At 48.8% G+C, this 56,459-nt stretch carries 61 protein-coding genes (2 of these 61 only partly in view); 37 read left to right on the top strand and 24 right to left on the bottom strand.

All coding sequences use genetic code 11. The features are described from left to right. The 5 genes in view from J4E06_RS07080 to J4E06_RS07060 are tightly spaced (at most 43 nt apart) and all read right to left on the bottom strand, a layout consistent with a single transcriptional unit that may run on beyond the window. Window positions 1-634, bottom strand: partial view of a fibronectin type III domain-containing protein gene (locus J4E06_RS07080; RefSeq protein ID WP_349523333.1) — the beginning only. The gene continues 836 nt to the left of window position 1, outside the view; the window shows 634 of its 1,470 coding nt (coding positions 1-634); it begins with the start codon at window positions 632-634; its stop codon lies beyond the left edge, outside the window. Window positions 635-677: 43 nt separating this feature from the next. After that, on the bottom strand, window positions 678-2,120 hold the full coding sequence (locus J4E06_RS07075; protein WP_349523332.1) for a fibronectin type III domain-containing protein: 1,443 nt from the start codon (window positions 2,118-2,120) through the stop codon (window positions 678-680). Next, window positions 2,107-3,594 carry a fibronectin type III domain-containing protein gene (locus J4E06_RS07070; protein WP_349523331.1) on the bottom strand — a complete coding sequence of 496 codons (1,488 nt, stop codon included), beginning with the start codon at window positions 3,592-3,594 and terminating at the stop codon, window positions 2,107-2,109. The genes J4E06_RS07075 and J4E06_RS07070 overlap by 14 nt, the downstream gene beginning before the upstream one ends. Beyond that, complete coding sequence (locus J4E06_RS07065; RefSeq protein ID WP_349523330.1) at window positions 3,591-5,453, bottom strand: DUF2341 domain-containing protein; 1,863 nt, start codon at window positions 5,451-5,453, stop codon at window positions 3,591-3,593. Before J4E06_RS07065 ends, J4E06_RS07070 begins: the two co-directional genes overlap by 4 nt. 36 nt (window positions 5,454-5,489) lie before the next feature. Beyond that, a complete protein-coding gene (locus J4E06_RS07060; protein ID WP_349523329.1) occupies window positions 5,490-6,359 on the bottom strand; it encodes a hypothetical protein in 870 nt (289 codons plus the stop codon). 229 nt (window positions 6,360-6,588) lie between these two features. Here J4E06_RS07060 and J4E06_RS07055 point away from each other — a divergent pair, with 229 nt between their 5' ends. The 10 genes from J4E06_RS07055 (at window position 6,589) to J4E06_RS07010 (ending at window position 20,227) form a co-directional block, all read left to right on the top strand. Next, complete coding sequence (locus tag J4E06_RS07055) at window positions 6,589-6,984, top strand: hypothetical protein (RefSeq protein ID WP_349523328.1); 396 nt, start codon at window positions 6,589-6,591, stop codon at window positions 6,982-6,984. Next, window positions 6,984-7,466, top strand: a complete 483-nt coding sequence (locus J4E06_RS07050; RefSeq protein WP_349523327.1) for a hypothetical protein — start codon at window positions 6,984-6,986, stop codon at window positions 7,464-7,466. The genes J4E06_RS07055 and J4E06_RS07050 overlap by 1 nt, the downstream gene beginning before the upstream one ends. Next, a complete protein-coding gene (locus J4E06_RS07045; protein WP_349523326.1) occupies window positions 7,467-8,879 on the top strand; it encodes a GspE/PulE family protein in 1,413 nt (470 codons plus the stop codon). A gap of 3 nt (window positions 8,880-8,882) precedes the next feature. Then, entirely contained in the window at window positions 8,883-11,060 is a 2,178-nt protein-coding gene (locus tag J4E06_RS07040) for a type II secretion system protein GspD (protein ID WP_349523325.1), read from the top strand. A 2-nt stretch (window positions 11,061-11,062) separates the two neighbouring features. Next, window positions 11,063-12,271, top strand: coding sequence for a hypothetical protein (locus J4E06_RS07035; protein WP_349523324.1), 1,209 nt, complete (start codon window positions 11,063-11,065; stop codon window positions 12,269-12,271). Then, complete coding sequence (locus J4E06_RS07030; protein ID WP_349523323.1) at window positions 12,249-12,761, top strand: hypothetical protein; 513 nt, start codon at window positions 12,249-12,251, stop codon at window positions 12,759-12,761. The genes J4E06_RS07035 and J4E06_RS07030 overlap by 23 nt, the downstream gene beginning before the upstream one ends. Window positions 12,762-13,070: 309 nt before the next feature. After that, complete coding sequence (locus tag J4E06_RS07025) at window positions 13,071-15,302, top strand: hypothetical protein (protein ID WP_349523322.1); 2,232 nt, start codon at window positions 13,071-13,073, stop codon at window positions 15,300-15,302. Next, window positions 15,292-17,076, top strand: coding sequence for a hypothetical protein (locus tag J4E06_RS07020; RefSeq protein ID WP_349523321.1), 1,785 nt, complete (start codon window positions 15,292-15,294; stop codon window positions 17,074-17,076). Before J4E06_RS07025 ends, J4E06_RS07020 begins: the two co-directional genes overlap by 11 nt. Continuing rightward, a complete protein-coding gene (locus J4E06_RS07015; RefSeq protein ID WP_349523320.1) occupies window positions 17,073-19,262 on the top strand; it encodes an AAA family ATPase in 2,190 nt (729 codons plus the stop codon). The genes J4E06_RS07020 and J4E06_RS07015 overlap by 4 nt, the downstream gene beginning before the upstream one ends. A gap of 11 nt (window positions 19,263-19,273) precedes the next feature. Continuing rightward, window positions 19,274-20,227 carry an HNH endonuclease family protein gene (locus J4E06_RS07010; RefSeq protein ID WP_349523319.1) on the top strand — a complete coding sequence of 318 codons (954 nt, stop codon included), beginning with the start codon at window positions 19,274-19,276 and terminating at the stop codon, window positions 20,225-20,227. A gap of 23 nt (window positions 20,228-20,250) precedes the next feature. Here the strand turns inward: J4E06_RS07010 and thiE are convergent, their stop codons facing one another. Genes thiE through thiC form a run of 3 tightly spaced genes read right to left on the bottom strand, consistent with a single transcriptional unit; the run spans window position 20,251 to window position 23,474 of the window. After that, a complete protein-coding gene (gene thiE, locus J4E06_RS07005; protein ID WP_349523318.1) occupies window positions 20,251-20,895 on the bottom strand; it encodes a thiamine phosphate synthase in 645 nt (214 codons plus the stop codon). Window positions 20,896-20,904: 9 nt separating this feature from the next. After that, window positions 20,905-21,639, bottom strand: a complete 735-nt coding sequence (locus J4E06_RS07000) for a hydroxymethylpyrimidine/phosphomethylpyrimidine kinase (RefSeq protein ID WP_349523317.1) — start codon at window positions 21,637-21,639, stop codon at window positions 20,905-20,907. Then, window positions 21,636-23,474 (bottom strand): phosphomethylpyrimidine synthase ThiC, encoded by a 1,839-nt coding sequence (gene thiC / locus J4E06_RS06995; RefSeq protein ID WP_349523316.1) that lies wholly within the window; start codon window positions 23,472-23,474, stop codon window positions 21,636-21,638. Before thiC ends, J4E06_RS07000 begins: the two co-directional genes overlap by 4 nt. Before the next feature lie 154 nt (window positions 23,475-23,628). Between thiC and J4E06_RS06990 the strand changes: the two genes are divergently transcribed. After that, complete coding sequence (locus J4E06_RS06990; protein ID WP_349523315.1) at window positions 23,629-24,543, top strand: ketopantoate reductase family protein; 915 nt, start codon at window positions 23,629-23,631, stop codon at window positions 24,541-24,543. Continuing rightward, the gene (locus tag J4E06_RS06985) at window positions 24,544-25,329 is read left to right on the top strand and encodes a DUF6597 domain-containing transcriptional factor (protein ID WP_349523314.1); all 786 of its coding nucleotides are present in this window, start codon (window positions 24,544-24,546) and stop codon (window positions 25,327-25,329) included. It begins immediately after the preceding gene. A 40-nt stretch (window positions 25,330-25,369) separates the two neighbouring features. Here the strand turns inward: J4E06_RS06985 and J4E06_RS06980 are convergent, their stop codons facing one another. Then, on the bottom strand, window positions 25,370-26,212 hold the full coding sequence (locus J4E06_RS06980) for a bifunctional transcriptional activator/DNA repair enzyme AdaA (protein WP_349523313.1): 843 nt from the start codon (window positions 26,210-26,212) through the stop codon (window positions 25,370-25,372). Window positions 26,213-26,289: 77 nt separating this feature from the next. Beyond that, window positions 26,290-27,033 carry a metallophosphoesterase family protein gene (locus tag J4E06_RS06975; RefSeq protein ID WP_349523312.1) on the bottom strand — a complete coding sequence of 248 codons (744 nt, stop codon included), beginning with the start codon at window positions 27,031-27,033 and terminating at the stop codon, window positions 26,290-26,292. 255 nt (window positions 27,034-27,288) lie between these two features. Between J4E06_RS06975 and J4E06_RS06970 the strand changes: the two genes are divergently transcribed. The 4 genes from J4E06_RS06970 (at window position 27,289) to J4E06_RS06955 (ending at window position 30,216) form a co-directional block, all read left to right on the top strand. After that, the gene (locus tag J4E06_RS06970; protein ID WP_349523311.1) at window positions 27,289-28,020 is read left to right on the top strand and encodes an SDR family oxidoreductase; all 732 of its coding nucleotides are present in this window, start codon (window positions 27,289-27,291) and stop codon (window positions 28,018-28,020) included. 159 nt (window positions 28,021-28,179) lie between these two features. Next, window positions 28,180-29,190 (top strand): hypothetical protein, encoded by a 1,011-nt coding sequence (locus J4E06_RS06965; protein ID WP_349523310.1) that lies wholly within the window; start codon window positions 28,180-28,182, stop codon window positions 29,188-29,190. Between the two features lie 18 nt (window positions 29,191-29,208). After that, window positions 29,209-29,721, top strand: a complete 513-nt coding sequence (locus J4E06_RS06960) for a hypothetical protein (RefSeq protein ID WP_349523309.1) — start codon at window positions 29,209-29,211, stop codon at window positions 29,719-29,721. 18 nt (window positions 29,722-29,739) lie between these two features. Beyond that, window positions 29,740-30,216, top strand: a complete 477-nt coding sequence (locus J4E06_RS06955; protein ID WP_349523308.1) for a GNAT family N-acetyltransferase — start codon at window positions 29,740-29,742, stop codon at window positions 30,214-30,216. 17 nt (window positions 30,217-30,233) lie between these two features. On the opposite strand, the gene J4E06_RS06950 is transcribed toward J4E06_RS06955, so the two are convergent. Both J4E06_RS06950 and J4E06_RS06945 read right to left on the bottom strand, forming a co-directional pair. Further along, window positions 30,234-30,830 carry a DUF6624 domain-containing protein gene (locus tag J4E06_RS06950; protein WP_349523307.1) on the bottom strand — a complete coding sequence of 199 codons (597 nt, stop codon included), beginning with the start codon at window positions 30,828-30,830 and terminating at the stop codon, window positions 30,234-30,236. Window positions 30,831-30,836: 6 nt separating this feature from the next. After that, a complete protein-coding gene (locus tag J4E06_RS06945) occupies window positions 30,837-31,337 on the bottom strand; it encodes a RidA family protein (RefSeq protein WP_349523306.1) in 501 nt (166 codons plus the stop codon). Between the two features lie 262 nt (window positions 31,338-31,599). On the opposite strand from J4E06_RS06945, the gene J4E06_RS06940 reads away from it, so the two are divergent. From J4E06_RS06940 to J4E06_RS06925, 4 genes are all read left to right on the top strand, one after another. Then, complete coding sequence (locus tag J4E06_RS06940; RefSeq protein WP_349523305.1) at window positions 31,600-32,352, top strand: Rid family hydrolase; 753 nt, start codon at window positions 31,600-31,602, stop codon at window positions 32,350-32,352. A 178-nt stretch (window positions 32,353-32,530) separates the two neighbouring features. Then, window positions 32,531-33,550: an alpha/beta hydrolase family protein gene (locus J4E06_RS06935; protein WP_349523304.1), complete on the top strand. Its 1,020-nt coding sequence runs from the start codon at window positions 32,531-32,533 to the stop codon at window positions 33,548-33,550. Window positions 33,551-33,622: 72 nt separating this feature from the next. Beyond that, complete coding sequence (locus J4E06_RS06930; RefSeq protein WP_349523303.1) at window positions 33,623-34,843, top strand: serine hydrolase domain-containing protein; 1,221 nt, start codon at window positions 33,623-33,625, stop codon at window positions 34,841-34,843. Between the two features lie 9 nt (window positions 34,844-34,852). Beyond that, on the top strand, window positions 34,853-35,866 hold the full coding sequence (locus tag J4E06_RS06925) for a 1-aminocyclopropane-1-carboxylate deaminase/D-cysteine desulfhydrase (RefSeq protein WP_349523302.1): 1,014 nt from the start codon (window positions 34,853-34,855) through the stop codon (window positions 35,864-35,866). Here the strand turns inward: J4E06_RS06925 and J4E06_RS06920 are convergent. Further along, window positions 35,861-36,190, bottom strand: coding sequence for an antibiotic biosynthesis monooxygenase family protein (locus J4E06_RS06920; RefSeq protein WP_349523301.1), 330 nt, complete (start codon window positions 36,188-36,190; stop codon window positions 35,861-35,863). The genes J4E06_RS06925 and J4E06_RS06920 overlap by 6 nt on opposite strands. After that, window positions 36,187-37,185 (bottom strand): alpha/beta hydrolase, encoded by a 999-nt coding sequence (locus tag J4E06_RS06915; protein ID WP_349523300.1) that lies wholly within the window; start codon window positions 37,183-37,185, stop codon window positions 36,187-36,189. Before J4E06_RS06915 ends, J4E06_RS06920 begins: the two co-directional genes overlap by 4 nt. A gap of 100 nt (window positions 37,186-37,285) precedes the next feature. Here J4E06_RS06915 and J4E06_RS06910 point away from each other — a divergent pair, with 100 nt between their 5' ends. Beyond that, on the top strand, window positions 37,286-37,969 hold the full coding sequence (locus J4E06_RS06910) for an ArsR/SmtB family transcription factor (RefSeq protein ID WP_349523299.1): 684 nt from the start codon (window positions 37,286-37,288) through the stop codon (window positions 37,967-37,969). A gap of 94 nt (window positions 37,970-38,063) precedes the next feature. Here J4E06_RS06910 and J4E06_RS06905 read toward each other — a convergent pair whose 3' ends face one another. From J4E06_RS06905 to J4E06_RS06870, 8 genes are all read right to left on the bottom strand, one after another. After that, a complete protein-coding gene (locus tag J4E06_RS06905; RefSeq protein WP_349523298.1) occupies window positions 38,064-38,498 on the bottom strand; it encodes a carboxymuconolactone decarboxylase family protein in 435 nt (144 codons plus the stop codon). Between the two features lie 86 nt (window positions 38,499-38,584). Further along, complete coding sequence (locus J4E06_RS06900; RefSeq protein WP_349523297.1) at window positions 38,585-39,160, bottom strand: Crp/Fnr family transcriptional regulator; 576 nt, start codon at window positions 39,158-39,160, stop codon at window positions 38,585-38,587. A 200-nt stretch (window positions 39,161-39,360) separates the two neighbouring features. Further along, window positions 39,361-39,948, bottom strand: coding sequence for an alpha/beta fold hydrolase (locus J4E06_RS06895; RefSeq protein ID WP_349523296.1), 588 nt, complete (start codon window positions 39,946-39,948; stop codon window positions 39,361-39,363). A gap of 6 nt (window positions 39,949-39,954) precedes the next feature. Continuing rightward, entirely contained in the window at window positions 39,955-40,101 is a 147-nt protein-coding gene (locus J4E06_RS06890; RefSeq protein ID WP_349523295.1) for a hypothetical protein, read from the bottom strand. Next, on the bottom strand, window positions 40,102-40,317 hold the full coding sequence (locus J4E06_RS06885) for a hypothetical protein (RefSeq protein ID WP_349523294.1): 216 nt from the start codon (window positions 40,315-40,317) through the stop codon (window positions 40,102-40,104). A 59-nt stretch (window positions 40,318-40,376) separates the two neighbouring features. Next, a complete protein-coding gene (locus J4E06_RS06880; RefSeq protein WP_349523293.1) occupies window positions 40,377-41,264 on the bottom strand; it encodes an MBL fold metallo-hydrolase in 888 nt (295 codons plus the stop codon). 196 nt (window positions 41,265-41,460) lie between these two features. Further along, the gene (locus J4E06_RS06875) at window positions 41,461-42,210 is read right to left on the bottom strand and encodes an FMN-binding protein (protein WP_349523292.1); all 750 of its coding nucleotides are present in this window, start codon (window positions 42,208-42,210) and stop codon (window positions 41,461-41,463) included. 169 nt (window positions 42,211-42,379) lie between these two features. After that, window positions 42,380-42,949, bottom strand: a complete 570-nt coding sequence (locus tag J4E06_RS06870; protein WP_349523291.1) for a hypothetical protein — start codon at window positions 42,947-42,949, stop codon at window positions 42,380-42,382. Between the two features lie 231 nt (window positions 42,950-43,180). Here J4E06_RS06870 and J4E06_RS06865 point away from each other — a divergent pair, with 231 nt between their 5' ends. The 16 genes from J4E06_RS06865 (at window position 43,181) to J4E06_RS06790 (ending at window position 55,119) form a co-directional block, all read left to right on the top strand. Continuing rightward, window positions 43,181-43,660, top strand: coding sequence for a DinB family protein (locus J4E06_RS06865; RefSeq protein ID WP_349523290.1), 480 nt, complete (start codon window positions 43,181-43,183; stop codon window positions 43,658-43,660). Between the two features lie 173 nt (window positions 43,661-43,833). After that, window positions 43,834-44,709, top strand: a complete 876-nt coding sequence (locus J4E06_RS06860) for an alpha/beta fold hydrolase (RefSeq protein WP_349523289.1) — start codon at window positions 43,834-43,836, stop codon at window positions 44,707-44,709. A gap of 388 nt (window positions 44,710-45,097) precedes the next feature. After that, window positions 45,098-45,676: a carboxymuconolactone decarboxylase family protein gene (locus tag J4E06_RS06855; protein ID WP_349523288.1), complete on the top strand. Its 579-nt coding sequence runs from the start codon at window positions 45,098-45,100 to the stop codon at window positions 45,674-45,676. Window positions 45,677-45,715: 39 nt separating this feature from the next. Further along, entirely contained in the window at window positions 45,716-46,291 is a 576-nt protein-coding gene (locus J4E06_RS06850) for a Crp/Fnr family transcriptional regulator (protein ID WP_349523287.1), read from the top strand. 52 nt (window positions 46,292-46,343) lie between these two features. Then, entirely contained in the window at window positions 46,344-47,522 is a 1,179-nt protein-coding gene (locus J4E06_RS06845; RefSeq protein ID WP_349523286.1) for a multidrug effflux MFS transporter, read from the top strand. Between the two features lie 107 nt (window positions 47,523-47,629). Continuing rightward, a complete protein-coding gene (locus J4E06_RS06840) occupies window positions 47,630-48,295 on the top strand; it encodes a TetR/AcrR family transcriptional regulator (RefSeq protein WP_349523285.1) in 666 nt (221 codons plus the stop codon). Continuing rightward, entirely contained in the window at window positions 48,292-49,143 is an 852-nt protein-coding gene (locus J4E06_RS06835) for an ABC transporter ATP-binding protein (protein WP_349523284.1), read from the top strand. The genes J4E06_RS06840 and J4E06_RS06835 overlap by 4 nt, the downstream gene beginning before the upstream one ends. Next, a complete protein-coding gene (locus tag J4E06_RS06830) occupies window positions 49,140-49,841 on the top strand; it encodes a fluoroquinolone export ABC transporter permease subunit (protein ID WP_349523283.1) in 702 nt (233 codons plus the stop codon). Before J4E06_RS06835 ends, J4E06_RS06830 begins: the two co-directional genes overlap by 4 nt. A gap of 11 nt (window positions 49,842-49,852) precedes the next feature. Continuing rightward, entirely contained in the window at window positions 49,853-50,563 is a 711-nt protein-coding gene (locus J4E06_RS06825; RefSeq protein ID WP_349523282.1) for an Rv2686c family ABC transporter permease subunit, read from the top strand. A 116-nt stretch (window positions 50,564-50,679) separates the two neighbouring features. Next, complete coding sequence (locus J4E06_RS06820) at window positions 50,680-51,027, top strand: 5-carboxymethyl-2-hydroxymuconate Delta-isomerase (RefSeq protein ID WP_349523281.1); 348 nt, start codon at window positions 50,680-50,682, stop codon at window positions 51,025-51,027. Between the two features lie 6 nt (window positions 51,028-51,033). Next, entirely contained in the window at window positions 51,034-51,825 is a 792-nt protein-coding gene (locus tag J4E06_RS06815) for a class I SAM-dependent methyltransferase (RefSeq protein WP_349523280.1), read from the top strand. A gap of 108 nt (window positions 51,826-51,933) precedes the next feature. After that, a complete protein-coding gene (locus tag J4E06_RS06810) occupies window positions 51,934-52,758 on the top strand; it encodes a sigma-70 family RNA polymerase sigma factor (RefSeq protein ID WP_349523279.1) in 825 nt (274 codons plus the stop codon). A gap of 63 nt (window positions 52,759-52,821) precedes the next feature. Beyond that, window positions 52,822-53,205, top strand: a complete 384-nt coding sequence (locus J4E06_RS06805; RefSeq protein WP_349523278.1) for a nuclear transport factor 2 family protein — start codon at window positions 52,822-52,824, stop codon at window positions 53,203-53,205. 69 nt (window positions 53,206-53,274) lie between these two features. After that, window positions 53,275-53,448 carry a hypothetical protein gene (locus J4E06_RS06800; protein ID WP_349523277.1) on the top strand — a complete coding sequence of 58 codons (174 nt, stop codon included), beginning with the start codon at window positions 53,275-53,277 and terminating at the stop codon, window positions 53,446-53,448. Then, window positions 53,442-54,611, top strand: a complete 1,170-nt coding sequence (locus J4E06_RS06795) for an MFS transporter (RefSeq protein WP_349523276.1) — start codon at window positions 53,442-53,444, stop codon at window positions 54,609-54,611. The genes J4E06_RS06800 and J4E06_RS06795 overlap by 7 nt, the downstream gene beginning before the upstream one ends. Next, complete coding sequence (locus J4E06_RS06790; protein ID WP_349523275.1) at window positions 54,583-55,119, top strand: sigma-70 family RNA polymerase sigma factor; 537 nt, start codon at window positions 54,583-54,585, stop codon at window positions 55,117-55,119. Before J4E06_RS06795 ends, J4E06_RS06790 begins: the two co-directional genes overlap by 29 nt. Window positions 55,120-55,151: 32 nt before the next feature. Here the strand turns inward: J4E06_RS06790 and J4E06_RS06785 are convergent, their stop codons facing one another. Together J4E06_RS06785 and J4E06_RS06780 are read right to left on the bottom strand one after the other, a co-directional pair. Continuing rightward, window positions 55,152-55,865 carry a leucine-rich repeat domain-containing protein gene (locus J4E06_RS06785; RefSeq protein ID WP_349523274.1) on the bottom strand — a complete coding sequence of 238 codons (714 nt, stop codon included), beginning with the start codon at window positions 55,863-55,865 and terminating at the stop codon, window positions 55,152-55,154. A 76-nt stretch (window positions 55,866-55,941) separates the two neighbouring features. Then, window positions 55,942-56,459, bottom strand: partial view of a LytR/AlgR family response regulator transcription factor gene (locus J4E06_RS06780; protein WP_349523273.1) — the 3' portion only. The gene runs 196 nt beyond the window's last position; 518 of the gene's 714 nt are visible here — the last part of the coding sequence; its start codon lies beyond the right edge, outside the window — the gene reads right to left on this strand; the stop codon is at window positions 55,942-55,944.

Below are 56,459 nucleotides of genomic sequence, written 5' to 3'. Positions count from 1 at the left end.
AACTGCCATCCCTGTAAACCATATGCCCAATGACACCAACATTGTCAGTAGCACCGCTAAACGATAGATTAACCGTAGTATCCGTGTTAGCAGTGGAGGTAAGTGTTGGTGTGGTCGGGGCCTGGGTATCGGTACCTGACATAAGGGTTATCGATAGCGCATCCACATAGACCGTATTACCCTGAAGGGATGGTAAGCCGGGATATATATTGATATCGATGGTAGGCCCAGATGCTGTAACAGGTATGGTAAAAGTCTGCCAATTACTCGAAACCCGCGCATATCTCTGATTCACAACATCGCCGCGAATATTGATTTCTGGGTTTTCAGTACTTGTGCTCATCGCTGAAATGGTAATCAGGTATGTTTCCCCTTGGGTCGTGGCCAATTGATACTTACCATATTTCCAACCATCACTGGACGCCTCAAACTTGATTGAATAATTGCCATGAAAAACTTCATTGGATTCAACAACTCCAGTTATGTTTCCAGATGTCCAGCCGTTTAATGCGTTGGATTCATTGGTCATACTGGTTGGATTACTTTGGGTATGAAGTTCTTGGGATTTGACCAAAACAGCGGACAAGAATATTAGAACCGTACAAAGGGATTTGATTAGGTTTATTATTTTCATTCAAAAAGATTTGGGTTTGACTCTCAATTTTCTTGAGGTCGTTTCAATTTTTAGTTTTTAGGGTATTTACTTCTTCTTTGAGTTTTATGATATGTAATGTCAACTCCTCAATCTTCTCCAACAATAGCTTATTCATTTCTCCAAGATCCAATCCATTAGCTTCTACTTCTTTTGCAGATGGAATATTGGGCAAGTGCCCATTTATATCTATGTATGTTCTGATTTCCGAAAGGGACATCAATTGATAATCATCCAAAAAAACATAGTCCGGCCAAACATCTTGGTCCACACGGATCTCACGGGTCCGGATATGGCCTTCGACCGCTAGTTGGTAGCCAGAGGGAACCGTTGTCGTTCCTATGGCCACATTTCCAGTATAGCTTACAGTACCTGAACTTTCATCCCAAACGGAAACCGACCCTCCACCAGTAGAAGCGTCCGTGGTCACCGAAATCTGGTTACTGTTCGCGCTTTCGTTTCCTGCCGCATCCACAGCGGTAACGATAAAATCATAGGCAGTGTTGGCGCTAAGCCCGGTGACTTGATAGGTGCCGACGTTTCCGGGAGAGACCTCCAAGAACCCATCCTTGTATATCCTATAGCCCGTCACTCCCACATTATCTGTTGCTCCTGACCATGAAAGGTCGATGGTGGTGTCCGTATGGGAGCCACTCAAGAGCGACGGTGCAGTTGGAGTTTGGGTATCCGCTGAACTATCCGTGGTTACGGATAGGTTGCTCGCCGTACTTTGATTTCCTGCGGCATCCAACGCCCTAACGGCAAAACTATAGGTGGTCGAAGCAGTCAAGCCCATCATTTGATAGGAGGTCACATTGCCTAAAGTTTCCATAAGGACGTCGTCCCTGTACACCTTATATTGGGTAACCCCGACATTGTCCGTGGCGCCACTCCAAGAGAGATCTACCGTAGTGGCCGTTTGTCCCGTACTTGTAAGGGATGGGGCCGTTGGAGCTTGGGTATCCGTTGAAGCTTTTTGTATCGATACAGAGTCAATGTAGACCGCATCACCAACAGCTGCGGGATATGTATTTCCAGTATAAACTTTAATAATAGCTGAAGTATCGGAAGCTGTAACACTGAATGTATACAATGTCCAGTTTGTACTTGTCACACTTTGTGAGACAAAATCACTGAAACCTTCCCATAAAAAGAAACCAGGTGTTTTTGTACTTGCTTTTTTAGCATAAATACTGATATCATAAACCTCTCCTATTTCCGCATTAAAACTATAAGATGCAATGGCCCATCCTGCTGAGGTTGCAGAAACCTTCATGCTATAATTCCCGTCAATAAATTCATCCTGCACCGAGCTAATGGATCCAGCGCTAGTAACGGACCAACCCGATGTGGCATTGGACTCATTCACAATACTTGCCGCATTGGAATGCGTATGTATTTCCTGGGCATAGCTTATCCCGACCACTAAGAGCGATAGGATAAATATCTTGGTGTTACAATTTCTCATCTGTCTGTTTTTTCAGAATTTTAATCTCACTACGTAATTCTTCATTTATCATCATTTGTTGTTTGTACTGCTCCTCCATTCGTATCGCAAAAAGCGTCAGCTCTTCGATTTTCTCCAATAACAATCGGTCCATCCTGCCCAACTCCATGCCATTGGCCTCTACTTCATTGGCTGATGGAATATTGGGCAAGTGGCCCTTTTCTTCAATGTATTTTTTGATTTCCCCAAGGGATGGCAATTCATAACCCTCTAAGAACACATAATCCGGCCAAGCATCTTGGTCCACTCGGATCTCACGGGTGCGGATATGTCCTTCAACGGCCAATCTATAACCTGTGGGAACCGAAGTCGTTCCTATGGCCACATTGCCGGTATAGTTGGCCGTTCCTCCGCTTTCCGACCATATGGTAGCTGTAGATTCGCCACCGCCGGAACTTGAATCGGTGGTCACTGCGACCATATTGCTGGCCGGGCTCTCATTGCCAGCGGCATCCAAAGCACTTACGGTAAACTCATAATAGTTTTGGGACACAAGTCCGCTTACCTGATAACTGCCCACATTCTCCAATGTGGCTTCAAGCTCATTGTTCTTAAACAGCTTATATCCGGTCACTGCGACATTGTCGCTTGCCCCATTCCAGCTCAAGGACACCGTTGTATCGGTTTGTGCGGAGCTTAAAAGGTTTGGCGGAGTCGGAGCCTGGGTGTCCGATACTGGATTGGTCAACTCATTATAGATGTTTTGAATTTCAGTTGCTGAAAGTGCTTTACTGAAAATCCCAATGTTCTTTATGTTAGTTTCAAATTCAAAACCTAGTCCTGTATTTGTACTTTCAACATCACGCCGCGCGCCGATCAATACATCCACATTCACCAAATCTGTTCCAACACTTCCGCTCCCCCTGGTTTGTATAAGTTGGCCGTTCAAATATAATTTCGACTCTGTCGGAGATACTACAAGGACAAAATGTTGGTTCTCTTGGACAAGACCATTACTTGTTGTAAAATAATCCCAACTACTACCTATACTGGTCCAGTAATAGCTATTGTTGTTGATGTTGATACCATATTGCATATTATTATAAATCACGCCTTTGCAAACAAAAAAGCCAGCAGTTGGAATACCTGTTCCCGACATTCCCATGATTGTGAACTCATCGGTTCCCGGCATGAAATCCAATAGGGCAGGGTTTCCAAGGTTGATAGCATTGCCCGACCCAGTAAAACTGAATTCTTTTTTACCATTTCCATCAATATTCAACAGGACGGATCCTTCAATGGTGATACCGGATAGAACCCCTGCCTGATCTGTCACATTGGTAATCACAGAACCATCTGTACCAGTTTGTTCTTCGGCATCTATCCATGTTACCAATTCAGCAATACGGGCGCTTGGAGGAACCAAGGTCGTTTGGGTCTGTGCAAATATCAAGACTGGCAGTAGCCCACCCATTAATAGAATTATCTTCTTCATTTTTTGGTCTTTAAAGCATTGATTTCAGCTTGTTGCTTTGCGTTTTCTCTTTTCAATTCGATGAGATACAGTGTCAACTCCTCGATTTTTTCCAATAACAACCGGTTCATTTCCCCCAATTCAACACCATGGTCCTTGACCTCTTGGGCCGATGGAATATTGGGTAAGTGTCCCTTTTCCGCTACATACTTTTGGATCTCTTCTAGGGGCGGCAGGTCATATCCCTCTTTGAATACGTAGTCGGGCCAATTACCGCTCAGCTGAACCTTGATCTCCTCACTGATCAGTTTGCCATCGATGGCCATTTTATAATCCCCGGGCACCGTAGAGGTTCCCACCCCTACTTTTCCAGTATAACTGGCCGTTCCAGTGGTTTCCGACCAGACGGAAGTTGTTGATCCACCCCCACCGGAACTAGCATTGGTAGTGACCGAGATAACATTGCTGGTAGCACTTTCATTTCCAGCGGCATCCAGTGCGCTTACCGTAAAATCATAAGAAGTGGATGCGGACAAACCAGTCACTTGATAAGAGTTGATATTTCCCAAGGTGGTCTCCAGTATACCATCCTTATAAACCTTATAATTAGTGACCCCTGTATCATCCGTAGCTCCGCTCCAAGAAAGGCCCACTGTGATGTCAGAACTTGAAGTACTGGACAAGGTCGGGGTACTTGGTGATTGTGTGTCACCACTGCTACTTGAAACACTTTCAGGATTCCCTGGTACGGCAAAGGCAGCAGGACTATTCTGGTTATGGTATTCGGTATCCGAGAAGTCTGCGGATATCACCGTCTCCGAAATCCGAAGTTCGGCAAGCTCTCCGTAGAGTTCATTGGAATTGTTGGGACTTGTATTTCCCACGGTGATGTAATCACTTACTGAAGGACGGTACCAGGAATACCCGGTTGTAGGCAATTGGGTTGTCGCCAGACCATCGGCCCGCATCAGTTCGGTCTCACCTATAACGGTTGTTTGTGAAACGGAAAAATAATGCCATCCAACGGCATCCCCGGAGGGATACGCCCTTGCTCCCTCTCCATTGGTCTCGGTCGGAGGTTCGGAGCTGAACCAGGTCCGCGCAGCATTGCTTCCATAGCTTCTCAACAGAAACCACCCCGAACCATTTCTTGCAGTAAGGGCGGTACCAAAGTTGGAGGTCGTTGCCGTGTTCTTTTTCCAGAGGGAAACACTTAGGTTACCCGAAATGTCGAGTCCACTACTGGCCATATGGTTGTAATCCGTGGTACCATTGCCTTTCCAGCTGGTTCCTCCGTACGGGGTGGTACCTGTGGTCGGCGAACCGTTGACCGTCAGATATTGATTTGAGGCACTATCATATAACCCATCATGGGACACAAAGTGATAATTTGACCACACCTCTTGGCTCCCATATGTCGAATTGGCTACCGGTTGTACTTCCCCGGCTTTGTTGTACCATATATAAATTGTAGTGTTGCTACTGGCAGACACATTGGGTACCTTGACCCATATCTGGCACTTTCTGTTCGCCGGAGTAGCACTGGTCACAAACTCCACTACTTCGATGGGCAATGGATTGTTCCCGGCAGCATCACTGGAAAATCTAATATCCCCGCCACCATTCAATGCAGAATAAGCTCCACCATCAACAATCTCAGAATTCAAGTGATCCAAGGTGATCAACATCGGAAAATCCACTAAATCGGAAGACCCGGACACTTGACTGGCTTGAATGGTGATTGGCTGTTTACGGTTCCACCCGGAAAACCCGTACAAGGGCAACTCCAACGGATCAACTATTTCATTTTCAATAGGATTCGCAAACAATGGAGGCACAAACATGAGCATAGCCATGCCTAGAAAAATTAGTTTTTTCATTTTATACTATTTATAACAATGTATTTTTAGGAAAGGCTACTTCAATCGCTTTACATCAGATTGGAGTTGATCGATCTGCCGTTGTTGCTCCAGAATGTAGAGGGTCAATTCCTCTATCTTTTCCAAGAGGAGCCGATTCATTGTCCCCAATTGAACACCTTGCGAAGTCACTACATCTGCTGATGGGATATTGGGCAAATGGCCATGTGTACCAATATATTCTTGAACCTCTTGTAGTGATAAAAGTCTATAATCCTTATTAAAAACATAATCGGGCCAAGTGTCCTGATCCACCCGTACCTCCCGGGTACGGACATGGCCATCGACAGCCAACGCATAACCTGATGGTACGGAATTCCTCCCGATGGCCACATTACCGGCATAACTAGCTGTCGTGCCAGACTCGGACCATATGGAAGATCCGCTTCCAGTTGGGACATTGACAAAGGTGATGGAAAAGCTATCCGTTCCTTGGACTACATTATTAAGCTCATGGTCAACAGTAAAGGTATAGGTAGCTTGCAAAGGCCCCCAATTATTATAGTCACCGCTGTTGTCACCAAAAGCAGCATAGGGAGCCATACCCTCACCCTGTGAGTGTACTTCGGTGCCAACCAAATTCACTCTAAAAACAACACGGTCCACGGTATAGGAGTTTATGGCCTGCACGTTCAGACTATCGACATCTGCCAGATTCCATTCCATACCATCGGTTATCTGGACCAAAACAGTATCGGCCTCGGCGTCTATCAAGTTGTAGGTTCCCTCGGTAATCTGTCCATTCGAGATCCATGGAAAACAAAAGGCAACAATAAAGATGGAGAGAATAATTCCAGCTTGCTCTTTTAAGGCCAAAAGCGAGCCACTGTTTCCGTTTTTGGGCAAACGGAAAATTGGATAATTCATAATAGTTAGGTTAATGTTTAATACGTAATTTCTTTCTTTTAAAAAAGTATTACATGGCAAGTATATTTTATTTTTTTGACTTTTTTTAACGTTTTACATTATTTTCGATGAATTACATTATTTCAAATAAAACTCTATTTTTTTATTAAAAATGTATAATATTCTTACTTTTTTAAAGTTATCCCTATTATCAAATCCGATTTGACCACATATGACACTACCATTACGCATGAAAAAACTAAAGGCCTTGAACCTGCAGGAGACCCTGATCGTTCTGGCCATCATCGGTATATTGCTCCTCTTGGCCCTGCCCAATTTGATGCCCTTGATATCCAAGGCAAAAAGCATCGAGGCACAGACACAGCTCAAGGCCCTGTACAATGCACAGACGACTTATCGGTATATGTACAGTAAATATACTTTGGAGATGAACGAACTCGATTTTGTCCCTCCCCGGACGGTACAGGAGAACGGTACCGCCAATTACCGGTATGAGATTCTCTCGGCGGACAATGCGGCATTCACGGCAAGGGCCGAGGCCATTACCGATTTTGATGGGGACGGTATCCTCAATGTTTGGGAAATCGATGAAAACGGCAACCCCAAGCAAATCGTCCAGGACTGATGTTGGTATTACAGCTGTTATCCGTCGTCGGCTATGGTATCATGGCCTATCAGGATATCCATGACCGCGAGGTCATCTGGGTGCTGTTCCCCCTATTGGGAACTTCCCTGGCGCTGACCTTTGGCCTTCAGGTGGGTATGTCCCTTTATGCAATGACCATTCTAATCAACCTTATCCTGACCAGCTGCGTGATATTGCTCCTTTATACCATCACCAGGTTCCTCTTCAAAAAAACTTTTTTGAACGTGAGTTTTGGTCTTGGGGACCTGTTATTGCTCTATATAATTGCCCTTGGATTCCCAACCATGACCTTTGTATTCCTTTTGGTGGGATCCCTCCTTTTTTCAGTCGTGTCCTTTTTCACGATGAAACTATTGTTAAAAACAAAAACGGTTCCCTTGGCGGGGCTTATGGGCCTGTTCCTGATGGCCATGACGCTATTGTCCCTGATGCCGGGCACCCCCTCATTATACGCCTATTGAATGTCACAGCAACCCTATAAAATACCGCCCCAACTACAACAGAGCATCTCTGCGGACCAGGCCTTTCATTATCGCATCGTCCCGATATCAAAGAACGGCAGGGGCCTTGTACTGAAAACAGATAGCGGGACCCTGGATGCCCTGCTCTCGGAGCTGAACATCGTACTGGATACCCCGGTGGTACTGGAACCCTGCGACAGGGAAGAGCTCCAACAGTATCTGACCACCAATTACCGACAGGGTAAGCAGGCCGATGTATCCCAGATCGGGTACACCAATGATTTTTTGGAAAAGATCCTGCTGGAGGCCAAGACCATCGGCAGCAGTGACATCCATTTTGAGCCCTATGAGCACAAGAGTCGGGTGCGCTTGCGCTTGGACGGCAAACTCTTGGAATATTATAGCATCCCCATTGCGGATTACCCTACCATGGTCAACAAGATCAAGATCAGGGCCAACTTGGATATATCGGAAAAACGCCTGCCCCAGGACGGACGGATTACGGTCAGCTCGCATGGCGAGGAATTCGATATCCGGGTCTCCTCCCTCCCCACCCTGCACGGGGAAAAGTTGGTGCTCCGGATCCTGAGCCGGGATACGGGCAGTATCGACCTGACCGCATTGGGGATGACCGAAAGGGAACTGGAGCGCTATCGGGAAGGCATTAAAAAACCGAACGGCATCGTACTCATCTCAGGGCCCACAGGATCGGGTAAGACCACGACGCTATATGCCACACTGAAACGATTGAACGACGGGGCGACCAATATACTGACCATCGAAGATCCCATCGAATATACCTTGGAAGGGGTCAACCAGGTGCAGCTCAAGGAAAATATCGGGCTGGACTTTGCCAGTGCGCTGCGGACCTTCCTGCGCCAAGATCCCGATATCATCATGGTGGGGGAGATCAGGGACGTCAAAACGGCCAATATGGCCATTAGGGCCGCACTGACCGGACATTTGGTACTCTCCACCATCCATACAAATTCCGCCTGGGCCACCATATCCCGCTTGATCGATATGGGAATTCCCCCATTCTTGATCGCCAGCACCCTAAACATGAGCGTGGCGCAACGCTTGGTACGCCAACTGTGCGACCATTGCAAACAAAAAGATCCTATCGACCCTAAGACCTTTCCTTTAGGTTTTACCATTCCCAAGGACTTGGAACACCATTGGTCACCAGTGGGCTGCAACGAATGCCACCATACCGGATATCACGGGAGAAAGGCCCTTTATGAGATATTGCCCATACGAAAGAATCTGGAGAACGCCATCAAGGACAATGTACTCGAAATCGACACCTACATGGACGAACACCATATCTCCAGTTTACGGGACAATGCCCTGGACCTGGTCCGTCAAGGCATTACATCCGTGGAAGAAGTCCATGCCCTATTAAGCCATTGATCTATGAGAAAATACCTAGCCTTCCTATTATTGTTATTCGCTTTACAAGGGGCCTACCCGCAATATGACAGCGAGCGCATCCAAAGCATCCAAAACCAATTGGAGCTGTTGGCAATGGACCATCCGGCCTACAACGAGACCTTGAAACTGGACGTCAACGTGACCAATGTGACCCTGCCCAACTTTTTGATCGCGGTATCCAAGGTGCACAACCTCAATCTGAGCGTATCCAACGATATTGCCAATATTACGATCGTCAACAATTTCTCCAATGTGACCATTTCAGAACTCTTGGTATTTCTCTGCAAGGAATACGGGCTCACCATTGATTTTACGGGCAGTATCCTGTCCATCAAAAAGTATGCCCCTCCAAGGCCCGAGCCCGTGGAGAAGACCTTTACCGTGGACATCGACCCTGATTCAAAGTCCATTACCCTTGATGTATCGGAAATTCCCTTGGAACGTGTCTTCCGTAGGATCATGGAAGTATCGGGCAACAACCTGCTCTATGCCAACAATCTAAAAAGCCGGCCCTTGAACATCTATATAAAACAGGTGCCCTTTGATGCCGCCATGGAAAAATTGGCCGAGCTCAATGGGCTCTCCCACTCCAAATCAAGGGACGGGTTTTACCTGTTCAGTGCCAAAGAGGCACAAACCGAACGAGGGGCTCCCCATTTTGGCCCAGGTATCCGCTACGAGATCCTCGATACGGTCAACCAGATCCTCAACGTGGATTTCAATGCCACGCCCATTGCCGATATCGTGGGCTCACTGGCCCAAGACCTCCGGTTGGACGTCTATACGGCGACCCCTTTGGAAGAGGCGGGCAAGGTGACCTTCAATGCCAAGCACATCTCTTTTGACGACCTGCTGACCCATATCTTTGAGAGCCGGCAATCAGGGGCTTCTCCCGTGGAGGAAGAGCCCGTTCCCAATGGCCGTACCCGTAACCGTAATCAGGTCAATACGGTCGACACCGGAAACGCCCCCGACCCGACACGCTTCACTTTTAAAAAAGAGAACAATATCTATTTCTTCGGTACCGCCGACCAGCTCAGCGTGCGGAAAGTGGAGATCGTTCAGATGATGCACCGCTCAGTGGAGCTTTTGAGCGACCCTACCTCCTATTCGGGAGGCAATCGAACGGCCGGGCGTACCAGTTCGGGCAGCATCAACTATTTTGGCAATGGTCAAAACCAAGGCCTGAACGGCGGACAGAACAACTTTGGGAACACCCACAATATCAGCACCAGTGGTTCCAACGGTTTCGGAAACTATCAGGATACCGCGGATGCCCTGGTCAATATCGTTCCGGATGAGATCAAATCGGAACTCGACATCAAGGTGGATTTTGAGCTCAACAGTTTCTTGGTCAGCGGCCCATCTGCCAATATCGAGCGCTTTAAAAGCTTTATCAATGAAATTGACAAACCCGTCCCTGTGGTATTGATCGAGGTCATGATCATCGAGGTCCGAAAATCTTCCCTAGTGGAAACGGGCATCAGCTGGGGCATTGGCGACCAACCTGTGGAGACCCAGGGCAAACTCTTTCCAAGTGCAGATCTGACCCTAGGGGCCAAAACGGTCAACAAGGTGATCGGTGGCTTCGATGGGTTTGGATCTTTCAACATCGGGAAAGTGGTCCCGGAATTCTTTGCCACCATCAAGGCCTTGGAGGAGAACGGAAACATCAAAATACGGTCAACGCCCAAACTCTCTACCCTCAATGGCCACCGGGCGCATCTGTCCATAGGGGAGACCACCTATTATGTGGTCACCAACCAAAATTTCTTTGGTTCCCAGGTCCCCACGACCTCGGAGATCCGGAACTATGCACCCATCGATGCCGAATTGGGCGTAAGTATCAAGCCCTTGGTATCCGGGGATGGACAGGTCACTTTGAACATCAACGTGATCCAGTCCGATTTTAGTGGCGACCGCATTGAAGAGGACGCACCACCGGGGTTGACCTCCCGGGAATTCAGTTCCATCATACGCATGCAGAACCAGGACCTGGCCATCTTGGGGGGACTGGAGGAAAAGATCAAGAACGATTCCGGGAGCGGTGTTCCCTTTTTGGCCAGGATTCCGGTGATCAAATGGCTATTCAGTCAGCGCAAGCGCGAGGATACCAAACAAAAACTGACCATCCTGATCAAGCCCACGGTAATTTATTGACCATGTTCAGCAACATCACCCAACACATAAGTACCACTGAATATCAAGGATTGGAAATCTTTGAGGTCGCGGGCACCTTCCATTATGCGCTGTTGAAACTGCAACGCAAGCAAGGTGAACTGGAACTGTCCGGAGCATGGTCATCCACGGCCCTTGAAGACATCGCAACCCATATCGACGCCAAAAAGCCCCTCTTCCTCCAGATCAACACCGGCCGTGTACTCAACAAGCAATTGGACGGGGACCGGCCGGCACTGGCCGAGCAATGGGTAAAAAAAGCGTTTCCCAATTTGGACCTGCAGCAGTTCAATTATCAGGTCATTGACAACCCCAAGATCAAATTGGTCTCCATAACCAAACGGTCCGTGGTGAAGGAACATCTTGCGGAACTCAAGAAACTGGGCTTTGTTCCTGCAGGTGTATCGATCGGGGTGGCCGGACTGTCGCCATCCCTTGGTTTTATGCAACCGCCCATACGCGGATCCAATTTCAGCATACGGGAAGAGGAAGATTTACGTTGGACACTTTCTTTGGGAGAACCTTTGGTTTCCGAACAAATCGACGTCCGGGGTTTGCAGATGCCCTCAAGGCACCTTTTGTCCTTTTCCCAGCTTTTGGGCCATATCCAAGGCATGGAGGCCCCATCCAACCTGAAGGAGGTCAATGGGGAACTGCACAACGGCTTCAAGAACCGCCGGTTCTTTCAAAAAGGCCTCCAATGGGGGCTGGGCTTTCTTTTGGCCCTGTTGCTGGTGAACTTTTTGGTGTTCTCCCATTACCGTTCCAAGACCATTGCCGGCGATGGGCCAATTGACCCGGACCAGCAGACGGAGCTCTTGGAACGCATCCGGGAACGGGTCTCCGGCAAGGAAAAAAAGCTACAGGCCCTTTTGGGCTCCTCCAACACCCATACCACACCATATTTGGACAAGATCGGGGCGGGACTGCCCGAAAGCATCCTCTTGGACGCCTTGGCCTATCAGCCCCTGACCCGACCCGTACAACCGGACAAGCCCATCAGCACCGATGCCGACGTATTGGTCATCTCCGGGCAGACCAACGACAAGGAAGCCTTTGCAGCATGGACGGAACAGTTGGAATCCATGGACTGGGTAAAGGATTTGGAAATCGAACGCTATGAATATCTATCGAAGACCGTGGACAACTTCAGTTTAAAAATATATTGTGATGCGATTGGACAAACGAAATAAACTAATGATCGGTGGTTTTGTCCTTGGCCTTTTGGTGTGCTATCAACTGGCCATCAAAAAGACCTTGGCACTCCGATGGCAATATCTAAGGGAGGCCGAACAACACGAACTGGCCCGGGACATCCCGGAAAAACTTGCCGACCTACGAAACAAAGAATTGCAACTGGACGCCCAATTCGAAGCACTGAACCTGGGGTCCACCAATGTGCAGAACGAACTGTTGCGCTTTCTGAACCAGCAGGGCGGACAACATGCGGTAAAGATCATGGACTTTAAGGCACCCCATGTGGTCCGCGAAGGCAATACCACCACAAGGACCTATCGGTTCACGCTGGAGGGGCGTTTTACCGATATCCTAAAGGTCGCCCATGGCTTGGAGAGCAGGGGAAATTTCGGAGGGCTTGCACACATGTCCTTTGAAAAACAGCACGACCTGCGCCAAAAAAGAAACTACTTGCAGGCCACTCTGCACGTGCAGCAAATGGAATGACAACACCCCATTGTGCTTTGATTGCCATAGCGAGCGAAACGAGGTTTCGCGCTGCAAGCGTCCCAAAACTTACCCAAACAATCCCTACTGCGCTGGGCAATCTTTGCAACAGCAATCAATATACTTTGGCGATAAAGATCCCAGCCCATAGATACCACCCATAAGTCCTGAAATATTATTGCACAAAACCCCCAGTTTTTTTAAGGATTTCGTGTAATGTCGATTCAAATCCAATACTTATATTTGATTATCAAGCTTTTAGCTTAACAACTCTCCCCCAACATCGATTCAATTTAAACCAAACTACAGATGAGATTCAGAATCACTTGTATGCTCGCCGTATTGGGACTCACCTTGGCAAGGGCCCAGGAACGGGTCACTTTCGAACTTGAAGGGAAAAGCTATTCCTATCAATATCAAACGGTCAACAAACAATTCGGCATTTGTGCCCATCAGGAAAACCATAGTTTCAGTTGCGCGCTCCGTGCGCTGGAATCCGAAGAGGACTATGAGCGCTCGGAAACCGTACGAAGATTCACCGACGACTACTTTGCCAAACAAACATTCAGCGTCATGGGCCGGGAACTGGAACTTTCCCAGATCAAGGCACTATCCAATAACACATCGGAAATATCGATCCTTATTGACAGCTTGGAACTACAGGTTTCCACTAAGGGTCTATTGGATAGGGATACCAAGAAGGACACCATGCGCATTCAAGGGGAGGATCCGGGGAACTATTTTCTGGTCGACGTCCAAGGGGACAGTACCTATCTGGTTTCCTCCATGGGCAAGACGACCTATTTTGAACCCTTTGTCCTTGAAATGGATACCGCCAACGGTACGGACACCGAGGCGGTCAATGACCTTTTGACCAATGCCGTAAGACAAAAATTGAAGGACCATGCCCCCGCTATCCTCAAAAGGGCCCACAAAAAAATCCATGAGAAATACCGGGAACAACTGGCCGATTTTTACGCTGCCAAAATCAAGAAAAGCAAGGCCTATGTCCATTTGGCTACGGAGTCCATGATCCCGATGGGGGACACTCTGCAGGCCCCCTTTGTATTTCGCTATCTCAAGCAAGGGGAACGGTTCTTTGTGGAGGCCTGTAAGGAATCCGACATGGGAACCTGTCCCAAATATGGCCCTTTCCGTACGGGCATCCCTGCCGATGAATTTACGAGAAAGGTATACCAACAGCATGACCAGTTCCAGACCGGTAATCCACTGAACGACCAAACGATCCGACAACTCTACGAAATGCTTCAAAAAGAGCTGGCCAATGAGCAGCTGCGCGATGAAAATCGAGAGCTCCAAAAGGAACTCAGTGCCACCGTGGAGGCCCTGGAAAACCAAAAGACCAAGTACAGTGGCCAATTGGTGGTCCAAAAAAAGTTTGATATCAGGATCAAGGATGAAGAAAGTCTGCCTCCCAAGAGTTTCATCGTTGACTTTGCCACGGTTCATTTTTTCAACAACAGGGCCAACAAGATCGCCATCACAGGTCATTTGGAAGGAGAGCCCGATCATAACCGGGTGCTGATCAACAATTCCTGGAGCCTATCCTTAAGGGACCTCAACTATAAAGACCAGAGCAACCAGGTCTCTTCCAGGGATAGACAGGTGTTCACATTTCTCTACGATGATGCCCTGGACTATATTCCCTATGACCGTCACAATTATGCCGTAAGGAACGGAAACGTGAAACTGGTACCAGGTGACACGGTCAAGATCAAGGAGCGCAATATCGGGGATTATTTTACAGGGGTATTCTTTTCCGATTTTTTGGGACTAAACTCCAACAATGCCAATGGATTTATCGTGGCGGAAGGACGGATCCGGGTACCCATGAACCTGAGAAGCTTCAAAAAAATAACGCTTTTGGACAATATCTCCGCCTATGTATCGGTCAATCTGGTAGGGGGCTTTGAAGACAATTCCCGCAGTGTGGAACTGGGAGAATATCAACAAGGAGAACAGTCCTTTGAAACGGACAATTTCAATCTCTTGGGCAGCAACAATGTGGATGCAGGCCTACAGGTGACCCCGATAAGCTTTGAATGGAAGGGTGCTTCCACCTTTATCCATGCTCGCTACGGGCTCAGGTTTTTGAGGACACGCGCATCCTATGATTTTTTGGTCCAGTCGACCGAAACGGACGGCACTCCGACCAATACCTTGGAAACGGCCGATTTTCAGATCTACTCCATTGGCCAGGAAGCGGAACTCAATTTTGAGATACGGCCACAGTCCACGATAGGGATCGATCTTACCGTAGGGCTGAACTGGTTTGGGGCCACCGGCACCAACGATAACAACATCGATCTAGTCACCAACAACAATTCCCGCAACCTAAAGGTTATGGCCAACCTCTATTCCCTGGTCAGCCCTGACAACAGCAAGTCCGGCGTGTTCGTACGGATGGGCGGACACTACAACCATGGCAACAACAGGATATTTCCACAGATCATGGTGGGCTATGCCACCAATCTGACCTCATTTGTGAACAAATTCAAAAAAGACGACAATGGTAACTGAATCCCAAAAAAAACGCCCCATCATCAATGCGCATGCGCATGTATTCACCTCAGAACATGTTCCCCCGTTGTTGGGAAAACAGTTTATTCCCGCTCCCCTCTATTACCTTGTCCATCTATCCCTGGTCATCGGCCTGTACAAATTCTTCAACAAGTTTGGCAAGCTCCGTTATCAAAACTGGAACCGGAACCTCAAGAGAACCTTCTATTACGTCATGGTCACTATTCGTCGCAATACCTTATTATGGTTAGTGTCCATGATCGTAGGCGCTTGGCTCACCCTATTGACCTTTTATTTTCTCTATGACCTGATTCTTGCGCTCACCGACAATTCTGGTCAAGGCACGTCCCTGGGCAGGATCATCGAAGATATTCGACAATGGGCCACCGAGCATTACCTTTTTCCCAAAAGGGCCACTTGGGCGGTCAAGGCGGTTATCGCTCTTTTTGTGTTCGTGTTCGTCAAATCGGGCAGGAACCTTATCCTTTTCCTATTCAAAAAACTTTTTAAATTCTTAAAACTCCTGCCCGGAAAGGAGACCCAAAAACTCTTGGAGCGCTATCTTCTGATCGCTAAATATGCCGTTTATAAGCATCAGACCGATATTTTTTCAAGGATGAAAGATCAGTATCCCCAGGGATCGGGCTTTATCCTACTGCCCATGGACATGGCCTATATGGATGCCGGAAACTGCAAGGAACACTATTACAAACAATTGGAGGGCCTTCGAAAGATCAAGGACTCAAAGCATTATGCCGATCAGGGAACCAAGATCTATCCCTTTGTCTTTGTGGATCCCCGGCGTATCAGAGAAAACAAGAAAAATAATGATGGGCTGCCCTTTTTTGATTACAGCTGGGATAATGGACAGATTGTCCTCAAACCCTGTGTGATCAAGACCTACATTGAGGAATTCGGGTTCAGCGGGTTCAAGATCTACCCCGCCCTAGGCTACTATCCCTTTGAAAAAGAACTGTTGCCCCTCTGGAAGTATGCCGCGGACAACCAAATCCCGATTATGAGCCATTGCATCAAGGGCACCATTTTCTATCGCGGCAACAAAAAAAAGGAATGGGACGAACATTGGGTGTTCAGGGACGAACAAACGGACAAGGCATTATTGCTGCCCGAAACCAAAAATGTGGATTTCCAACGGAACTTCACCCATCCCATGAACTTCCTCTGTCTTTTGGAGGAGCCCTTCCTCAGAATCTTGATAGCACGGTACAACGACGCAGGCCTCAATGAGATTTTCGGGTTCAAGGGAGAAAATGCACCGATGGAACGAGATCTTTCGGAGCTCAAATTCTGTCTGGCCCACTATGGCGGGGAAGACCAATGGAACAAATACCTAGAGAAGGATAGGTACGCCTATAGCCAACAGGTGATCAAAAACCCGGGGACCGGCATTGAGTTCATCAAGTTTGTCGAAGACACCGGAAAGATCAATTATAACCATTTGGCCCAACTCTGGAAATATGTGGACTGGTACAGTCTGATCAGCAGTATGATGATGCAATATCCAAATGTTTATGCCGATATTAGCTATATCCTTTACAACAGGGAGATATTTCCATTGCTTCGGGAGACCTTGAAGCCAAGGTACGGGAAACTGCGGGACCGCGTTCTGTTCGGGACCGATTTCTACGTGGTCAGAAACCACAGCTCGGAAAAAGGGCTGTTCGTATCGAGCGACGCCGAACTGTGCGATGCCGAATTCGATCTGATCGCGAGGACCAATCCGCATCATTATTTAAAACACCGACAGCCATGATCTATGTAGACCGAAAGAGCGTACATGCCCCTTCCATCCTAAACTCTCCCAGGGTTTTTGATGAAAAAGAGCGGATGGCCCAATTCTTTACAGGTTCCAAAACAGACCGCAAACAAATGGCCTATCGATTCAACAACAGATTTCAACAGGACAAGGAGGTCAAGGATGCCCTGGACCAATTGTTCCATGGAAAATGTGCCTATTGTGAGAGTCCCTTGAACATAACCGCGCCCTTTGATGTGGATCAGTTCCGTCCAAAGAGCAAGGCCATGGATCTCGATGGCTCTGTCGATGAAAACCACTATTGGTGGCTGGCCTATGAATGGGACAATCTCTATGCCAGTTGCAGGGCCTGCAACCATGCGAAACGAACCAGGTTTCCGGTCGATGGAAAAAGGACTGCATATGGTGCCGACCTTGAAAAGGAAGCTACCCTTCTCATGGATCCCTGTAACAAAAAGGATTTTGCCACCTCCCATTTTACCATCGATGAGTCCGGTGAGGTCATCCCCTTGACCCAGAAAGGCGAGGTGACCATAGAAGTTTTCAAATTGAACCGAAAGGGCTTGATAGTCGCACGGAGGGACAAAATCGAGCAGGCCATCAGGCTACTGACCTTGATCGGCAATGAGGATACCAACGATGACATATACCAGGAGGCCCTGGACAACATATATCAAATGATCCGGCCCGAAAGCCCCTATTCCTTTGCTGTGCTGCAGTATATTGGAAATACCCCACTGGACAACGCATGGAAATCCAAGTTACTGAATGCCACCGGTGAACTGAGGCAGTTGATTGGACAATACATTAAGGATTTTGACCTGCCCAATCGTTTGTTCAAAGGATTTGAAAAACGTTTCAAACCTGAACAGGAAGAACTTTTTTATTCCTTGAACGAACTGGATTCCACCCCTCAAAAAGAAGCCTATTTCGGTTCTGCCAAAAGAATCCAAAAAATAGAGATCAAAAATTTCAAGATCATTCGCAACCTGGTCCTGGAATTTACCACGCCCACCGAAAAAGAAGAGCCTTGGATGGTACTGTTGGGTGAGAACGGGTCCGGAAAAAGTTCGGTCATCCAGGCCATTGCACTGACCTTGGGCGGGGAAAAAAAAGCCAATGCCCTAGGACTCAATGCTGGGGATTTTGTAAACCGGAATGCCAAAAGGGAAACAAAGGGCCATGTCAAGATATACCTGGAAGGACTAAAGGAAAGCATCGATCTCCATTTCAGCAAAGGCTCCGAACGGTTCCGTTCAAATTTCCAAGAACCAAAAATGGCCCTGCTGCCCTTTGGGTCTACGCGGTTAATGTCCAAACTGCGCGAACTGGAGGGAACCAACAACATTACGAACCTCAAGAACCTCTTTGATCCCTTTGCCCCCTTGCCGAACATTGAAAATTGGTTGGGCAACCCTAGGAACATTGATGTGGAGCTTTTCGATAAAATTGCTATTGCGCTCAAAAAACTCTTGCAGCTACCGGAGGACAAATTGATCTATCGCAGAAAAAACAGTAATGGGGAATACCGTCTTTACATCAAGATCAAGCCCAACATGACGGGATTTGGCCTAAGGGAACTCAGTGCAGGCTATCAATCCATCTTTGTTTTGACCCTCAATATTATGAAGGAACTTCTGCAAACCTGGAAGGACTTTACCATTGCGGAAGGCATCGTGGTCATCGATGAAATCGGCACCCACCTCCATCCCAAGTGGAAAATGCAGATCATTTCATCCTTGCGAGAGGTCTTTCCCGCATTGAACTTTGTGGTGAGCACCCATGAGCCGCTCTGCCTGAGAGGGGTCAATCAAGGGGAGGTCGTCCTAATGAAGTTCGATGATTTGGATGAGGTGATCGGCATCACCGACCTGCCCTCCCCAAAATCCCTTACGGTCGAACAACTGATCACTTCCAAGTTCTTTGGGCTGATCACCTCCTTCGATCCTGAAGTGGAACTGCAATTGAACAGATATTACCTGCTTAATTCCAAAAGAGAACGTAATGCTAGCGAGGAATTGCAATTTCAGGAACTCCGCAGTTCCCTTGAAGGCATCAATATGATCGATGAGCGGGACAATCTGGATGTTTCCCATAGCAGCCTGGACGTAGGTTGGATAGCCAATCCCGAGGGACAGGAAGCGCTCAAGAAAACCATTACATCCATTTGGAACAAAAAATAATACACTGAACGATGATTTCGATTTCAAAAAGCACTTCCGATCCGAACATCTCCGTGTACAAGCACAACAGGTGGAAAGGCCTTGACGGCAAAAAGACCACTTTGGCCAATAGGGACCTGCAAAAAGCCATAGCCTATTATGGAGACCCTACCAAATTCAAGAACAACCAAAAATTGACCGATGAAAAGTCCATCAAATATGAGGCCTATTCCCATAAGGACACCAAAGAGGTACTTAAGGAGGTCTTCCATAGCAAATGTGCGTATTGCGAAAGCTATATTGCCCATATCGAGCCAGGGGACGTCGAGCATTTTCGCCCCAAGGCCAAAGTGGTCACCGATCAGGGCAACTCCCTGATTCCCGGATACTATTGGTTGGGCGCATCATGGAACAACCTTTTATTGTCCTGTATCAATTGTAATAGGCCGAACCGCCTGCTCATCAATTCCACGACCGATGAAGTCCTTATGGGCAAGGCCAACTTTTTTCCTATTTCGGACGAGAGCAAGCGTTTACGAAACCATAATCAGGATATCGCGCTTGAGAATCCTTTTGTGCAATTGATCAATCCCTGTTCCGACGATCCGGAACAGCACTTGGATTTCCTTCCCAACGGAGAGGTGAAGGCACTCGATGAAAAGGGGGAGAAGTCGATTGCCATTTACGGCCTCTACCGCGCCGACCTTGTGTTAAGAAGAAAAAAGACTGCAGAAGGGCTGAGCAGAACGCTTGAATTCCTGGTCATGGAAATCAAGGACATCCAAGAAAAACAAGCCCACGGGATGCCCATTGATCTTTCCTTGGACAAACTGGCCATGCATTTGGAATCGTTAAAGAAGGCATTGGAGGAAAAAGCCGAATACCTGGCCATAAAAAAAGCACTGATAGCACAGTTCATTGCATCAAATCCCATTTCCAACAACAAGTTGGTGGACCTGGGCGTGGATCTGACCGACCTGCTATAGCTTACCACCCTATAACTGCCCTGCTAAGAAAATGCCCTGAGCACATCGGCATAGGTCCGGGCCTTGTCTGGACTCTCATTGATCAGAGAAGCAATGGCGATACCATGCACCCCAACGGACAGTAAAGATGGTATATCGTCAATTCGGACCCCCCCTATGACCAACAGCGGAATCCGTGGGCCGTCCATACGCTCCATGTGATCCACCAACCTACCTATTTCTTCCAGGGAAAGAAATTCAGTAATCTCAGGTTTTGTCCGTGTTTTTCTAAAGGTACCGAGTCCAATATAGTCCACAATGCCACGAGACTTGTGCCACAATGCCTCTTGCTGTGTATAGGCCGTCCCACCGATGATTTTTTCCGGGCCCAGCACCTTTCTGGCCAATTGGTGACCCGTATCACCATTGCCCAAATGGATACCATCGGCATCCACGTTCAAGGCAATGTCCAAATGATCGTTGATGATAAAGGTGGCCCCGTAATAGGCACATATCTTTTTGACCTCCCAGGCCATTTCCAACATTTCCGATCGCTTACGGCCCTTCAATCGCAATTGCACCAGATCTACCCCGGCACTACAGGCCTCCAGGGCCAATTCCATATGGGAAACGTCGGGCATGTCCTGTGTAATGTAATGGATTCTGGAAATCAGTGTATGGTCTTTCATGGTATGGGTTCAGTTAAAATGCCCCAATAAGCTGGGGCTGCTTTTCATAAATCTGTTCAGTAGCTCCTTGGCCCTGAGATAGCTTTCCAATAGATCATGCCCCATGGCCAAATGGGCGGTCAAGGCCGCCGAAAGGACACAGCCCGTCCCGTGCTTGTCCGCATCCACAAGGACGGGACTTCCTATTTCGTGCACCTGTTGCTCCCACAAAAGGCGATCATAAACGATATCGTCCACCATCCTAAAGGATTTCAAAACAATATTGGTATCGATATCCAATCCCTCAAGGGACTTGCCCTTGCCCCAAATACGTCCGTACTCCATCAGGTTGGGCATTATCACATCCACATGATCCAAAACAGCTGCCAACCGGCCCACATCGATAGCATTCCAAAAATCAAAGCCACTGGAGGTACGGAACACGGGGTCCCATACCAGGATAACATGGGGAATTCTGGTTCGCACATGACCTACCAAATCACTCAGTACCCCTTGATCCCGCGTCACCCCTATCTTAACCGCTCCAATTTCATGTTGGTCCAAAACAACGTCGATCTGATTCTTGATTTGATCGGTCGTCACCCACTGCAGACCACGGAACTCCCGTTCATTTTGAACTGTCAGGGCGGTCATGGCCCCGAACCCATAGGCTCCACAGGACAGAAAAGTCCGGATATCGGCCAGCATACCCGCCCCGCCCGAGGGATCGAAGCCTGAAATGGCCATGACCTTGTGCAGCTTCATAGATACAGGGAAGATCCTTTTTCCTTGAACTCCCCGGCCTTTTTATCCAGGCCATCTTCCAGCACCTCCCCGGCATCTTTGTTTTTCTCTCGGGCCATGGCCCGTATTTCCTCGGTGATCTTCATCGAACAGAACTTCGGGCCGCACATACTGCAAAAATGTGCCAATTTGGCTCCTTCCGCCGGCAGGGTCTCATCGTGGTACTCCCTTGCCCTATAGGGATCTAGGCCAAGATTGAACTGATCTTCCCAGCGGAATTCGAAACGGGCCCTGCTCAGGCTATCGTCCCAATGCTGTGCCCCCGGGAACCCTTTGGCCAGGTCGGCCGCATGGGCCGCAATTTTGTAGGCAACAAGGCCTTCCCTTACATCTTCTTTGTTCGGCAGCCCCAGATGTTCCTTGGGCGTGACATAACATAACATGGCCGTCCCAAACCATCCAATCATCGCGGCACCAATAGCACTGGTAATATGATCATATCCCGGAGCGATATCCGTCACCAAAGGCCCAAGGGTGTAAAAAGGGGCTTCATGGGTGAGTTCCAATTGTCGGTCCACATTTTCTTTGATCATATGCAGGGGCACATGTCCCGGTCCTTCGATGATCACCTGTACATTATGCTCCCAGGCAATCTTGGTCAATTCCCCCAAGGTCTCCAGTTCCGCAAATTGGGCCTGGTCGTTCGCGTCGGCAATACTACCGGGTCGCAGACCGTCCCCTAGGGAAATGGTCACATCATAACGATTCAAGATCTCACAGAGTTCCCCAAAGTGTTCATAGATAAAGTTTTCCCTATGATGTGCCAGGCACCACTTGGCCATGATACTTCCGCCACGGGAAACGATCCCGGTCACTCTGGATGCCGTCATGGGGACATAGCGCAAGAGTACGCCGGCATGTATCGTAACATAATCCACGCCCTGTTCCGCCTGTTCGATCAAGGTATCCCGGAAGAGTTCCCAGCTCAGGGCCTCTGGATCACCTCCCACCTTCTCCAATACCTGGTAGATGGGAACGGTACCCAAGGGAACCGGACAGTTGCGAACGATCCACTCCCGGGTCTCATGGATATTTTCACCTGTGGACAGGTCCATGATCGTATCAGCGCCCCACCTACTGGCCCATACCGCCTTCTCCACTTCCTCCTCAATGGAAGAGGTCACCGCGGAGTTCCCTATATTGGCGTTGATCTTGGTCTTGAAATTCCGTCCAATGATCATGGGCTCGAGTTCCAGATGGTTGATATTGGCGGGGATTACGGCGCGTCCCCGGGCCACCTCCTCCCGGACAAACTCGGCAGTGATTCTTTTGGGGATCGAAGCCCCCCAGGAACGGCCCTGGTGCTGGCCATTTTCCATCATCAATTGGTTTTCACGGAATGCCACATATTCCATTTCAGGGGTGACAATGCCTTTTTTGGCATAGTACATCTGGGTATGTACCTTTCCCTTGATACTGCGCAATGGTAATCTTCCCGCGCTGAAACGAATCGTATCCAATGACCCGTCAGCCATCCTTTTTTTTCCAAACTCGGAAGTCGGGCCTTCCAGGGCTTCAAGGGCCGCATCGGTGGCGATCCAGTGACGTGCCGTTGGCAGTCCCCGGAGCAGATCGATCTTTATGGAAGGATCGGTATAGGGGCCACTGGTATCGTACAACAACAATGAAGGGTTTTTACGACCTTTACCATCGATTTTGGTGCTTCCCTGCTCCACTTTTCGGAACGGAACCCGATAGCCATGCGCAGTGGCCATATAATGCTTTTTTGAACCCGGAAAGGGTTCCCTGCTTATCTTTGAATTATTGTTGGCCGGTATACGCTCATTTTTGCCCATAGCTGTTTTTTGATCAAATGTCCATGAAAAAACTTACCATGGATAGTACAGGCTGGCCCTTTTAAAAATGTCCAACCTATACTATTTGACAACTGGACCAATAACGATCTTCGTCTCTTGAAATACTTGGGTACCCCAAAAAACAAATTGAACCATGAACATACATATTATAGGTGCCGGCGCCATTGGAAAGGCCCTGGCAGTCTCCCTTAAACGAAAGGGCTGTGAGGTACAACTGGTACGTGGCAACATGGATGATGGAAGTACCCGCTACGAAGAAATCATCCTTGCCCTTGAAGGTGAGAGGAAACTCAGCGAAAATATCAAGGTGAGTACCCTTTCGGCCATCCCAAAAATGGAGGGCATCGTGCTGTTGACCAACAAATCCTTCGGAAACCAAGAACTGGCCAAAAGGTTATGGCACAAGACCCAAAAAACTCCGATAATCCTACTACAGAATGGTCTCGGGGTGGAACGTCCATTCATCGAATCGGGCTTTGACCAACTGTACCGCTGTGTGCTTTTCGCAACGGCCCAGACCCTCTCCGGGAACCAGGTCCGTTACCGTCCGGTCTCCGCCTCCCCTATCGGCACGGTCAGGGAAAAAACGCCTTTGTTGCGGACTTTGGTAGCAGAGGTAGACAGTCCGTTGTTCCGTTTCTCCGAGGTAGAAAATATCGAACCGATCGTTTGGAAAAAAACGATGGCCAACTGCGTGTTCAATTCCATATGCCCTTTATTGGAGGTGGACAATGGCATCTTCCACAGAAACAGTGAAGTTTTTGCGCTGGCAAGGGAGGTCATTGCCGAATGTATCGTAATTTCACAAGCCATGGGGATCGATCTCGATGCAAAGGATATAGAAGAACAGGTATTGGCCATTAGTCAACGGTCCGATGGCCAATTCATATCGACGCTGCAGGATATCCAAAACCACAAGGAAACCGAGATTGAAACCCTAAACCTGGAGATCCATCGGATGGCGCAAGAGCTGGGCATGGAAACGCAGGTAAAAAACACAAAGCTCTTGGGAGAGCTGATCAAGTCAAAATCAAAATTGAACCAATAGATGTACCAATTGTTCCAACCGCCCCATCATTTGCGCCACATGGTACGGCATTACTGGATGCTGGATAGGGAGGGCAAAAGCGGTATCACGGAATACCTGTTCGCCTATCCTTACGTCAACTGGGTATTTACCCTAGGGGAACCCTATACCGTAAGTGATGACCTACGAGGGAAGATGACCATTACCGATACTCGTGTCCTTGGCCCGCGCACCCATTTTGCGACCTATGGCCACCCCGAGGGAAACAGAACGTTTGGCGTCACCTTTCAGTTTGGTGCCGCCCTCCCAGTGTTCAAAACGGATATGGGCCTTTTGACCAACAATATTGTTGCGCAGGAGGATATCCTTCCCAGGACAGGATGGCTATCAGCCTATTTTGCCGAGACCACCTTGGATACCTTTCGCAAGGGCCTCAGCGATCAACTTGCCCATCTCAGTAAAGGACCAATGGACGGTAAGGGCCATAGGCTTTGGAGACAGTTTGTGGAACTATTGACCCATGGAAAACATTTTTCCGCCAACGCCCTTGACATGGCCAAAGAGCTCAAGATCAGCCAAAGGCAATTACAGCGTATCACGCTGCGTTATTCGGGCCTATCTCCCAAGACCGTACAATCCATGGTCCGGTGCAGAATGGCCCTTCGATCGATCCAAATCACGGGACAGATGAACGATTTATTCGGGTTTGGGTACTACGACCAGAACCATTTTATAAAGGAAGTAAAGCGGTGGTCGGGACATACCCCAAAAAACCTTCTGGAACTGTTGTCGACAAAACCGTCATAATTGCAAGCCGTGAATGGTTTTCATGATTAATGCAATATGATCATCTACCCTCTATAGCAGCCTCCCAGCCCATTAGGGCCACTTTACGGGTCTCGCCCCAACGATATCCCCCGAGATGGCCGGTCGACCGAATGACCCTGTGGCATGGGACAAGATATGCAACTGGGTTCAAGCCAACAGCATTGCCCACGGCACGGGAAGCATCCGAAGCCCCCATTTTCATTGCAATATCACCATAGCTCACCAAATGGCCGAACGGGATGTCCAAGAGGGTCTCCCATACCTTTAATTGAAAGTCCGTCCCCTTTAAATGCAACTTGATTTGATCAATATTGGACCAGTCCCGATGGAACAACTTTACCGCCCCTGCCTGTATCCCGTCCGAACGGGGATGGAAATCGGCATTGGGAAAACGTGCCCGTAGCTCTTCAAACCCATCCTTAACATCATCGATAAAGGCCATATGGCATATTCCCTTGGATGTCGATGCCACCAGTAGCTTTCCGAAGCGTGTGTATGGGACATCGTAATTGATGGTAAGGTCGCTGCCGCCATTTTTGAACTCCCCAGGGGTCATCCCCTCGATCTTGATAAACAGGTCGTGCAGACGCCCGGTTCCCGATAGACCGGTACGATAGGCGGTTTCGAACAAGGTTTCCCTGCTCTCCCTCAAAATGGATTTGGCATACTGTAAATTCGTATACTGCAAAAACTTTTTAGGGCTCACCCCGGCCCAATCGGTAAACAGTCTTTGAAAATGAAAGGGGCTCAAGTGTACCTCGTCGGCAATCTCCGCCAAGGTAGGTTGCTGCCGGTGGTTCTCCCGAATATAGGCTATTGCCCTGGCAATACGATCATAGTTGATGGGGTCCTTGATATCCATAGGTGCATTGATATGTTTCGAAAGTAACGATAGGGCCCATTGGTGCCAACCCAAAACTTGCTGTATGGAACATAGGGTTACATTTCCAGTCTCGACAGCATACGCAATGCCTCTTCCTCACTGGGGGATGCCAATATATACTTGGTCGCAAAATCCCGGGCATTGGGATACTCCAAAGCAGTGATATGTGCTGCCGCACTCCCCAGGTCATAAGGGGCATGCATCAAATGGACATCATCGTCCAAGAGCAGCCAATCCGCTCCGGTTCCCCCAAAACGCATCCCAACACTTCCCGCATTGACCACCCGTACCCCGGCAATCTTACGGTCAAACTGCATATGGGTATGTCCACAGATGACCATGGATGTCCCAAGCGTTCCAAAAATGGGTTCCAGTTTGTGCTCAGGGGTCAATGTGGTAAAGACATCCGTATCGTTCTCCGGAGTGGCATGGCAAAAAAGGATATCGCCCAGCGCCGGGGAGTTGACCTCCAATGTTTCGGCCCAGGACTCGATAAAGGCAATGTCCCTGGCATCCAAACAGTCCGCTGCCCAAACGGCCTCCCCTTTTGCCCTGGGCCCCAGTCCCAAGACCTCCTCACCTTTGGCATGCCGTAACAGATCGGTCTCGGCATTGCCCCGGATATAGGACATGGGAACCTCCATTTCCCGCAATAGGGAAAGGGTCTCCTTGGGCATCGGCCCGGCAACCACATCACCTCCCACAAGGACCATATCGACCCCCTGTCCGGAAATGGTCTTCAAGACCGCTTCCAAAGCAAAAGGGTTCCCATGGATATCATAAATAGCGGCTATTTTCATCTTAACAATTTAATGGATTTAATGTACGGCCCAAGGAAACCTATCACATATATTAGGTATATGGCATTACAGGTCCCGTGCTTATCATGGAACATCAAGCGTTCCTTCCAAAAATAATTGAAATCCAATCAAAAGAGATTAATTCATCTTAATATCGGTGCCCGCCTTCCCCAAGAATATCCATAAACAGCAACTTTTGGGTTTTACGGATAAATGGCCGCTCTTAGGTTTGTTGCTCATTTTAAATCATACGATATGAAATCCTTACAGGACAAAACAATCTTTATTACCGGTGCCAACCGTGGCATTGGAAAATCATTGGTCAAGGCCTCCCTGGAAAAAGGCGCCAGAAAAATATATGCTGCCGCCAGAAACATGGACAAACTCCCGGACTTTGGGGACAATAGGGTCGTTCCCATGGCCCTGGACATCTCCAATACCGAACAAGTGGTCCACTGTGCCGCCTTGGCAGTGGACACCAATGTGCTGATCAACAATGCCGGTATCCTGGAACCGGGGAACATCTTGGAAGGAGAAATGGAAATGTTCCGCCATATGATGGAAACCAACTATTTTTCCACCCTGGAAATGATGCGGGCCTTTGCCCCTGTCCTGACCAGGAACGCCCCGGGCATATTGGTGAACATCGTCTCCATTGTGGCCTATTCCCCATTGGCCTCCATTGCAGGATATTCCGCCGCGAAGGCCGCCCTGTATTCGGCGACCTTGTCGGTTAGGTGCGAATTGGCGGATCGGGACATCGTGGTGCATGCCGTCAACCCGGGAGCCATCGATACCGATATGAACAAGGGCAGCGAATGGGAAATGCCATCCCCCGATCGTATCGCACCCCGCATCCTCGAAGCGGTCGAACAGGGCACATTGGACATTGTACCGGATGATATGGGGCAGGGAATGTACGCCCAATGGAAGGAAAATCCCGAAAAATTGGCCAAAACCTTCCACGATATGTACCACATCGGCTAAAATTCCACCTTTTAAGGGGCGGATCGAACCGTCCGCCCCTCCATTTTTACCGCTCATAAAAATAACGGGGCGCTCGTTCATTTCTTAAGATATCTTAATTCAAAAGAAGGTGCTCTTGGGTACATTTATCTCAACTAAAAACCACAAAAGCCCCTAGAAATGAACATCTTAGTAAATACAAAAATAAGTTTCAGGAACAAAGTCCAGCCCAAGACGCATACCATCTTGTACAAAATTGCCCTCATGGGCCTATTGTTCTGCTCCTGTGGCACAGAGGATGATGGCCTACCCCGAGCCCCCATGCCGGACGACAAAGAGCTGATTACGGACATTGCACTGCCTGGCCTTCAGATCAATCGATTGGACTTTGATGGTGGATGGATCTATTTTATTGCCACCGATGCCATGTACCGATTGGACATGGCACAGGATGATCCCAATCCTGAGTTCATCCATGAAGATCCGGACGGCCCAATGGACCTCGCCGTTATCGATGGAAAACTCTATTATACCCCTTTTTGGGTTATGACCGAACTCAGGGCAATCGACCTGGAAACAAAAAACATGGTTCCCAGCGGAATAGACCTGCCATTTTTCAAAGCGGCACTGGCCAAGCGAGGGAACGAACTCATCTACCTGGAGACCGAATCCAGTTTTGGCTTCGACACCAAGGTCCACAGTAGGGACATGGTGACCGGAGGCCCGGACAGACTTTTGCACGAACTGCCCTTTGAGGAATTGGAGCATATGGTCCATTATAAGGGAGCACTGTACTTTTTCAGGACCTTTTATACCGGTGACAACAAAGGTAGTTGGTTGCTGCGCACCGAGCTCGGAAATATGGAGAACCGGCCAGAGGTACTTTTCCAAATAACCAGTGGCAAGGATATAATCTCCGCGGGAACGGGGCTGGCGGTCAACGATTCGGGCATCTACTTTACCCACTTGCTCGGTGAGGGACTTTACCATATGGAACACGGGGCCAAAAATGGGCAGCTGATATTGCCCACCGAAGCAGTAACGCCGAACACTACCGATGCCCTTGGCCCCCTGTTGACCATGGGGAACCATCTCTATATGGGGAGCAAAGACCATTTGTTCCAACTGGACCTGAAGCTACTGGAACACAGCAACGGGACAATCGCCGTATCCCGACAAACAGAACCTTAACTTATAAAAACAACAAACATGGAGCAGACAACGACAAATCCATTGAAATTGAGCGCCCTATCGGGCAAAGGCGACTATGCCCTCAGCGGCAACGGAAAGGAATTGGGCCAATTGAACTATACGAACTGGCTTATGGGAAAGGCAAGAATACAGGTGGAAGGTTCCACCATCGAGCTCAAACCCGTACATATCTTCAAAAATACCATAGATCTGATCAAGGATGGTAACAACATCGGACAATTAATGTTTTCTGCCGACCTCACCATGACCATTGAGCTGGGACACACGGACGATCCACATCATAATACCTTTACCATAAAGAACACCGGGGTGTTCAATCCCAAGTTCATCCTATGCGATGCTGCAAAGAACACCCTTTGTACCTTTAGGGGGAAGAACAATTGGAGAAAGTTCAAACATGATTTTTTTATAGATGATTTGAAGGAATATCCCCATATTGACCTACCTGTACTTTTATTGTGCTCGGCCTATGCCATCAATATCTTTTTTGAGCGGATCAGTGCCCTTTGACCTTCAACTGAGCAAATCATGGAAATAAGACCCGTACAAAGTGACGAGGTGGGCCTGCTGTACCACCTTATCCAAGACTTGGCCAAAAACCAGCATTTGGAAAGCTTCGTGGAGACCTCCCCCGAGCGACTGTCAAAAGCACTCTTCAGGGAACCACCTGATTTCGGGGCGTTGCTGGCCATGGACAAGGGAAGGGCAGTCGGTTACCTCACCTATACCATTTCCTATTCCATCTGGGCGGGCCGTCCGTTCCTTCATATGGACGATCTCTTTGTGACCGCCAAAGAACGCGGGAAGGGCATTGGAAAACAACTGATCCTCCATGTACGGAAAATGGCCATGGCACGGAACATTTCCAGCATAAAATGGGAAGTTGACCGGGACAACCAAGCTGCGATATCGTTCTATCAGGGATTGGGTGCCCAGGTCAATATCAAAGGAATCGGACGATGGGAGTTTTCAGGCGCTGACCACTCCCAGGGCACAGATAAGTAAGACCATCCAATGAGATCTTAGATCCAGCCCACTTTTGCCCTCCAGGCCTTTTGTTCCCGACGATGGCCTTCCATATCCTTGGGCGCCCTTTGACCTTCGCTCCTCACACGTAGCCGCATTGCTTCGGTCTGTTCCTCCAAACTGTTCAGTCCCAAGTCCCGCCTCCTGGCATTGACCTTATCCAGATTATCATATGGAGCCGGGCTCATCAAACCCTCCTGGTCCCAATCGAACTGGGTTCCGTACCATTGTTCCTGGCCCTCCATCATCCTGACCCTGTCGGTCAGATAGGCCAGTTGTATGGACAGGTCCTTATCTTTTTCGGCTTCCCTTTGCAAATGATGAAGGAATTTTTTCATAAAACTTGGAAGACCAATGGCGTGTTGGACGATCAACCAAGCCGCTTGATTGGCCTCCTTGCCCACTTTTGGGACGCTCGGATATCCGATCGCTTCCATGATGGTCTCCAATTCCCTTGCATTATCATTGTGAAGTGCCTCCATAGCTTCATTATACCCACTGGAAAGCGTCCCATTTTCCAAGAGCTTTTGTCGGAGGTCAAGATCTCTATCCTGAAGCTCCATGATTCTTTTTGCTGCGGTTGTCGATGTCATATAGGGTTATTTCCGTTCCCCGGTAGCAGGGAGATAGGCCACCAAGTCCACTTCCAATTTTGCGGTCGGTTCGTACAATCGGCTCACTTCCATCCAACTGGCAGCGGGGAAATCCCCTTCATAAAACTCCTTTCGATGATCGTTGAGCAGTTTCATGGCCTCTATATCCGTGGTGTACAAGGTCTCCTTGACCACATCCTGCGGTGTGGCCCCAAAGGATTCCAAACAGGCCCTAAGGGTACCGTATAACCGGGCAACCCCCGCTGGGGATAAGTCACTGGTCGGCACCCCGGAAACATAAATGGTGGGCCCCACTTTTACTACCTGGGCATAACCTGCAGCATCACTTTGTCCATTTTTGTTGTCCCAATGCCATTTCTGCCTTACATCCATTTGCTGTTCCTGGGAAACTGCCCTTGTGCCATCCTCACTATTTTTTCCATTGTTACAGCCGATGGTAACGAAAACAACCAGGGCCGCAAGGTATTGGATCGTATTTCTGTACATATCTTGATGGTTTGAATTCCACATTAACTGCTGCAAGATAAATAAATGGTCATTGTACCCAAGAAGCCAAAGACCGGAGGATATTGGCCGTTATCCACCTACATCGGCACCATCACTCTTTCCTTTAGCCAGTACGATTACATATATTTCTCGCTCACAACCTGTTTCCGGAACCTTCGAAAAACAGTGCTCACCTTATAAAATTTATCCCAACCTGTCACATTTCCCAGGGCCAAAACTGTCTACTATAAAAACAAAAAACATGAGCAAACAACTTATCAGTTCGGGATCGGCCTTTGAAAAACAGATCGGATATTCGAGGGCTATCGTACAAGGGGATTGGGTCTTTGTATCCGGCACTACGGGTTACGATTACGACACCATGGAAATTTCAAAGGATGTCGTGGAACAGACCGAACAATGCCTAAAGAACATTCAATATGCACTAAAGCGGGCCAATGCCACTATGGAAGATGTGGTCCGGGTCAACTACATCCTGCCCAATGCATCGGATTTCGAATCCTGCTGGCCTGTGTTACGTCGGTATTTTGGCGAATCCAGGCCCGCGGCCATGATGATATCGGCCGGACTTGCCGATCCCAAAATGAAAATCGAGATCGAAGTGACGGCCTTAAAACAAATAGACAAGGGCAGAAGCGACCTCATGGGTAGCCTCAAGAATTTTATTATAGGTGGGGATACCAGTGATATTGCGTTGTTGAGCGGCATCCTTCACAATGATTTCCGTAACGTGCAATCCGGTTTCTTTGAACAGGAGGGGGTATTTGTAATGGACAAGGAACGCTATTTGGACCTCATCAAAGAAGGAACTTTTGGCGGGACACCGCGAACGTTACAGATCGATTCGTTGGAAATAATGGGGGATTTGGCCTACGCCCGAGTTACCCTGGAGAGCAAAGATCTTCGGTTCCGCTCCTTGATCAATTTGATCCGTTCGGCAGGCCAATGGAAAGTTTTGGGCAACTACCCGGATATAGCGAACAAACAGCTCTAAATTGACATCAAAAGGCATTTCTGCCCGTTTCCCTATCACAGAAATGCCTTTCCGATCCCTTCAAGGGCACCAAACTCCCTTTTTCTTAAGACAGCTTAACCATTTTACGGCATTATTTATGGATTTTTAGCACCGCTACAATGAAACTTGTGGCTTTGACAATACAAAAACGAAAAGTATGGAAACCATAGTACTTATGCCTTCTTCCCAGAGCAAAGTATGCTCAAAAATATTCGCCCTAAAATTTTTACCCCTGTTCCTACTGTCGCTCATTTTTATCCAAAATGAGTTGTATGGTATGCAATACGAGGAAAAAACGATAGCATTCCAGTTTGAATCCAATGGAGACTTGCTGGCAGGAAGTTTACGTTTGCCCAAGGACATGCAACATCCTCCGCTTTTGGTTTTCATGCCCGGCTCCGGCAATTCCAGTTATAGGACAAACTACAAAGGGTATTTGGATGCCACCCTCCATACCCTGGTAGCCGATAGATATGCCCTGTTGAATTTCGACAAACCGGGCATCGGCAAATCCTCGGGAGCCTGGTGGGACATGGATTTCGAGGCCCTGGCCAAAAATGCGGTCGACGCCATTCGGTATGCCAAAGAAAATTTTCCAATTGACCCCCAAAAGATTGGGGTCATAGGACATAGCCAAGGGGGATGGCTGGTCCAGATCATTGCTGGCACCTATCCCGATGAAATTCAATTCGGGATAAGCATGGCGGGGTCGGTCACCACGGTATTTGAACAGGACGTACAGAACGCATACAGTAAGATCCGATGCGAGGGATTGGACAGTCTCCAGGCCATGGAGCGGGCCGTTTCCGAGGTTTATAAACTGTATACCACACCGACCATAAGGGCCGAGAAGAAAAACGACCTGCATTATAGGGTCATCAAGGGGTATGATCCCACAAGAGCTATCAGGAACATCCAAAGACCGGTGCTGTTTCTCTTTGGCGAAAACGACCCTTTGGTCCACGCCCAAAGTTCCGTTGACAAACTCAAGGCAATCTTTAAAGGCGATCCCCCGTCACTTATCCAATGGAAGATTCTCGAAGGTACCGATCACTCTCTGTATCGGATAAAGGAGAACTGTTTTGACGGGGATGTAAAAAAAGTGCCCACGAGCCAGGAACTCCACAAGGTAATGGGCAACTTTATCCATAAACAATTTACCCTTGACCGACCCTGACCTATCCCATAAATCATTAATTTACCAAAAAGTCCTTCTCAGGATCGTCGACCATACACCATCCATATCACCATGAAATACTTTAGGATCACCATCTCGACATTATTACTATTGGGCGGCACTGCCCTAAAGGCCCAGGCCGTCCCGGGGTCGCAGGAAACGGATTCCCTATTCAACAATGTCTTGATCAATGGCCAGAGTATGGGCATTCCCGGTATTTCCGTGGCCATAGGCAAGGGCGACAGTATCTATTGGAGCGGAACCATCGGTTATGCGGATCTTGAGGCCAAGACACCCATTGCGCTTGACTCCAAATTTGGTATAGGCAGCATTACCAAGACATTTGTGGCGGTCACGGCACTGCAATTGGCCGAAGAGGGCAAACTAGATCTGGAAAAGGTTCCCTCGGACTACCTGGACACCACTATGCTGCCGAATATCGCAAATCTTGACCAGGCCCCCATAAGGACACTGTTGAACCATCAAAGCGGCATTCCCACCTTTGAGTTTGATCAAGCATGGATAAGACAAGGAAGGGGAGCATCGGTCAGGCCAGAACATTTATGGGGCAAAGCGGAAGCGCTTGACTACATTGACGGGCAGGCTGCACTTTTCGCTCCCGGGGAAGCATATGAGTATTCGAATACCAACTACACACTTCTTGGTCTTATCATAGAAAAGATCACCGGCAACGAGCTTCATGAAGAGATCCGAAATCGCATATTAAAGCCCTTGGCCTTGAACAACACCTTTTTGGAGTCCTTTGAGAATGTTCCCGGGGGATATGTGGCAAACTACCATTATGCGACACCGGATTATCTAAAAGTCGCTGGACACTCCCCATATTTTCCGTGGGCGAACCCGTATTTGATCGACACGAGCAGGTCAAACCTATCCACAGAATGGGCAGCCGGTGGCATGGTATCCTCGTCCGAAGATCTGGTCAAATGGGCACAGGCCTTGAACACTGGGGATTTTTTGGACAAGGCGGTCTTGGAACACTATTTCACCTATCATCCGCCGAGGGATGGTGCGAACCCGAACTTCCAGTATGCCCAGGGCATTTACCGGATATATCCCTATTACCGTGGTCATGCGGTCCTAGGACACTCCGGTGGAGTACTGGGCTTCTCGGCCATGATGTTCTGGATCGAGGATACGGATATCGTCATTGTCTCCTTGGTCAATGTAGGGAACATGCACAGTGGTCTGAAACGTCCGCCCAGTAACCTTTTCTACCAATCAATACTCATCCCGGCGGTATTCGAACACTTCGGAATCGATAAAAAATAAAATAAAAACATGAACGCTGCCACCCCAGACCCCTTAAAGAAAAAAGTGCCCTTGGCCTTCCTGCCTACCCCCTTGACACAATTAAAAAAACTTTCGGCAGAACTCGGGCCCTACGAACTGTATATCAAAAGGGACGATATGACAGGACTCGGTATGGGCGGCAACAAGACGCGAAAACTGGAATATCTCCTCTATGAAGCCGTAAAGACTTCCTGTGACATTGTGATCACCTCCGGGGCCCAACAGTCCAACCATTGTCGCCAAACGGCCGCGGCCTGTGCCCAATTGGGGATGGAATGTCATCTGTTACTAGGGGGCGTACCGCCCAAGGTGTATGAGGGCAACTTACTGTTATCCCTTCTTTTCGGGGCCCAGCTCCATTTTACAGGGGAAAACCGTAAAGGCGAGGACATTGCGGAACTCCATGATACGCTTTCCAAAAAAGGGAAATGTTATCTCATACCCTATGGGGGCTCCAACGCCATGGGCGCCCTGGGATTTGTAAATGCGATGCGGGAAGTAAAAATCCAATTACAGGAAATGGAGCTGCAAATAGATCATATCTTCTTTGCCTCCAGTTCAGGGGGAACACAGGCAGGTATGTTACTGGGCCAGGCGCTGTTCGATATTCAAGCCTCCCTGCACGCGATAAGTGTGGACAAGGCCAAGCTACATGGGGAATCCCTTGAAGAAAGGATCTTAGATATCCTGACGACGGCTTCAAAATCCCTGAACCTGCCCAACACCTTTCAAATCGGGAATATTGTCCTGGATCGAAATTATGAAGCGCCAGGTTATGCGAACCTGACACAGCAAGAACAAAAGACCATCGAAATGCTTGCCAAAACCGAAGGTATATTACTGGATGCGGTGTATACCGCAAGGGCCTTCCATGGGATGATGGACCATATCCAAAAAGACCGACTTGCCCCGGGGTCCAAAATTGTGTTCTGGCATACGGGGGGCATGCCCAACCTCCTTACCCATGCCTTTGCAAATCGGCTGAACCATCAAGTCCTATAAATCCTTCGGACACTGCTCCCGTTCATACATGCCATAATCCCGGATCACTTCGGCAACACGGATGTTGTAATCCTTAAAAATGGATGTCCTCCCCCTATCTTGGGCCCTCCTGTGCATGCCATGGTCCCTCCAAGCCTCCACCGCAGCCTCGTCCCTCCAATAGGAAAGCGATAGCATTTTACCTTCATCGGAAATACTCTGAAAACGCTCAATGGATATGAATCCCGCAACCTTGGTCAATTCCTGTTTCAAGTTATGGGCAATAGCGAGGTATTCCCCCTTTTTATCGGGGGCCACATGGACCTCAAAAATGACGGCCATCATCGTTTTTCGTTTTTAATGAAGGTAAGGACCTCATTGAACAACGCCCATCGATTCTCCTCCAAATGCAGCACATGCGTACCACGGCCAACCACAACATAACTTTTATCATCGACATGCACCATATGGTCAAAAAGCATTTCGGCATCCCTCGCACTGAAGGCGGTATCCCATTCTCCCCGAACGATCAAGGTGGGCACCCTGAGGCTTCCGGGGTTCAAAAAACAGTTCCCGTTCCAGCAATCATAAAGATCCATTTGCCAATCACTGGGATATCGCACCGAACCTGTATTCCGGGCCCGTGCCGTGGGATCGCTCTTGACCCAGGCCTTTCCCCAATGCAGCAGTACATCCTGCTCCAAGACCATATCCTCGTCCTCGGGTACCTGGCCCTTGAACTGCTCCAATCGCTGTTCGGGCGTCTGTTCCAGGAACAATGACCTGATAGGTTTCCGATCCGTCGGACCTAAACGCTGTACAATGGGCGCAAAAAGTACCAGCCTGTCCACTTTCTCAGGGTATAGGGTCGCATAGTGTCCCGCTACCGTTCCGCCCCAGGAATGGCCCAAAAGCACCACCCGATCTATCCCTAGTTGCTTTCTGATAAGATCCACGGCAATATCCAGGTCACGGACAACTACCCTGCCCCCGTTCGGAACATCATCGACCTTATCGTCCTGGACCATATGGTCATACCTGTCCGATTCCCCATAGCCCAAGAAGTCCAGGGCGAAGACATCGAACCCAGTGTCTGCCATAACATCCATCCAAGAGACCCCTCGGATCCGGAAACCGGCCGAGAGTTTGGAAGGGAACGAAGATCCGTGCACAAAGATAACGGCCCCTCTCGAATCGGTCTTCCTTGATGCAGTGTACAGCAGATTCAACTTCTTTCCTTCCAACCTACTGGGAAACTGGAACGCCTCGTAATCCAACGCTCCATGTTGGGCCCAACAGCAGGTAGAGGACCATAGGAGCCATATCATTTTTTTCATCATATCATTAGTTGCTTTGGCCGACAAAACTAATGGGGGGAAAGATCTAATGGTTCCATGCAAAATGAACCATGGAACTCCAAAGCGGTGTATATTTGGAACCATGGACATAGCAAAGGAATTCAGTGCGGCGGCGGTACTGATCGGAGATCGTTCAAGGGCCAAGATGCTATGGGCCCTTCTGGACGGTAGGGCCTATACGGCTACAGAACTTGCCGGCTTTGCCGATTTGACCCGACAAGCGGCAAGCAACCATTTGACCAAATTGATCCATGGTCGTTTGATCGTGGTGGAGCAACAGGGAAGACATCGGTATTTCAGATTGGCAGGCCCGGAAATCGCACGCAGTATTGAAGGGATAGCGGGACTGATCCCACCACAACACGTGGAAGGTATCAAAAGGCCCGAACCAAAAGGGGGCCTGATGACTGCCAGAACCTGCTATGATCATTTGGCCGGTGAACTCGCCGTCAGGATACAGGAATCCCTTGTGGCCCAAAATATTATTGTCCACAAGGACAGTTCTTATCAAATTACAGCAAAGGGATGGCATTGGCTGGAAGCGCTCGGAATTGACACCAACAAACTATTGAAGGGGAAACGGATCCACGTCCGGCCTTGCCTGGATTGGACCGAACGAAAGCACCATGTGGCCGGTGCCCTGGGGAAGGCCCTTTTGGATTTTATGATCGATAGGGATTGGCTCAGAAAAAAGAGCAGTGGCAGGGAAGTGGTCATTACTTCCAAGGGAGCCCGGCTACTGAAGGAACATTTTCAGGTCTCTTAATGGGACGCACCACAATTCAACAGTTCTGGGCTTCAATTGCAGGTTCGGGGTCCGAACGGCAGCTGGCCATCCAGACCCCTTTTCCCTGACCCGGTCAAAATGGTTTTTTGGTCGCTATGGCAATACGGTTCCATGCATTGATGGTCACAATGGCCATGATGATCTGGGAGATCTCGTTTTCCGTGAACACTTGGTTCGCATGTGCATAGGTCACCGAATCGAGTCCCCCCTCATGGATCAGGGTCACCTCCTCTGTCATTCGGAGTGCCGCTCTTTCCTTCTCGGTGAACATTTCGGTTTCCGCCCAGGCATCCAATAAAAAGATACGTTTGGGGTCTTCGCCATCGGCCAGTGCCTCCTGGGTATGCATATTAATACAGAAAGCACAGCCATTGATTTGGGAGGCCCTAATTTTAAGGAGGTGCACAAGTCGCTTTTCCAAGGTACTTTGTGACAGGTATTTTTCCAAGCCGAACATGGCCTCATAGGCCTTTGGCTCCGTTTTGTCGATTTGAATTCTTTGTTCCATTGTTCTATGTTTTATGGGTCAAAATTAAGGATGGAACAAGACAATACACTTCAACTGGTTTAAGAAACAGGCCAAGCCAAGAAGTATCAGTGGTGGAGCTCACGCCCCCGGAGCTCACTTAAATATTCCGGGGAAAGCCCCAGGAAGGACGCCAACAGATATTGGGGCACACGTTGCACGAAATCAGGCAATTTTTGGGCAAAGTCATGGTACAGTTCCTCTTTGGAGAGCCCATAGATGTGCTTCATCCGCACTAGGGAAGCCCCATAGGCCCTTTCATGAATTGACCTAAAATACCGTTCCAACTCGGGAAACCGCTCCAACAGATCCTTCTCCCCAGCCAGATCGATTCCCAACACTTTGCTCCGTTCGACGGCCTGCAGGTTAAACTCGGTGCGAGAGGAAGAACGAAAAGCCATAAAATCGGTAAGCCACCAATGCTCCAGGGCAAACTGTACGGTCTGGTTCTGGCCCTTGTTATTGATGAAATACATGTTCAGGCAACCCTCCACAACAAAATAGAGATGGGTACAAAGCTCCCCTTGTCTAAAAAGGTGTTCTTTTTTTCCCAAAGGCAACGCCGAGAGATAAGGTGCCAACAGATTGGGGTCCACTTGGAAATCTATAGTTCGCTCAATATGTTTTGCCAGGGTTTCGACCATCTTTATTCGGTATCGGGGCATATTTGACCATGCTCCAAAGTAACGTACCCCTTAAAATACGACCATCCCATCAATTTATGGTAAACAGCTCCAAAAGTTAAAGGATGACCAGAAAATAAAGGATTAAAAAAGCCCCCCGATACCTAACTCTACCCACTTGAATAACTAACAATGTACCAGGGGGCCGGACTATTTCGTTGTCATTTGGAGCTTTCCTTCATTAAAAAGTCTTGGACACTTGCCACAAATCTATCGCTCTCGGTTACGAAAGATAGGTGATAGCTGTTCTCAAAAAGCACAAAATCCTTCGGCCTCTTATAATCCCCGAACACTTCCTTGACCGGACCGGGCGGCACATTGGCGTCGTGAGCCGCTGCCATAAAGAGGATGGGGTTGGCCAGATCACCAATGGAATCTGTCACCTTGATGCCCTGCAGTTCCTCATCCATGGCCCGGGCAATGGCTAGCGCATTGGTTTGCCATCCCTCCCCCAGTCCCTCGATTCCCATACCGTCAAGGACATGGGACATGAAAAGCCCTTTGGATATTCCACCAAACGCTTGACTTGCCCATTTGCTCAATAGCATCTGCTCCCCAAAGGAATCGATGGGCAACACGATTTGCGTTCGGAGTTCACGGATGGCATCCGCGTTATTATCCCTTTTTGCCCATGCCAATGTCATGTCATAACTTTCCCGGGCATTTTTATTGGAATCAAAAGGAGGGGCCACTGCCACGAACCTATCGATTTTTTCTCTCCCAAGAATAAGATATAAGGTTCCGAGCATGCCCCCTCATGAATGTCCCATCAAATGGACCTTCTCCCGTCCAAAGCGTTCCAGCAAATAGTCGACCACGCGGTCCACATCATCCATATGGTTTCCCACCGTCTGGGTGGACAATGGCACTTGCCCGGAATTCCCGGTTCCCCTCTGGTGCATCTATACCATGGTAAAATCCTCCTCCAGTTTCTCTCCGATGTATACTTGAAAAGGATAGAGCCCCAGCATCACGTCCCCTGGGCCGCCATGTAAAAAAAGTACCACTGGATTGTTCCGGTCCTTCCCTTTGATATTCAAAAAAAGTTGGGTGCTGTTGCACTCCACAAAGAGCGTTTCGTCAATTGCACCGGTACCATTCCCCTTATCCTGTACCATGGAGCCCAATACGCAAAATATCAAGATCAGGCCTACTGTATTCCTAGCGTACAACAAGATCAAAACGATAGGGATTCCCCGTCACTGGGCACCATTATGCTTTCCTCGAGTCCCTTTTCCCTAACATAGCCACGAAGTACTTCCCGTGTAAGTATGCAATGGTTGATCGCTTCCAAATGGACAGCAACAACCTTTGTCATAGGTCTATGGACAGCTAATTGCACAAGCTCCTCTTTGGTAAGGGTCATGGTCCTGCCCGGTGCCAGCACTTCGTTCGGCTCACTGAACTGGCATTCCCCGGTATTAGCAATCACCAGATCGGGTTTCACTGCATCCAATGAACTTTTCAATTTGCCATCCAAGATCGCATCTCCCGTTAGCAATACTTTTTTTCCAAAGGCTTCGATTCCATAGGAAGAGGATTCCCCGAACGGGGGTTGTCCAGTTGCCCCTTGATGATGACTGGCCCCATAACGCGAAATTTGTATACCGGCCCACTGATGTTGCTTGTCGATCGCGACAAGATTGGTAAAACCTTTTTCTACCAATCGTTCCTTATCGCTGGGCTGACAAAAGATCAACATGTCCTTAGGCACAAACTCCTCGGCGGCACTGTCAAAATGATCGGGGTGATAATGGGTCACCAGTATCGCATCCACACCGGAAAGTACCTGTTCCACAGCAAAGGGAAGATCGACCAAGGGATTGTTCAGGCCATTGGAAAAAGGAATGGGATCCTGTGATCCTTTCCCTCCCAGGATAGGATCTATCAACAAGCTGCTCTCCCCGATATCCAAATGTACGGTCGCACTGCGGACCAGTTGCACTTCAATGGTATCATCGGAAGTGGAATCCACAGATCGTTTCGCACCGCAGCCCAGGGATAGCATCAAAAAGGACAGTGAGGAAAATTTCAAAAATTGGTTATAGGTCAAGGTATTCTTCATTTTGTTCTAGACTAATTTAAATTGAATGGACAGTGTAAAACCGCCGAGGGGTACAAGGATCCCAAACGGCGGTTCGTTGTTTTACAAACTAACTAAGGACAAACTTATGACCCATTTTGTTCATAAAAATTAAGACCTCTTAAGAAATGGGCCAGTCTGTGAATTTTCATTGCCCCACTTCCAATGGAAAGGATCTTTACATCGAACGCAGATAGGGCAGGTACATTCGTATACCCGTATGGAGCATCGTGGATATTCCGGAACTTGTAATGGTCGCACCGGCCATGGCATCGATGAGCCCGTCCTCCTTATTGGTGTTCATGGGGTCTCCATTCCCCTTTTTTACCGTAATACCCTGATAGGTGCCCTCCCCGTCCAGAAAATGTTCCCCGATAAAATCGTCCCTAAAGAAAGGTTCGGTCATGTTGGCCCCGAGGCCCGCGGTCTCCTTTTCATGGTCAAAGACCACCCCGCCCAAACGATCCAAACTTTGGCTTAGGCTCACATGGCCCCAGATATTGCCCCACAGCCCCTTGCCCTGTACGGGAAAAATATAGAAGGTCTCCCCATCGCGCTCCCCGACAAAAAAAGGGAGTCTGGGTTCGTATCCCGGATTGGCCCTTGCGATGCGCATTTCCTTCATCAGGTCCACCCCGAAGGCCTCTTGGGTACGCATTACGGAATCACCTTTGATCATATACTGCCGATCACCAATAAAACGTTCATACAGTTCGTCCACCTCTTCCCTGCCCACGGGCAGGTTCCCGTCCGAGCCAGACTTCACCTCCATGACAAAAAGGATGTTCTGCTTTTTCTCGATCTCTTTGTTTCGCTCTATCATAGGCTTCAAGACGACCGATAAAGTGGAGAGTCCAATACCTACCACGATGACCATGGCCACTGAAAACAAAACGGTATACCGATTACTGTCCTTATCAATTTTCATATAAGTTGTTAATTGGGTTCGCTGATTATTTATTGGGCCAGGATACTAGAACCATAAAGCCCGGCACAAAATTATAATGCGCCAGTTTTTTAAATCTTAATCCAGCCTAAGAAATGGCCCGGACTTGATTAATTTTCGGCATGGATGCTATGGACTGTCATAACGTAGGTCAAGGTTGCATTTTTAGATCAAAGATGATCTCACTGGTCTTGCCCGCTTTTTTCATTGCATGGATTTTTAGAGCCCCTTTCTTGCCATCTGTATTTTCAAAGAGCACAAGAAAAGGAAGACCATCCAAGGGCAATGCACCCTGATCTGCTGTAATATCAAGTGCCCTTAGCAGGGAATCGTCTATCATCCGGTCAAAGTCGGATATGGTAAAGCCCTCTTGGCCCTCGGCCTCCAAGTGCATAAAGATCGTGGGGCGGGCACCTGGCACTTGATCCAGTCCCCAATAAGATACCCCGTCCGGGGATTCAAAGAACCGGACACCCGGAAGTCCCACAAAAACGATATCCACCCCGGGGCCCGTTTCCCCATCCAATTCATATGCACGGACCACGGTGCCCTTGGCCGTGGAGAAACAAGCCCCCAGGGAATCCTGAAGGGCAACGCCTCCCAACCGGATGTCCCTATACGTGAGCAAACCGCCCCCCTGCCCTATGGGTTCCCGGGAACAAGAAGGCAAAAGTAGAGGGGCCAGCACTATCAAAAAGAACAGTCCCAAAAACCTGTACATCAGTATTTTATTTTGTTAATCCATAATCCCCCCTGAAAGTTTTCCAACCAAGGGCAGAACGGGACGAACCTAGCCATCTTTTTACCAAAAAAAATTAAGACATCTTAAAAAAGTCACCGATAGCGCCAAGGTATCGCTACATTCGTTCCATCTTTTTGATATGAATGATTACAGATCGAGGGAACTTTATACTTTTGGTGGGATACTAAATCCCATATAATCAAAACCAGAATGAAACACCTATTTACCTATAATTGGATGATTCGTGACGAATGGTTCGATCTCTTGGCGGACATCCCGAAAAAGGAACTGACCTTATCCAGGACCGGTGGGCCCGGCACTATCCTCGAGACCCTGTTCCATATCGTCAAGGTGGAGCACAATTGGATACGCGACCTCAAGGAGCGGCCCATTTCATCAACCACCTATGCGGACATGGACGATAAACTGGAAAAGATCAGGGAGCTATCGGACCGTTTTCATGAAGAGGTGCGAGAATTCGTAATGGAATGGGACGGGTCGAGTGAAGGACGGATGCTCCATTTGACCGGAGGAAATGGCAATGAGATACGCTGTACCTATGGCGAGGCGCTACGACATATCATTGTTCACGAGGTGCACCATATCGGACAACTCTCCATTTGGGCACGGGAGATCGGTATTCCCCCGGTTTCGAGCAATTTGATCCATAGGAGGATCATGTTGGCATAAAGGGGCTTACCGACCAACCAAGGAATTCAATTCGCGATCATTTCTTTCCCCTGGTGGATTTCTTAATCCCGCTTAACTTTTGGGAACCGGTCATTTTATAGTTTTAGCCCTTCATGATCGGAAGGGCCCAATAGCGATTCTTCCCCAATTGATCCAACTGTAAAAAAGACACCATGTCAACAAACAAAACCCAAGAACCAGTGGAGATTCCCAAGGGTATCCCGGAACCCGATTGGCTGAACAAGGAACTCTACCCCTTTAAAAGTAAGTACACCCGATTGTCCAAGGGCGATATGCACTATATCGACGAGGGCCATGGGCAAACGCTCCTTTTTGTCCACGGTACACCAACCTGGTCCTTCCTGTACCGGAAGTTGATATCCGAACTCTCCAAGGACCATCGATGCATTGCCATCGATCACCTGGGCTTTGGTCTATCCGAAAAACCCTTGGACTTTGACGGAAAGCCCAGATCACATGCCCAAAACCTATTGGAATTCATTGAATCCATGGCCTTGGAGGGTTTTACCATGGTCGTCCATGACTATGGAGGTCCTATCGGTCTTTCCGCCGCCATGGAAATCCCCGAAAGGATCAAGGGAGTGGTCCTGTTCAACAGTTGGCTTTGGAAAACGGCGGACAATCCTGAGGTCAAGAAGATAGACCGTATGCTCAGAAACCCCTTGGGAAAGTTTCTCTACCTCCGACTCAATTTCTCGGCAAAGGTGTTGTTAAAACAGGGCTTTTCCAATCAGGAACTGCTCTCCAAACCGATCCATGCCCACTACAAAAGGCCCTTCCATGACAGAAATTCCCGCTTGGCCCCTTGGCGCATCGGAAAGGAACTCCTGGGGTCCTCCCAATGGTACGGGGAACAATGGGGGAAACTGCCGGTGCTCACCAATAAACCCTGGCTGATCTTATGGGGAAAAAGGACCGATTCGTCTCGATGGCCTACCTGGAGAAATGGAAAAAGAGATTGTCCCGGGCCAAAACCGTTGTCCTGGACTGCGGTCATTTTGTACAAGAGGAAAGGCCCAAGGAAGTAGTGGACGAAATACGTGCATTCCTTAAAAAGATGGATTTCTAAAAGGAGCAAGAACCCATTAGATATCGGCCCATCCCAAAAACCAGTTTCAAAACCATACAGGCCCTATGAACACTCCAAATCTTACAAAAATCAGCACCGGTATGCCAAATAAATGTCACGATCCACCCGCTTAATCCATCTTAAGGATAGGATAGCGGTCTGTTGTTGGCGCCATCCCGGTATCAAAATCACGGATATGTTCGTTTTTTCGACGAACGCCGTTTATGGGAACTGTACTCCTTTCGGTACCAAAAATGAGGGTTTCGTCTAAACGACATTGACCGGAAAGAACAGTTAACCGAACTTGCCCGCTACGGGCAATCGTATCAAAAAATTAAGAATATAGCATGGACAAAAAAGATAGGGAAAAAACCCATACAAAGGGTATACCGCCTTTGGAGCTTCCTCTGGACAAAGAAGTACAAGAACTTATGGATTGGATATTCCCCAAGGAAATCCCGAGTCCCAACCTATACAGGATCCTAGCCAAGAACCCATCCCTGTTCCGTGACCTGATCGAATCCAGGTTCATCGGACCGACAGGGGTTTTTGACAAAAAAAGACTGGATCCCAGGACCAGGGAACTATTGATACTACGCACCTGTAGGGCCAATAACAACCGTTATGAATACGCCCTTCACAGGATGACCATTTCCCAGAAAATGGGATTGTTGCCAGAACAGATTACGGATATCTGGAACCACTCCCCAGATCCAGGACTTTGGAACGATCGCGACCTATCGCTCTTTGAACTGGTGGATAGACTGACAGCTAGAGAAGACACCCCTGCCTCCCTTCATGGACGTTTAAGTGGCCACTTTTCGGAAAGCGAGCTCATAGACATCGTACTGTTGATCGGGTTCTATACCTCGGTCTCCATGCTGGTCGCATTTAGTAGACCAACATTCGACCATTACAATGGATAGCATGGGAAGTGTATGGATGAAACGAATCAAATAACATAAGTGAAGCGATTACTAGCGGATATCACCAATACGGTCTCCCTTTCCGAACAGCAGCTCGGTAAGGTGACCAGGGCCTTTAAGACCGTGCAGCTGGCGAAGAAGGACCACCTTCCCTTTTTCGGGAAAAAGGCGGATGCCCTGCACTTTATTGAAAGTGGACTGGTCCGGGTATACTTCCTGGACCAAGGTGCCCGTGAGATCACCGTACAGATCGGAATGGAAAAAATGTGGCTGAACAACCTGCATAGTTATATAACACAGACCCCGAACAAACATTATGTGGAGATCCTCAGGCCCACTGTGCTCCACCAGATCCGGAAGGAGGACCTGGACGAGCTGGTCCAAAAGATTCCTGCCCTTGAAACGTTTATGCGCATCAAGATCCAGCAGGCATATGCCCGTTTGATGGAAAGGACCCTGGAACAGACCAACTTGACGGTCGAGGAACGTTACCTGGCGTTCCAACGAAAATATGCTCGCATAGAGGCCATGGTACCCCAGTATATCATTGCCTCATACCTCAACGTAAGCCCGGAACATCTGAGCGCGGTCAAGAACCGCATGCTGAACCGTTGATTTCTTAATCCCTATTAATGCAAATGGCCGGGGGCAGCTTGATATTTGCCCCATGCAAACCAAAGACATTTCCTTTCTCGAGTTCATAGCCCTAGTGGCCATGCTGATGGCCATGGTGGCACTGACCATCAATATGATGTTGCCGGCCTTTGACCAAATCGCCAATGACCTCCAGGTGGACGAGCGCTATGTCCACCTGAGCATTTCCCTGCTCTATTTGGGACTGGGGCTGAGCCAATTCCTTTTCGGGCCTATTTCGGATCGTTTTGGAAGAAAACCGTCCATTTACCTGGGCCTGTTCATTTTTGGTGCGGGCTGCACCATTTCCCTTATTTCTTCGCATATCGTCGTCCTGATCACTGGACAATTGGTACAGGGCATCGGCCTAGGGGCTCCGCGAACCTTGAGCATTGCCATTGTCCGCGACCGGTTCAAGGGGGCACGTATGGCCAGGACGATGTCCTTTGTGATGATCATTTATCTGATCACCCCGGTACTGTCGCCCATCTTGGGAAAACAAATAGTGGACGGCCCGGGCTGGCGCGTACTGTTCGTTCTGTTCCTATCGACCGGCCTTGTTCTGCTGCTCTGGATACGCTTGAGGATGCCGGAGACCTTGTCGCCCTCAAAAAGGGGCAACCTGCATTTCAAACAGCTATGGTCAGTGGCCAAACAGCTCTTGGGCAACGGGAACTCCATGGGTTTCGTGGCCATTCTTGGCATCCATTCAGGTGTGTTCATCGCCTATCTGAACCTCTCCCAGTCCCTATACGAGAACCACTATGCCCTAGGCGCCGATTATCCCTATTACTTCGCCTCCATGTCCACCGCCATTGGGATAGCCTCCTTTATCAATGGGAAAATTGTGGAAAGGGTCGGTATGCGTTCCATCGTGACCACCACGCTTATCGTGGAGTCGTTACTGACCATGGCCTATCTTATGACCATCTGGGCAGGCCATACGGAATTTTACGGATTCTTGCTCTTTATGTTCCTGCAACTGATGGGCTACGGTTTTATTATCGGTAATATCACGGCCCTGGCCATGGAGCCCCTCGAAAAAAATGCAGGTCTTGGCTCGGCCATTATAGGGGCGGTCTCCACGATACTGGCCACCCCCATATCGCTGCTTATCGGTTTCCTGGGACAGGGAGGTCCGACTGCCCTGGCCATTGGTTTTATGCTGGCTGCCCTGCTTGGACTGGTCATTATCAGCATCGGAAAGAGTTGATAACACCCTCGAAAATGATGGTTTCAACCAAAAAAATTGAAATAAATCCAAAATATGACTGGGTGGTCACTTTATTTTTGTACATTGCCCAAAACTAATCGGACCACATGCCCAAACCAACCTTTGACAAACTCCCCGAAGCGAAACGAAAGCGCATCATCGATGGATTCCTTAGGGAATTTGGCCGCAACGACTTCGATGTGGCATCCATCAGTCTGGTGATCAAAGATCTCGGGATATCCAAGGGGAGCATCTATCAATACTTTGAGGACAAAATGGATCTTTTCCTATTCCTTCTACAAGAATGCACACGACACAAACTAAAGTATATCGAACCCATAAAGCGAACAGATTTTCCCGACTTTTGGGAGTTTTTCAGGGCCCTGTTCCGTGCAGGGATCGCCTTTGACCGGAATTGTCCTTTGCACAGCCACTTCCTACACAATTTTGCCCAGCACGCCAATGCCCCCACACTTCGGGAATGGTACAGCCGATTGGAGCAACAGACTTTGGAAGCCTTTGTCGCCATGGTCGACCATGAAGTGGGCCAAGGGCTTTTCAGAACGGACATCGACCGTTTTACCCTTGGATACATCTTACAACAGATGGGCATTGGGATCCAAAAACAGCTACAGGTCATGGGAACGATCGACCCAGAACAAAGCATGGCCAACGGACTACCGGTCTACCAAGGCCAGGAGAAAGCACTCCAGGACATGGTGGAAACCTATATCAAGGCCTATCGCCCCACTTTTGAAAACATCGAACAATGATACAAGTAAAAGATTTGCGCTATCGCTACAAAAAAGAGGGGCCCGAGGTGCTCCAAGGACTTGATTTTTCCATTGCCAAAGGGGAAATCTTTGGCTTCCTGGGCCCTTCCGGTGCCGGTAAGAGCACGGCCCAAAAGATCCTCTACAAGATACTGGACGGCTATAGCGGTACGATTACGATCGACAACAAGGACCTTAGATATTGGGGCAGGGAGTACCACGAAATGATCGGTGTGGGCTTTGAACTGCCGAACCATTACCTCAAATTGACCGGTAAGGAGAACCTGGAATTCTTTGGCTCGTTCTACAAGGGCCGGTCCAAGTACCCTGCCAAGGAACTTTTTGAAAAGGTCGATCTGGGCCATGCCATGAACGATCCTGTGGAAACCTATTCGAAGGGCATGAAAATGAGGCTGAACTTTATCCGGGCCGTACAGCACGACCCTGAGATCCTTTTTTTTGACGAACCTACCTCCGGCCTGGACCCCATCAATGCCCGTACGATCAAAGAACTCATCAAGGAATTGCAGTCCGAGGGAAAGACCGTGTTCATCACCACCCACCATATGGAAACTGCCGATCAGCTCTGTGACCAGGTAGCCTTTATTGCCAAGGGTCGACTGATGGCCACCGACCCCCCATCCAAGTTCAAGGAGGCCCATGGCCGACCCATGGTCAAGGCAAGGTCCTTGGATGGCAACACCCGGGAATTTCCTTTGGAAGCTATTGGCCGAAACAGGGATTTCCTGGATTTTATACAGGATAATCCCATTGCCTCCCTAAAGACCCAGGAAGCAACCCTGGAAGAGGTCTTCATTTCCATAACCGGTGAAACCTTACGACCATGAACATCTTTACCTTTGCTCGACAATTGAAATGGCAGTTCCTGATCCTGGCCAAGAACCATATCGTAGCGATGAGCTTTATGGTGACCTTATTATATATCGGCCTGCTTTTCGGTCTTGGAAAAACCGCTTATCTGGACCAGGTGCTCATGGCCATCATTTTGAACGACCCGACCGTGATCGGGTATTTCTTCATTGGACTTTCCCTATTTACCGAACGCAGGCAAAATGTGCTCGAGGCCCTGGCGGTCAGCCCGGTAAAACTGGAAACGGTGCTAGTGGCCAAGACCGTTGCGATCACTACGATCGGGGTACTCTGTTCCCTGGCCCTGGCCATTCCCCTAAAGGGCCTGTCGTTCGACCTTGTGGACTTTACTATCGGCTCCATCGGTCTTTGCGCCCTTTCGGCACTTTTGGCCCTCTATGTCCAGACCTTTACCGATGAGTTCCTGAAGTTTGCCATGGTCTCCATTCCCGTATTTCTGGTCTTTACCAGTGTTCCCCTGCTCCAGTATCTCGGGGCCATCGACCTGGGCGGCCTGAAATACCTCTTGCCCGTACAGGGTGCGGTCTCCCTGATCGACCATGCCTTGAGCGGAACGGCCATAAACCCTTGGTACGCCTACGGCTCCATAACTGTTTTGGTTCCCCTATGTTACCTAATGGCCCGATCGAGGTTTGCCCAATTGACGAATCCTTAAAAAAGCACCTCATGAAACGTATCTTACAATTGGCCCTTTTGGATTTCAGGATCATCTTTCGCACCCCATTGCTAAAATCCTTTTTATTGCTCCCGCTCTTGCTTTTCGCCATGGTGCTGTGGTTCCTGCCCTCCCTCTTGGACAACTACCCCCATCTAAAATCCTACCTCAACGTTTTTATGATCGTAGCGGTGGTGGAAAACACCCAGATGTTCTCCTTTATCAACAGTATGGTCCTCCTGGAGGAAAAGGAGTCGGGCATTTCCAAGGCCTATGGAACACTGCCCCTTCGCAATAGGGACTTTATCCTGTCCCGGTTTTTGATACCTTATCTCATTACGACGGGACTGAACATAGCCCTGTTGCAGTTGCAGTCCCTTTTCCCCATCGACCTCCAGGATACCATCGCGATCTCGGTCCTTTGCGGATTGATAGTTCCCATATACGCCATGTCCGTTGCTTCCTTGGCCAAGGACCGGATGCAGGGCATGATCTATGTCAAGGTCTTCAACATCCTGGTACTTGTTCCCCTTATTGCCTATTTCATCCCGCCCGTGTACCAAGCCCTGTTCACCTTATTTCCGACACATTGGATATTTGCCGCGGTGGACGCTGCCGTACAGGGAACCCCGATCAAGACGATGGTAAGCACGGGGCTCATTTTCCTGGGTGGATTGGGTTTTGTGGTGGCCCTGGTCTTCAAAAGACGTTATGTGGCCTAACTGCATTGAACTTAAGATGGCTTAAGTATTATGTCCCGGGATATCCCGATTTTTGAGGAGAAAATCGATTTGGATATCGTTTCATTCCGAAATACATAAAGACCAAATACAATAACATGCCACATTTTATCATTGAATGCAACCAGGAAATCACCGAAAAAATCAAACCGGAGGAACTGTTACAAACAGTCTACCATGCAGCGGATGCAACAGGGCTCTTTGAAAAGTCCGATATCAAGGTCAGGATCAAGGCCTATGAACAGTATCTCAACGGGGGGATCAAAAAAGATTTCATCCATGTCTTCGGCAACATCCTATATGGACGAACGGACGAGCAGAAGACCATGCTCTCCAGAAAGATCGTGGAACAGCTCAACCACCTGAGTCCGAATACCGATATCGTATCCATGAACATCAGGGACTTTGACAAGGCCTCCTATTGCAACAAAAATATGATCGCTTAACGCACCATGGAAAAATACGATCGTATCGGAAGAGGGTACGACTCGACTCGATCGGCGGACGACCATATCCTGGGGCGCATGGCCGAACTTATGGGGCCGGTGAAAAAGGGCCGTTATCTGGACGTGGGCTGCGGCACGGGAAACTACACCGCTGGATTACATGCCATGGGCTATCCCATTGCGGGGCTTGACCCATCCATGGAAATGATCGCCACGGCAAAGAAAAAGTTTCCAAAGATCGATTGGCACCTCGGCAGTGCTGAGAACCCCGGCATGCCCCGGGGAAGTATCCAAGGAATCTTTGCCACCCTGACCCTGCACCACTGGCCCGACCTCAAAGCGGCCTTTAGGGCCCTGGACACCATTTTGGTACCCGACGGTCGGATGGTCATTTTTAGCTCCGATCCCCAACAGATGGCCGGCTATTGGTTGAACCATTATTTTCCTGACATGATGCAAAGCTCCATAGATCAGATGCCCTCCTTGGAACAGATCAAAAGGAGCCTATGGAACACCTCACTGGAGCTAAGGATGATCCAGAGTTATAATATCCGTCCAGATCTTAAGGATCTTTTCCTATATTGTGGGAAACACCGTCCGGAACGCTATCTAGATCCCGTGATACGAAAGGGTATATCCTCCTTTGCCGATCTGGCGTATGCCAATGAAGTAGCCCTTGGATTGATCCACTTGGAAAGGGACATCGAATCGGGTCAAATCGACCGCATTATGCAAACCTATGCCAACGGTGATGGGGATTACAGGTTCTTTGTCCTGGAAAAGCCATCATCCTCATGAACACCGGGACAGAAAACAAGGGCCTGACGTCCCTAACCCAACAAATATCCTATCTTGGGACAAAGGGCCATACCTTTCCCAGAAAGTCCAATATACCATAGCAATTATATGGAGGAAACCAGACAAAAACTGATTCATTACGCCTATACCATTCTCGGTTCCCTGGAGGATGCCAAGGACATTGCCCAAGAAACGATCAAAAAGTTCCTTGCCATGGAACGGGACCATATCAAGGATCCTTCCAATTACCAAATCAAAATGGTGATCAACGAAGCCATCAATTTCAAGAACAGGAACAAGCGTTCCGTAAGGTACGGCACCTGGTTGCCAGAGCCCGTGGAAACGCCGGGGCAACATTCTTCCATCGAAAAGGAACAGATCATCAACTATGCCCTGTTGGTGCTTTTTGAAAAACTGAACGCACGGGAAAGGGCCGTCTTTGTCTTCAAGGAAGCATTTGGTTTTGACCATAGGTATATTGCCGAACTTTTGGAAATCAGTCCGGACAATTCGAGGCAACTGTTGGCCCGTGCAAAAAAGAAGGTCCAGATCCGGTCAGGCGTGCAAAGACCTGCCACCAAGATCCAATCTCTCGAACCCTATATGGCCGCGATAAAAGATCGGGACGTCGCAGCCCTCGAGGACCTATTGGCCCATGATGTGGAGCTCCAGGCCGATGGTGGTGATAGCATCCAAGTGGTCACGGCAAGGCAACGGGGAAGGGACAAGGTCATTCCCTTGGTGCTACATGTTTACAAGGCTTTCCAACAAGGGCAACAGATTACCTATGCCAATATCAACCATCAACCGGCCCTCTTGTACCACGATAAGGGAAGTTTGGTCAACTGCCAGGTTTTTACGATCCGGGAGGGAAAGATTGTCCAAATCTTCTCCGTCCTAAACCCGTCCAAATTGAAATATCTCTCCCGGTGATAGGACTTCCAACTGTCACAAAACCCCATATACAACTGTCGTAAACATACCTAAACAGCGGATATGGAAAAAAAGGTGATACAGGTGATACAGGTGATACAACGGTACATCAAAGCGATGGATACCGGGGACATTGAACTGCTCAAATCGGTTTTACATACCACATATGTCAATTGCCATGGGGACCTGTTGCGCCCCGATCAGCCCCAAAGGAAGGACAAGGCCTCTGATACGAATCCTATGCGCTGGCGGTGGGCCCATGGTGCGGTACGCAAATTCAGCCTGCTGCAACTGGACATCCTTGGCTCGGTGGCCCTGGGCAAAATCTGGTTGGAATCGGAACCGGTGACCATGCTGTTGATCGTCCTGGTCAAGGAAAAAGAACAATGGTTCGTCATCGGGCATTATCCAGACCCAAGACCGTCAGTCCCCTTACCTCCCCATTGAACCTTATTGCATCATTTTCGAACCCTTTCGTCTATAAGGTAAAACATGTACAATTAAAAAAATGTAACCATGAAAGATCAAAGATCAAAAACCACAGGGACCGCAAAGGCCTGTTGCGAAGGTTCCAATGCGCAAAATGCAACCCTCAACGATGTCTGTTGTACCCAACCGGAGGACGGCAGCCCATGCTGTGACCCACGGGCCAGTAAGGAGGACAATGTCGTAAAAACCGGTTGTTGCTAGCACCCAAGGGATACCATTCAGCAGATCATCCTGGGAAAGCCCCGTTCAAAGGAGCATTGGCTTCGAGCGGGGTACTGTCCCTATCGGGCCTTGGTGATGCCCTACTGTACCCCATATTGCCCGTTTTTGGGCCAAGTATGGGGTTCACGGATTTGGGCATCGGTCTATTGCTTTCCATCAACCGATGGGTCAGGATTCCCGGTAACACCTATATAGCACATGGCCTTAATTATACGGGGATAAAAAATATGGCCTTGATCGCTTCCGTACTGGCCGTCCTGACCACTTTTTCCTACGGCATGGAACTTGGTTTCCTCCAATTTCTCTTGGCCCGTATCCTTTGGGGCTTAAGCTATTCGGGACTGAAGACTGCATCCCTGGCCTATGTTCTACAGGTCAAAAAACACAAGGGACGTATCTTTGGCATCTCCCACGGCATAAAATCCACAGGGGGCATCATCGCGATGGGAACAGGTCCCTTTATAATGGAAAGCATGGGCATGGCCCATGGATTTTTCCTATTGGCGGGCCTGAGCACTCTCGGAACGCTACTTGCCCTTGGTCTGCCCAAACTGCCCCTAGAGTATCAAAGGGTGCATTTAAAAATGAGCTTCGTGCCAAGTCCCTTCAACCTTGTTGTTTTTGGCTGTTCCATGGCCATGGACGGTATCCTGGTCGTTAACTTGGCCCACTTGCTCGAGGCGGGGACGGATTCCCCACAACGCCTGGTCGGCGTTATGGGACTTTATTTACTGATCAGGCACACCTTGGTCGCTGCCCTGCCCATGATTGTCGGATGGCTTGGCCGGACACGTTCCATACCCCAACTGTTCAACAGCTGTCTTTTGGTGGGAATCCTGATGTGGGGAGCCTTGGCAGGCGGCCACACCAGACCATCCCTTATCGTCATTTTTGCCTGTCAGGCCATCATTTGGGCCTATACCCCTTATATGGCGCATCACGAACATAAAAAAAGCCCTTTGCCCACCATTGCACAAGTGGGTTCATGGTCAGATCTGGGCAGGGCCCTGGGTGCCCTTACCGGGCTTTGGCTTTGGCAGTTGCTGGGCAAGGAAGTATTGTGCGCAATTTTAATGTGCACCATGCTGCTATTATACCTAAATTATATCCATCATGAAAGAAGAAATCGAGCCCCACTATAGACCGCTCCATAATTTTGTAAAAAAACGGGTGAACAATGCTCAGGATGCCGAGGACCTCACCCAGGAAATTTTCCTGAAGTTCGCAAAGTCCTGGGACGATAAGGTGCACATTCACCTAAAGGCATGGTTGTATACCATAGCCAGGAACCGTATAACCGATTATTACCGGACTCGGAAAACAAGTTCCCGGGAACTTCATGATATGGCCATGGAGGATGAAGGGGACAGGGACAGGGCCATGGAGGAACTCAGTGGTTGCATCCGATATTTCGTCCGAGAACTACCCGTACACTATCGACAGGTCCTGCAACTATACGCTATGGAAGAACTTTCACAAAAAGAGATCGCCAAACGTTTGGACATGAACCATGCCACGGTGCGTTCCAAGGTCCAGCGGGGCAGAAAAAAATTGAAGGGGCTCATCATGGCATGTTGTGAGGTAGAACAGAGGGGACGCGGAAACATCTCCGCATATACAAAAAAGGGCTCCTGTCCAGGGGAATGTTAAATGAATCGGTGCCCAAAAAGGATTGTCGGTTTTCACTCCTCTTTCCAACCAGGCCCCCTGAAATCACCCTGTACGGAACGCTCCAGACCCTCCAGATCCCCATGCGGGATGTCAAGGTTGCCCCCGAGCAGCAATATCTCTAAATTGTCCAGTGCCGAAAGGGAACGGACATCATGAAGCCTGTTATCGGCCAGCCCAAGTTCCCGGAGCCCAACGAGCCTCTCCAGGCCTTCCACCGTATCCAGTCCCGTATGCCACAGGTACAGTCTTTGTAATTTCCTAAGGCCCATTATGGGTCCGTTGTCCCGGATCGGATTTTCCGAAGCGATCAAATCGACAAGGCCGGGCAGCTTGGACAGAAAACCCAGATCTGCTATCCGGTTCCCTGCTATGTTAAGGCCCAATAGCCCCGTATGTATTTCTGCGACCACCATTCTTTTCATCCGGTTATTGGCCAGGTCGAGCTGTCGCAATTGCGGCAGGCTCCCTAACTGAAACTCGCCGGTCAAGAGATTGTCCGAGAGGTCACAGGTTCTGAGCCTTTTATGGTTTGCCAGTGCCGAAGCATCGGCAATATCGTTTCCGCTCAGATCGATGTTGGTCAAATACCCACAGTCCCCGAGACCTTCCAAGGTCCGCAATCCATTGTTGCGGAGGTTCAACCAGGTCAGTTTATGCCCCTCCGTAAAACAGGGGATATCATCGATATGGTTGTCGGAAAGGTCCAAGGCCGGCAATTGTGGCATGGAGCCCAATATCCCTGATCTTATCGATTCCTTCCATTCTTTTCCATTTCCATTATGGCCATCGTCAGCTTCCCTTTTACCGGGAACCTCCCTGGTCGGCCATAATCTTTAAAAAATTTTGTTTGTACACCCGTCCCAAGGGCAAATCCTTCCCGTTGATGGTCACTGAGGCATTGGTATAGCTGTCGATGTATTGTAGCTGCACAACAAAGGACTTATGGATGCGGACAAAATGGGTCTCGGGAAGTTTTTTTTCCATATATCCGATCCGGGAATAGGCAATAAGATCGCCTTTGGAGGTCACCAATCGGATGTAGTCCTGCAAGCTCTCGATAAATACGATATCCTTAAGGTACACCTTGGTCATTGCCCTGTCCACCTTGAAGTACATATAGGCATCCCCATAAGAGGTCGGACGGAGTTCCTCTTGTTGCTCAACCGCCTGATTGTACTTGCCTATACTTTTTAAAAACCGCTCAAAAACGATGGGCTTGACCAAATAGTCGAGCACCCCCAGGTCAAAACCATCGGCGGCATATTGCCGATAGGCCGTGGTGAACACGATCTTGGGTCGGGGCACCAGTCCCTTGACCA

The organism is Allomuricauda sp. NFXS6 (assembly GCF_040148835.1).
In the GTDB taxonomy this organism is placed as follows: Bacteria; Bacteroidota; Bacteroidia; order Flavobacteriales; family Flavobacteriaceae; genus Flagellimonas.
The sequence above is the reverse complement of the archived record's forward strand: the minus strand, read 5'-3'. Positions and strand labels throughout refer to the sequence as shown.

What these genes read in the sequence shown, in the direction of transcription:
- J4E06_RS06835 (WP_349523284.1), top strand. Translation starts at nt 48,292, where the DNA reads ATGATACAAGTAAAAGATTTGCGCTATCGCTACAAAAAAGAGGGGCCC.
- J4E06_RS06945 (WP_349523306.1), bottom strand. Translation starts at nt 31,337, where the DNA reads ATGTACAGAAATACGATCCAATACCTTGCGGCCCTGGTTGTTTTCGTT.
- J4E06_RS06990 (WP_349523315.1), top strand. Translation starts at nt 23,629, where the DNA reads ATGAACATACATATTATAGGTGCCGGCGCCATTGGAAAGGCCCTGGCA.
- J4E06_RS07000 (WP_349523317.1), bottom strand. Translation starts at nt 21,639, where the DNA reads ATGAAGCTGCACAAGGTCATGGCCATTTCAGGCTTCGATCCCTCGGGC.
- J4E06_RS07050 (WP_349523327.1), top strand. Translation starts at nt 6,984, where the DNA reads ATGTTGGTATTACAGCTGTTATCCGTCGTCGGCTATGGTATCATGGCC.
- J4E06_RS06970 (WP_349523311.1), top strand. Translation starts at nt 27,289, where the DNA reads ATGAAATCCTTACAGGACAAAACAATCTTTATTACCGGTGCCAACCGT.
- J4E06_RS06910 (WP_349523299.1), top strand. Translation starts at nt 37,286, where the DNA reads ATGGACATAGCAAAGGAATTCAGTGCGGCGGCGGTACTGATCGGAGAT.
- J4E06_RS06800 (WP_349523277.1), top strand. Translation starts at nt 53,275, where the DNA reads ATGAAAGATCAAAGATCAAAAACCACAGGGACCGCAAAGGCCTGTTGC.
- J4E06_RS06785 (WP_349523274.1), bottom strand. Translation starts at nt 55,865, where the DNA reads ATGCCACAATTGCCGGCCTTGGACCTTTCCGACAACCATATCGATGAT.
- J4E06_RS06810 (WP_349523279.1), top strand. Translation starts at nt 51,934, where the DNA reads ATGGAGGAAACCAGACAAAAACTGATTCATTACGCCTATACCATTCTC.
- J4E06_RS06895 (WP_349523296.1), bottom strand. Translation starts at nt 39,948, where the DNA reads ATGCTCGGAACCTTATATCTTATTCTTGGGAGAGAAAAAATCGATAGG.
- J4E06_RS06840 (WP_349523285.1), top strand. Translation starts at nt 47,630, where the DNA reads ATGCCCAAACCAACCTTTGACAAACTCCCCGAAGCGAAACGAAAGCGC.
- J4E06_RS06805 (WP_349523278.1), top strand. Translation starts at nt 52,822, where the DNA reads ATGGAAAAAAAGGTGATACAGGTGATACAGGTGATACAACGGTACATC.
- J4E06_RS06930 (WP_349523303.1), top strand. Translation starts at nt 33,623, where the DNA reads ATGAAATACTTTAGGATCACCATCTCGACATTATTACTATTGGGCGGC.
- J4E06_RS07025 (WP_349523322.1), top strand. Translation starts at nt 13,071, where the DNA reads ATGAGATTCAGAATCACTTGTATGCTCGCCGTATTGGGACTCACCTTG.
- J4E06_RS06845 (WP_349523286.1), top strand. Translation starts at nt 46,344, where the DNA reads ATGCAAACCAAAGACATTTCCTTTCTCGAGTTCATAGCCCTAGTGGCC.
- J4E06_RS06815 (WP_349523280.1), top strand. Translation starts at nt 51,034, where the DNA reads ATGGAAAAATACGATCGTATCGGAAGAGGGTACGACTCGACTCGATCG.
- J4E06_RS07020 (WP_349523321.1), top strand. Translation starts at nt 15,292, where the DNA reads ATGGTAACTGAATCCCAAAAAAAACGCCCCATCATCAATGCGCATGCG.
- J4E06_RS07065 (WP_349523330.1), bottom strand. Translation starts at nt 5,453, where the DNA reads ATGAAAAAACTAATTTTTCTAGGCATGGCTATGCTCATGTTTGTGCCT.
- J4E06_RS06875 (WP_349523292.1), bottom strand. Translation starts at nt 42,210, where the DNA reads ATGAAAATTGATAAGGACAGTAATCGGTATACCGTTTTGTTTTCAGTG.
- J4E06_RS07055 (WP_349523328.1), top strand. Translation starts at nt 6,589, where the DNA reads ATGAAAAAACTAAAGGCCTTGAACCTGCAGGAGACCCTGATCGTTCTG.
- J4E06_RS07045 (WP_349523326.1), top strand. Translation starts at nt 7,467, where the DNA reads ATGTCACAGCAACCCTATAAAATACCGCCCCAACTACAACAGAGCATC.
- J4E06_RS06885 (WP_349523294.1), bottom strand. Translation starts at nt 40,317, where the DNA reads ATGGTACAGGATAAGGGGAATGGTACCGGTGCAATTGACGAAACGCTC.
- J4E06_RS06940 (WP_349523305.1), top strand. Translation starts at nt 31,600, where the DNA reads ATGAGCAAACAACTTATCAGTTCGGGATCGGCCTTTGAAAAACAGATC.
- J4E06_RS06935 (WP_349523304.1), top strand. Translation starts at nt 32,531, where the DNA reads ATGGAAACCATAGTACTTATGCCTTCTTCCCAGAGCAAAGTATGCTCA.
- J4E06_RS06825 (WP_349523282.1), top strand. Translation starts at nt 49,853, where the DNA reads ATGAAACGTATCTTACAATTGGCCCTTTTGGATTTCAGGATCATCTTT.
- J4E06_RS06820 (WP_349523281.1), top strand. Translation starts at nt 50,680, where the DNA reads ATGCCACATTTTATCATTGAATGCAACCAGGAAATCACCGAAAAAATC.
- J4E06_RS06950 (WP_349523307.1), bottom strand. Translation starts at nt 30,830, where the DNA reads ATGACATCGACAACCGCAGCAAAAAGAATCATGGAGCTTCAGGATAGA.
- J4E06_RS06960 (WP_349523309.1), top strand. Translation starts at nt 29,209, where the DNA reads ATGGAGCAGACAACGACAAATCCATTGAAATTGAGCGCCCTATCGGGC.
- J4E06_RS07075 (WP_349523332.1), bottom strand. Translation starts at nt 2,120, where the DNA reads ATGAGAAATTGTAACACCAAGATATTTATCCTATCGCTCTTAGTGGTC.
- J4E06_RS06915 (WP_349523300.1), bottom strand. Translation starts at nt 37,185, where the DNA reads ATGATGAAAAAAATGATATGGCTCCTATGGTCCTCTACCTGCTGTTGG.
- J4E06_RS06870 (WP_349523291.1), bottom strand. Translation starts at nt 42,949, where the DNA reads ATGTACAGGTTTTTGGGACTGTTCTTTTTGATAGTGCTGGCCCCTCTA.
- J4E06_RS06855 (WP_349523288.1), top strand. Translation starts at nt 45,098, where the DNA reads ATGGACAAAAAAGATAGGGAAAAAACCCATACAAAGGGTATACCGCCT.
- J4E06_RS07070 (WP_349523331.1), bottom strand. Translation starts at nt 3,594, where the DNA reads ATGAAGAAGATAATTCTATTAATGGGTGGGCTACTGCCAGTCTTGATA.
- J4E06_RS06890 (WP_349523295.1), bottom strand. Translation starts at nt 40,101, where the DNA reads ATGCACCAGAGGGGAACCGGGAATTCCGGGCAAGTGCCATTGTCCACC.
- J4E06_RS06900 (WP_349523297.1), bottom strand. Translation starts at nt 39,160, where the DNA reads ATGGTCGAAACCCTGGCAAAACATATTGAGCGAACTATAGATTTCCAA.
- J4E06_RS06790 (WP_349523275.1), top strand. Translation starts at nt 54,583, where the DNA reads ATGAAAGAAGAAATCGAGCCCCACTATAGACCGCTCCATAATTTTGTA.
- J4E06_RS06975 (WP_349523312.1), bottom strand. Translation starts at nt 27,033, where the DNA reads ATGAAAATAGCCGCTATTTATGATATCCATGGGAACCCTTTTGCTTTG.
- J4E06_RS07030 (WP_349523323.1), top strand. Translation starts at nt 12,249, where the DNA reads ATGCGATTGGACAAACGAAATAAACTAATGATCGGTGGTTTTGTCCTT.
- J4E06_RS06860 (WP_349523289.1), top strand. Translation starts at nt 43,834, where the DNA reads ATGTCAACAAACAAAACCCAAGAACCAGTGGAGATTCCCAAGGGTATC.
- J4E06_RS06880 (WP_349523293.1), bottom strand. Translation starts at nt 41,264, where the DNA reads ATGAAGAATACCTTGACCTATAACCAATTTTTGAAATTTTCCTCACTG.
- thiC (WP_349523316.1), bottom strand. Translation starts at nt 23,474, where the DNA reads ATGGGCAAAAATGAGCGTATACCGGCCAACAATAATTCAAAGATAAGC.
- J4E06_RS06980 (WP_349523313.1), bottom strand. Translation starts at nt 26,212, where the DNA reads ATGGATATCAAGGACCCCATCAACTATGATCGTATTGCCAGGGCAATA.
- J4E06_RS06865 (WP_349523290.1), top strand. Translation starts at nt 43,181, where the DNA reads ATGAAACACCTATTTACCTATAATTGGATGATTCGTGACGAATGGTTC.
- J4E06_RS06955 (WP_349523308.1), top strand. Translation starts at nt 29,740, where the DNA reads ATGGAAATAAGACCCGTACAAAGTGACGAGGTGGGCCTGCTGTACCAC.
- J4E06_RS06830 (WP_349523283.1), top strand. Translation starts at nt 49,140, where the DNA reads ATGAACATCTTTACCTTTGCTCGACAATTGAAATGGCAGTTCCTGATC.
- J4E06_RS07040 (WP_349523325.1), top strand. Translation starts at nt 8,883, where the DNA reads ATGAGAAAATACCTAGCCTTCCTATTATTGTTATTCGCTTTACAAGGG.
- J4E06_RS07015 (WP_349523320.1), top strand. Translation starts at nt 17,073, where the DNA reads ATGATCTATGTAGACCGAAAGAGCGTACATGCCCCTTCCATCCTAAAC.
- J4E06_RS07010 (WP_349523319.1), top strand. Translation starts at nt 19,274, where the DNA reads ATGATTTCGATTTCAAAAAGCACTTCCGATCCGAACATCTCCGTGTAC.
- J4E06_RS06925 (WP_349523302.1), top strand. Translation starts at nt 34,853, where the DNA reads ATGAACGCTGCCACCCCAGACCCCTTAAAGAAAAAAGTGCCCTTGGCC.
- J4E06_RS07060 (WP_349523329.1), bottom strand. Translation starts at nt 6,359, where the DNA reads ATGAATTATCCAATTTTCCGTTTGCCCAAAAACGGAAACAGTGGCTCG.
- thiE (WP_349523318.1), bottom strand. Translation starts at nt 20,895, where the DNA reads ATGAAAGACCATACACTGATTTCCAGAATCCATTACATTACACAGGAC.
- J4E06_RS06965 (WP_349523310.1), top strand. Translation starts at nt 28,180, where the DNA reads ATGAACATCTTAGTAAATACAAAAATAAGTTTCAGGAACAAAGTCCAG.
- J4E06_RS06985 (WP_349523314.1), top strand. Translation starts at nt 24,544, where the DNA reads ATGTACCAATTGTTCCAACCGCCCCATCATTTGCGCCACATGGTACGG.
- J4E06_RS06905 (WP_349523298.1), bottom strand. Translation starts at nt 38,498, where the DNA reads ATGGAACAAAGAATTCAAATCGACAAAACGGAGCCAAAGGCCTATGAG.
- J4E06_RS07035 (WP_349523324.1), top strand. Translation starts at nt 11,063, where the DNA reads ATGTTCAGCAACATCACCCAACACATAAGTACCACTGAATATCAAGGA.
- J4E06_RS06920 (WP_349523301.1), bottom strand. Translation starts at nt 36,190, where the DNA reads ATGATGGCCGTCATTTTTGAGGTCCATGTGGCCCCCGATAAAAAGGGG.